This is a genomic window from Bacillus sp. UNC69MF (assembly GCF_000746035.1).
GTDB lineage: Bacteria > Bacillota > Bacilli > Bacillales > Bacillaceae > Bacillus > Bacillus velezensis.
In genome coordinates this window covers 1,821-59,491 of sequence record NZ_KN050800.1, presented here as the reverse complement: position 1 = coordinate 59,491, position 57,671 = coordinate 1,821, and the positions used below count along the sequence as shown (strand labels likewise).

The window sequence follows — 57,671 nt, the reverse complement described above, 5'->3', positions numbered from 1 at the left end:
ACTACAAGAATATGTCATAACTGAACAAATACGCGAGCATTACAAAAAGGCTTTCAAAAATTATCTTCAAGGTAACAAATACTGCTATTGGATTTCTGGATGGTTTGGTTCCGGTAAATCTCATTTTACAAAATTATTTGGACACGTCCTTGGCAATTATCAATTCGGAGATTCAACAAGTACAGATGTATTTTTAAGTAGGGACGAATCAGGAGATCTTCGTCCATTAGTAGAAAAAATTCGTGATGATTACGAAACTGAAATATTAATGTTTGATATATTAGAGGATACTGCCTATGACAGTAACAATCAGCAGCAAAGTATCTCCATTACTATATACAAACAATTCCTAGCCTATTTAGGTTTTTACAGCCATATTTTATGGGTTGGTGAATTAGAATACGATTTGTATGAACAAGGTTTATATGATGACTTTAAGAATGAGTTTGAAAAGATTAGCGGAAAAAATTGGACGATATCTCGTGAAAAACCTTCACGACAAAAATCAAAGATTGCAAAAACTCTATCTATAATTAAACCTGAAGATTATCCATCTGAATCAATTGCTTTGGACGCAATCAATAGCATTCAAAGTGACTTTTCCATGTCACCGAAAAGGTTAATTGAAATTTTAAAGGCTTATATTGAAAATAGAAATAATAATGAGAAAAAAAGAAGATTATTGCTACTTATTGATGAAATGGGTCAGTTTATGGCAAGAGACGACCAAAAAATCAGTGAGCTACAAGGAATTTCTCATCAAGTAGAGGTAACAGGACAAGGTAAGGTATGGCTTGGAGTTACTGCACAAGAAGAATTAAAAGCAGTTGTAGAAGATGCCATAAAATTTAATGATGAGCTAGGAAAAATTGCGGATCGTTTTGAAGTGAAGATTCATTTAACACCTGAAAATCTAGATTCAGTATTGTATGAACGTGTACTGAAGAAAAAGCCAAATTCAATATTAAAATTAGAAGAGGAATATGATAAGTATTCAGGAAAATTAGAATCAGTTTTGCAATTTCTAGATGCAGACCGGGAATTACCTGATTTATCGAAAGGATACTTTGTCAAAGCATATCCTTTTTTCCCTTACCAATTAGGAATTATTAAGGATATTTTTGTAAAGTTTCTTCAACGAACGGAATCAAATAAAAAACATGGTGGTACTAACCGCAGTATGATCAAAACAACCCAAGGAATTTTAACGAATGCTGAAAATCAATTTGATGAAATGAAAATAGGGACTTTCGTTACCTTGGATCAAGTTTATGCAGAAGCAAGAGCTTCAGATTTTGTTCCTTCTACAGTAATTGATGCTGTAAATGAAGTAGACAAAGCCGATCCAGAAAATCCTGAGTTTACAAAAAAAGTGCTAAAAGTTTTATATCTTCTAGATTCGATTAATTACTTACCAAGAACACTTGATAATTTAACAAAGCTACTCTTTAGTCAAATTGAAATTAATTTCCATGCTTTAAAAGATCAAGTAGAAACTTCTCTGAAGAAACTTAGTAAAGCAGGGTTTATTGAAAGAGAAGGTGAAGTATATAGCTTTTTATCACCCGAAGAACAGAATTTCAGACATGAGATTCTCGCTGAACAAGAGGAAGTAAGAACTAGGGCAATTTCAGTGTATGTAAGAGATATCCTTAAAGATATATTTAATCAAAATAAGGTCTTATATAAACAAATTCGTCTCTTTTCAGTAGAGATGTTAGCAGATGAAGAGAAATACATTGGTGGAGCTGAGATTTCCTTTGAAGCATTAAGCCCTGTAATACTTATCAACGATGAGTCTATACGTGATAAAAAGAAAAGGGAATCAATTAGAGAAGAAAAACGAATTTATTGGCTATCAGAACCAAATGATGAGATTGAAGATATGATAAGAGAATATCTCGCTCGCCAATCAGCAATTGGGAAACAACGTGAAAAAGCTGATGAAGAAAGAATGTTCTTCTTGAGAAAGGAAGAACAAAAAAATCAAAATTTAGCATTAGAGATAAAGCGTAAAGTGAGATCAACATTTCATTCAGGTTCTTATCTATATCGAGGAAAAGAATTTGATTTACCCAAGGGGGAAGAAATCAAATCAATTTTTGATTCATTAATTAGCAATGTTATCCCGAATGTTTATCCTCGTTTTGATGATGCAGCAGTGAAAATAACTTCTACACATATTGATGAGGTTTTCAACCAAAATTTCCATTCAGCCTCAATCGTGTTTAAAGAGTTAAATATTTTGGATAATGAACATCAGATTAATCAGAGTTCCAAAGTATTAAATGAAGTTTTAACCGAAATAAAATCCCGTTATAATCGATTCGGTGTTTGTACTGGAAATGATTTATTAGATAACTTTAGTGGTAACCAGTATGGTTGGGACAGTATGGCTATTCGCTTTTTTTCGGCATTATTATTCCGTGGTGGATTTATTGAAATTGAAATCAAGGGGAAAGCAATTAGAAGTTATACAGAATCTGGTGTTAAAGAGATTTTTGAAAAAGAACCACATTATAAATCTTGTCAATTTATTGAGGTCAAAAATGTCGATCCTGCTATACGTCAACAATGTAAAAAAATATTAGAGTCTGAATTTGAGGAAACTGTTGAAGCAGATACCATTCCCGAATATTATTTAAAATCCATTAAGGTCGCAAATCACATTTTAAGACAAGTAAGAGGATTGGTTGTATCAGCAAGGGAAAATCAGTTGCTTGTTATTGAAAAGTTGGAAAGAATTGAAACGGCTTTTGAGAAAATTGTTAATAAGAATCAATCAAGCGAAGCCATCATTGCTTTTGTTGATGTTTATCAGCAATTAAAAGATGAACTAAACTTGATGAAAAAATTTGAACGGTTTGTTTTAAATGGACAAATCAAGTCTATTCAAGAAATAAAAAAGTTTATTATAGATGTTTGGGAGCCACAGCTTTTTCCAAAGGAAGAGGCTCTACAACAGAAGGTTCAAATTATACTAGAGGAACTTAGCTCTAATGTATTTATTGATGATTGGATAAATATCCAAGGAGATTATCAAAGTCTAAAGAGTCATTATGAAAAGCATTACAATAGCCTCCATTCCAGAGTAATGAAGAATATTGAGGCTATTATTGAGGAAATTGAGCAATTTCCTCAATTTGATTTGTTTGAAGCATTGGATCAGAAGAAAATATTAGAACCTTTAAGTAAGCATTTTCAACCTGATTCTTCACTAGATCGCCGTAATTATGATTTTCTAGAACAATTGGAAAATGCATTACCAAGTTATAAACAGAATTCTATTGAAATGTATGGTGAATATGTTAAGGAATTGAATAGTCCAACCGTAACACATCCTGATTTCGATTCTGATGATGAAAGTGTTGAAATTGAAAAGAAACCAGTTTTTAAACAAATTCGAATTGGTGACTTAATGAAAACTAGACAGATTTCTTCTGAGGAAGAGTTAAAAGAGTATATAAAAAACTTAGAGACTAAATTAAGAGAAGAATTAAACAAAGTTGACTATTTCTTCTTATCTTAATGAGATAGAAGGGTTGATATATGAAACCAGAACAAAAAAAGGCTATAAACCGAACAATATTAAAATGTAGAGAGATGCTAGAAAAAGATATTGAAAATCGTCTTGTAACATATGGCATTCTAATGGATGAACCTTGGATCGAAAAGGATAAATTATCACTTTCCGATGAACAAGAGCAAGTATATAAGGATCTTCGTGATGCAATTGCAAAAGAAATGAAAGGTGGGCTTTCTGAGAAGGAAGCCCTTATCTCCTACATACGTGAAGTAACATATACATATTTAAACCGTATAGCTGCACTTCGCGTAATGGAAGTTAGAGGCTTAATGGAAGAAGTACTTGTTCAAAAAGAAGAATACAGTAATCGCTCCTATGGGCATCGGAATTTCTTTGAGATTGCACGCGAATTTTGTAAGTTACAATCAGATGAAGGCCTATCCTATTTTATTTCCTTGATTTTCAAAGAAGTATCCGCAGATATTGGATTAGTATTTAATATCGATGATGAGTATTCAATTATTGGCCCTAGTAACCACGCTCTTGTAGAAATTATTCGATTACTTACAACTGATATTGATAAAGAATCATGGCAACAAGACGAGATTATTGGATGGATTTATCAATATTTTAACGAAGAAGAAAAAGACGATGTCTTTGATCGCTTATACAACAAGAAAGAAAAAATTAAAAGTATTGATATCCCAGCTGCTACTCAATTATTTACTCCAGATTGGATTGTAGAGTGGATAGTCAATAATTCTCTTGGAAAGTTACGTGAGGAAATTAACAATGGAGAAAGAGAACATAAAAAGCTTGAAAAAATTAAGCTATTGGACCCTTGTTGTGGTAGTGGTCACTTTTTAGTAAAGGCGTATGATCTGTTTTATCAATATTACATAGAAGATGGCTATTCAAGAGAAGAGATTCCATTTCTTATACTTGAAAATAATCTTCATGGAATAGACATCGATACGAGAGCAATACAACTTACTGCATTAATACTATATATAAAAGTAAGAGTGTCGTTAATAGATGCAGGGATTCAAGAGTTAAATGAAAAAATTACTGTTAATCTTGTATGTGCGGATGCTGTTTTATTGAATGGTGATCGCCTAACAACAATGAAGAAACAATTTGAGAATAATGATACTGTCTTAAAAATGATTGAAATTATTTACGATGAATTTAAAGATACTCGATTAAAGGGTAGCTTAATTCAACCAGAAAAAAGGTTAATCCCTTTAATTGAAGAGTATAAGGTCAAAAAACAAAAGATTCTAAAAAAAGGAAAGAAAAATGAGGATCTTGGACTATTTGAAGGATTTGATGAATTTGAAAAAGAACAAGAAGAGACTGTTCTTAACAAAAGTGAAAAAGAACTATTTAAGTACTTAGAACAAGTCTATTCACAAGCTACAAGGGCAAATGATATTAATAATCTGTTATTTGCAAACGAAGCTAAAAAATCTGTATTATTACTTAATACTTTCCTTCAAAAATATGATGTTGTGGTTACGAATCCACCATATATGGGAAAATCAAATATGAATGAGGTTTTAAAGGATTTTGTAAACGATAATTATAAATTGGCTAATCAGGATTTATACTCCATCTTTATAATGAGAGTTATGGATTTCTTGGACAATGAAGGATTGATGGGAATGATTACTCAAGAATCATTTATGTTTATTAAATCCTATATTGAACTGAGAGATTATATTTTAAATAATTCAGCTATATATAAATTCGTGCATTTAGGAACCAGAGCATTTGATGATATTAGTGGTGAACGGGTTAGTACATCGATGTTCGTTCTCAAGAAAGGTATAGAGTCGGAATCAGATAGCCTTTTCATTAAATTAGATCATTATCCACACTCAATTGAAAAAAGAAATAATATAGAAAATCAAACTAACCTATTTCCAGTAAAACAAAGTTTTTTTAAGAAGCTTGAAGGAAGTCCTTTTTTGTATTATTTACCTGATGAAATAAAAGATATCTTGTCTACAACTGCTTCATTTGTTGAATCATTTGGAGAAGCAAAAACTGGAATAAACACAGGTAATAATGATTACTTTGTGAAATTTTGGTGGGAAATTAATGGGGAGTCTGAAAGGAACTTTGTACCTTATGCAAAAGGGGGAGGTTCTGAGAAGTTTTATGGTACTTTGAAAAGTGTAGTTGACTGGCGACCTGAAAAAATGAAGGAATATAAAGGATGTAGATTAATGAATCAAAGTCTTTTCTTTAAGGAAGGACTAACATTTTCAGGTGTAGGTAGCAAAGGATTTGGTGTAAGGTTTTTACCAGATGGATTTGTATTTGACTCTGGAGGATCTTTTATAAACATTAAGAAAAATGTAGATAAATTTTATGTTCTCGGAATATTAGCATCTGATTTTGCAGACTATTTATTAGATCTTTATAATCCAACAATAAATTTTAAAAATAACGATATCCATCGTTTACCTGCAATATTTGATGATACTTTTCAAAAGAAAATATCGAGTAATGTAAAAAGGATTATTGATCTGAAGAAACAAATACTTTCTTATGATGAAAAGGAAAAAAATTTCAATATAGATAATTTTATATTAAATGATGGTTCGTTTGTAGATATTATCAAAAAGTTACTAAAGATAGAAAAAGAATATTTAATTCTGATCGAGGAAAACAATTCTCATGTTTACGATTTGTATAAGATAGGTGAAAGAACAAGAAAACTGATTAATGAAGAAATAACAAAAACAAGAAAAATAATAAATAAGATCCCGCATGAACAAGATTTTGAAAGATGGTTTGAGAAAGAAGGCAAAAATGTAAATAGGCTCAATTTGATTCAATATCTTGAAAGTAAAGACTTTATTCCAAATAAAATATTTAAAGATTTTTTCACTTCCTTCTCCTTTATTATGGTTGGAATAATATTTGGAAGATGGCATATACAAGGGTTTGGTAATAACCAAAAAGAAGGTATTCTAGTACTAGATACAAATTTTATTGAGGACATTCTTTATGAAGTAATTGAAGTTATTTTTGGTGAGGACAATTTTGAGAAGGTTATTGACGAAGAGATTCCGGAAATAATAGGTAAGGATTTATTGGATTGGTTCAAAAAAGATTTCTTTGTAGAACATATCAAAAAAGAACAATATCAAAGTCGACCTATATATTGGCATGTATGTAGTCCGAATAAAACATTTAATGCATTACTATACTATCATGAATTAAATGATGATACGCTTTATAAATTAAAATCTAATCATTTAAAGCCAAAAGTAGATAATATAAGGAATGATCTAAATTTCTATCGTGAAAAGATGTCCTCTTCTGATGATAAGAAACAAGCAAAACAATATGAAAACAGAGTCATCGAGTTGGAAAAACAGGTAGGCGATTTGGAAGTATTTGATAAGCAAATAGAAGAAATTATTGCGTCTGGTTACAAGCCAGATATTGACCAAGGTGTTTTATATAATATCACACCATTAAATCCAATATTAGCTAAGAAAATAGAGAAATAATCATTTGAGAAGGGAGGAAAATTGAAAGTACCTGCAGTTTATATTGTAGGTGCTTTTGTATAATATGAAAAAGTCATTTTACGATATGGTTGCATCTGATTTGAACAGGCATTTTCAAAAGAGATCTGTTGTTATTTGGTTGGATAAATATCAAACTTTCACATCTGAATATGAAAGGTATGTCAAAGAAGAGAAAATAAGCCGCTTTGTTTTTGAGGGAAGTTTCTTAAAGTTGAGGCATCAAATTGTCCAATCTTATCCTAACTTTGAGGGACGAACATTAATTTATATACCGGGTAACAATAAAGATTTAACCTTATTAAAAGAGTACAATTGGTTAGCAGAAATTTTTAATGATTCTATTCGAGACTTGCTATCTAAACATTACAATATTAATCTGCCTTTAAATGAAAATGACCGTTTACAAAAACAATTATTATTTATTAAAACAAAATGGGATATTTTATCTGATGATCTGATTGAAAATTTGACTGAAGAAAAACTAGAGCAATTCATTTTACAAGATCATTTATCAATGGATGAGTTGGACAAAAAAGAAACAATTCTTCGTTTTATTACTGATGAAACTTACTATCAGACCTTAAATGAGTTAGAAAATCTATCTGCTTTCTGTCAATTGGCGAATGACTATTATGGTTTTAACTTTGATGAGCAGCAGCCTTATGAAGAAATAGTAGAAGTCATTGCCAGCACTTTAATCAAAACTGAACTGTCACTTGATACTCATAATCCTCAGTATACCGAAAATCCTAAAATAGCTCATCGTAGAAGTGAGTTATTTCATCAATGGTCAAAACATGATTTTTATCGTAGTAATTTTGAGGAATTGTCTAAGAAACTTTCTGAACAATATAAGCAACAAATTTCTTTGAAGGAAACAGAAGAATTATACTCAATAAAAGGGTTCTCTATTATTGATGAAGAGTTATGGAATCGAATTGAAAATCAACTTCTTCTCAATGAGATTAATACTGAACTATTAAAATCACCATCGATTGATCAATTAATATTAATAGCGGAATCTCGAATAACCAGAGCAGCCGATAAAGAAATTATTCAAAAATGGGATGCATTAGCTCAATTATTACATTTTATTGTCGAGCTAAATAAGTTTAAATATTATATCAATCAACAATCTATGTTTCAGGATGCTGAAAGTATTGTCAAAGAGTATATTGAACAAAAATGGTGGACCATTGATTACCGTTTCCGGAAAGCGGAGGAACAATATAAAGAAAATAATAATCTAATTTTAGCACTTATTAAATATGCTAATGGGCAATACATACATCATTTCTTAAAACCATTGAACGCTCAATTCCAACGCTGTTTAAAACAAAAACTCGATTTTTCAATAAACGGTATTACACCACAAAGGCATTTTTGGCAGGAACATTTGATCAGTTATAGTAAGAAAACGGCAGTCATTTATGTCGATGCATTACGGTTTGAAATGGGAGCTGAGTTGCAGTATTTAATTGACGAAGAATGGCAGGTTGAAGTTGATACTTTACTCTCTTCCTTACCTTCCATTACAAAGATTGGTATGACTGCTTTATTACCACTTTCTAAATCAATACTAGAATGGAAAAAGGAAAAAGAAGATTTTGTTATTTATGCTGAAAATAATATTCCAATCAATAATAAAAAAGATCGTATCAAGTTTTTAGAAAATGGACTTGGTGCAAGCGGGAAAGTAGTTAATCTTGAAAATTTTTATCGACTTTCAAAACAACAAATCACAGCCGAAATGAGTGATATAGAAAACCTCATTATATATTCTAACGAAATAGATACTACCGGAGAAAATATTGAGGATTCAGCTGTTTATTTGTTTCCACAGCTTTTAAAAAAGATAAAAATTGTAACTGAGAATTTATTAAAAGCTGGTGTTGAAAAAGTTGTTATTACTGCTGATCATGGATTTTTACTTACAAATGGATTGGAAGGATGGAATCAAATTTCTTTATCCAATGAAATTGATGTAGTTAAAAAATCCCGTCGATATGCAATTGCTGATAATAAGATAAAGGGGGACTGGATAGTAAAAGAACTATCTTGGTCTCATCATAAAGGAGATTTTTATCAATATTATCCTTCAAGTAATTACTTTTTTAAAGCTAACGGTGGTGCTAAGTTTAGCCACGGTGGTTTATCGGTTCAGGAAGTTATTATTCCTATTTTAACTGTATCACGCATGAATACATCAAAAGAGTATATTGAAGATCCAAGAATAGAACAAAGACAATCTTCATTAATAGAAATAAATAAAATCGATGAAACTGTAAATATACAAGATCAAATAAAAAATTACTTGGATGAACAAACAGACGACTTATCAAAACGTGAGAAATTTTTGTTAAGTTGTTTTTTGGATAGCACAAAGTGGAATGAAAACGAACTATTACAAAGAGCAGCTACAAAGGGAATCAAATTTAAATCGATTTTAGTATCTGAGGCAATGTCCGATTTGATCTTGAGCCTAAAAAATCAAGATAAAGATTGGTTTATGACTGAAATGATTAACGATACTATTTACGAATATTCTATCAAGTAGGTGAAATGATGGATATTAACACTGGCGAAACAATTTTGCGCGCTTTAAGAAATGGAACTGTCCCAAACGTTGGTACACACTTACTTTTAGCTGGAAATAAAAAAGAAAAAGAACATTTAAATAACGAATTAGACTATACAACATTCGATAATAACAATGGACATGCTGGTTTTAAATTTTTATATGGCCCATACGGTTCAGGTAAATCATTTTTATGTGAAGTATTAAAAGAAGATGCTTTTGAAAAAGGATATGCAGTTTCTGAAATTGTTATAAGTAAAGCAGTACAATTGCAAAATTTTGAGACAGTATACCATGCAATCATGACAGGCCTAAGAACCAGTACTCAACGGGATTATTCTGCATTTAGACAAGTCATTCAAGAGTGGCTTTCAAAAGAAAAAAAAGATATCATTCGGAAATTTGACCTTAATCCAGATGATATTGATGAAGATGAAATTCAACTTATGAATTTACTTGAACAAAAGATAAGTGATGAACTATCAAAAGCGAATGCAACTACTCCGGGAATTGTTCAAGCTTTTCATAGATTTTATAAAGGTTTGATGGATGGTAGTCGTCAGCTTTCTGATTGGGCACTTGGTTGGATTGCAGGAGATACCAGTATTGATAGAGTCGCTAAATCAAAAATTGGAGTAACTGGAAAAGTAGATAAAACAAATGCATTTGAGTTTTTACTTGCGCTTTTACATATTCTAAAACTATCTGGATACAAAGGACTGTTAATTATTATAGATGAAGTAGAGATAGTTAGAAAAGAACGTAAAGATATAAGATATCAAGCATTTGAAAATCTTAGATTTTTAATTGATATGGTTAGTAAGGATCGCTTAAAAGGGTGTTATATGCTGTTTACAGGCACAGATGAACTTATTGAAAATGAAGACCGATCTATTAAGGAACATGATGCACTCTTTTCTAGAATAAAACCATTATCTTTGCAACAAAAAGATGTTGTCAAAAGGGTGTTTTCAACACCACTTTTGAAGTTAAATCGTTTTTCAACTGAACAGTTAATTGAAGCATCTCATAAAGTTCGTAATATTCATGGATCTGTTCATGATTGGCTCCCCGAAACTGTAATTGATGACTCATTTATTAAGCAGTATGTTGAATCCTTTACTGTAGCATTTGATAAAGAAATTACCATATTACCTAGAACATTTTTGAGAGAATTTTTATTTGTATTAGATGCAGCTAAGGAAGGTAATGATGTTCGCTCTTTATTAAATATTAGTTCAAAAACAGTTGAAAGAATAAAGCACAATATTGAAGTCGCTGGTGGAAGAGAAACGGCAGTTGATATTGAACTATGAGTTAGTCCGTCTCACGGTTATCTTAGAGGCTTCAACAGGGGATTGTAGATAAACTTGGTTGGAAGTCATTAAGGAGTGTTCAAGAAGATAACATTCCGGCTATATTAGCAGGTAATAATGCTATTATACAAGCAGCTACAGCAGGGCGGTAAGACAGAAGCTGCTTTCTTTCCGATACTGAGCACTATTCATGAAAAAGCTTAGATCCTCTTTCAGCAATTTATATAAGTCCTATTAGAGCTTTGTTAATTAATCAGGAATATTGTTTGAAGAATTTAGGTTCATTAATAGGAGTTGCTGCATTTAAGTGGCATAGTGAAGTAGCTTCAGGTGATAAAAAGCATTTTAAGAATGATCCTAATGTATTTTTTATCAGATGAGTTAGAAGAAAGATTCGCTGGAAAAACTTTCTAGACTTATGTGTTTGAAGATATCTTTACTTACGTTGTATGGGCAGGTATATCTTGCGAATAAATCATTTGACATTTTTCTGGTGTCTTGAAGTGAAAGAGAACCATGGTAGAGTCATCTAATACTTCTGCATAAAGATATATTTTTGCCCATTCACAAGGTATGATGTCATTTAATTTATCACAAATAATCTGGTACAAATCTTGCATTTTTTTAGTTTCCAACCTTTTAAACTCCTATTGTCGAGAGATCTTAGTTATAAAAAATAGCCCAGCAAAGAAGTGCTGAGCCATTATTGATTTATAGACCGAAGTAGCTTATTACAAATTCTTTATCGTCCTCATCTTTAGGCAATATCCCTAAATTTTGATATTTCCAAACATCTCGTCTTTGAAGGTCATCAAGTTCAGAGGATAAAACATCATCATAATTATAATCAATTGAAAACTTTCCGGTGTTTTCTAATTTTAAAGTGAGATTTGTCCAAATATCTTGATTGCCTAGTTTAAATTCTTCTTTTAGTTCTTCAAAAAGCTCTTGAAGTTCAATTAGCAGTTGATCGTAAATCTCTTCGCTCACATCAAAATGTTCAGGTATATTATGAGAAAATAAATAATCACTGTTATTTGGTGTTGTAAAATAAAAGTATATATCCGCTGAGTCATCAAGTATTTCAGCATATAAAACGATCTTTTCCCATTGAAATGGAATCATTTCATTTAGATGTTCAGCAATCTTTTGATATAGTTTGCCCATTTTTTCATTGTTCATTTAGATATTGTTCAAGGAACTTTCTGCTGCTCTCGCTTATTGGCGTAATTCCCAAGTGCTTATATTCCCAAATGACTTGTCGCTCAGTATCAGTATATTTTGAAGCGAGTACATCTTCATAATCATAATCAATTGAGAATTCACCGTTTCTATCTAAATTTAGTGTGAGGTTAGTCCAAATATCTGAGGATTGCTTTTTAAATTCATCCCTTAATTCATCAAATAAATCTTGAAGGTCTAGCAGCATATTTTTGTAAATTCGATTACTTACTTGAAAATGTTCTGGAATATCGTGTGAATAAATATATTCTTCGTCTTCATGTGTGTTAAAGAAAAAATAAACTTCTCTGGAGTCATCTAAAATTTCGGCGTATAGAGTAACCCTCATCCATTCGGAGGGAATCATATCATTTATTTTTTCAGCAATCTTTTGATATAGTTGTTCCATTTTTGTAGTTTCCATTTTCATCAGCCTCCAATTTGGTTTCTAATTGTTATGCTCTTTGTTCTTTCTTCTCCAATTTTATATGTTATATCAAATAAAGTGGGTCTAAACGAATCACTCTCATACACATTTTCAATTGTGACCGTAACCTTTTTTGGAGGTTCTTCTTTAAGCGCTTGCGACCATGCCTGTTCTAACTTATACCATTTCCCGCCGCTTCTATTAATCTGGGAGTTCATTGGCACGATATTGTCGAATTGGCCTGAGCCTTTGAATTGGGTGGCGATTAGGTGGCCTCCATCGTCATCTGTCAGACGGTCTGGTTTACCTGCTTTTGACTGCGCATATTGGTTGCGTTTTGCTTCTCCCAGCTGCAAGTCTGCTTTGACACTTGTAATTCTACCATAGTTGTCAGTGGTGTATGTGTAGCCTTCTTTTGTTTTGTAGATGACATTCGGCTTCAATACTTTCTTTCTGGTCCATTTCGCAAAATGCTCGCCGTATTTGACTGTTACCGGCGGTACATGCGGTGCCGGCGTACGCCTGCCGCTTGCGGAGGTTCCGTACGGTTTCGGCAGGATGACCTTGGCGAATTTCTGAAGTCCCTCTTTAAGTGTGACCCCGTTGACTGCGTTGTAAGGAACGCCTGCCGGCACTAAATCGTGACGGGGATGATACGGGAGAATATCAGCCAGGGTGAGATTTCCGATTTGATTCAACTTGGTTTTGACGCGTTTTTTTGATACTTCCATGCCTGTGTTGACCTTTTGCTTGATGTGGTCAACGGTTTGTTTTGAGACCGTCATCGCTTTTTGAGCTGTGGCGGATTTGCTTGCTGCTGTTTTGACTTTGGTTGTCACTTTGGCGGCTGTGCCAGTTTTTGAGACGGCGCCGACGCCTTTTGTGCCGACAACTGATGTCACAACGGTGCCTACTGCATATGACACCCATCTTGCTCTGGAGTAGGTGTCGCCATTCACCATGTCTTTTTGGTACGATTCTTCGATTGCCGCTGAAATGGCTTCATACGTTTTGATCGGGTGAGCCACCGCTCCTGTAATGGCTTCAACCGTTCCGCCCGGATCTGTGACCATATCCCACAGGCCTGTGACCGCGTCTTTTCCGGAATCATAAAGGCCGACGGCAACGCCTTTGAAACCGTCTGTAAGTTCACGCGTGTTTTCAATTTGAGTGAAGTAGCGCTGCTGTTCTTTTGTCAGGTTTTTATAGCCGATCGTTTTGGCCATTTCGTAGAATTCATCGGCATTCGCATAATCGTAGTTTTTCAGTCTTTCTTTCAGTTTTTCAATCTCTCGTTCTTTCGCTTCCTCTTTCTTCATCTTCAAATAAGCATCCGAATGTCTTGCAATCTCGCCTTTTTTCTTATGGATGTCGCTTTCTCGGTACGCTTTGGCGTTGTAGTGAAGCGGCGTGGCGCTTTTTCCTTTGCCTGTGGCGTTTTGGAGCTGCTCAAAGTCAGCTTGAATGAACTGTTCGTTCGCTTCGGTTTCTGTGTATTCCTTCGTTAGATCGTGATCAAGCTTCCCGAGCTTATGTATGGTTTCGCTTCTTTTTTTGTCAGCTGAAGAAAGCTTCTGATCTGTGCTTTCGGTTGAAAACAGATCAAGCGAGATGATGTCTTCGATCTCTCTGAGGATGGACCCCATGTCCTTTTTTTGCCCTTCCATAATTGCCTTTGATTTACTGAGGGCGTGGGTGAGCTCATGCTCCAGAAATGATTCCTCCACATGCGAATTGGAAAGTCCGGCATCTTCGACCTTACCGGGAAGGCTTGTGAGAAATGCGATTTTCATGTCGATCAGATCAAGCCAGCTGTCTGTGACGCCGGCGTGGTCCTTGAAAAAAGCTTTGATGTTGTCTGCGCCCCGGCCGGAGAAATCATTGTCACCAAGATCAGCCATGCCTTGAAACGCTTTTTTCAGGTTGACCATCTGACCGCGCAGTTTTTTATATTCACCCGCGCGCTGTTTAGCAGCGGCCAGCAGGCTGTTTGCTTCGAAAACTTTCATGACCATATCCTTTCATTTGTTCGATATCAAAATTTTACCACGTGAGTCAGGATATACAGTGTAGGAAATAGGTAATGAGAATAAAATGAATCTTTTGGCTTGCGACTTCCTTCCTGTATGAAGGGAGGCTTTTTATATTTTGTATAATAACCCTCACATTCGGCTTACTGCGCTCCGGTGATTTTAAGCGTGCCTGTTTTTTCTAATGTCTTACACTCGAAACAACCCAACCGCTGAGGTATAATAGAAGCAGAGTATTTATCATACAGATTCAATTCGTGAAAGAGAGTGGAACAAAATGGGCCGTAAGTGGAACAATATTAAAGAAAAGAAAGCATCAAAGGACGCAAATACGAGCCGGATTTACGCGAAGTTCGGCCGTGAGATTTATGTGGCGGCAAAACAAGGCGAGCCAGATCCGGAATCGAACCAGGCGTTAAAAGTGGTGCTTGAGCGCGCGAAGACGTACAGTGTGCCGAAAAATATTATTGAGCGTGCGATTGAAAAGGCGAAAGGCGGCGCGGAGGAGAACTTTGACGAGCTGCGTTACGAAGGTTTCGGGCCGAACGGTTCAATGATCATCGTTGATGCGTTAACCAATAATGTAAACCGCACGGCGCCTGAAGTGCGTGCCGCATTCGGGAAAAACGGCGGAAATATGGGTGTGAGCGGGTCTGTCGCTTACATGTTCGATGCGACTGCCGTTATCGGCGTTGAAGGCAAGACGGCGGATGAAGCGCTGGAATTGCTGATGGAAGCTGATGTGGACGTGCGCGATATTTTAGAAGAGGATGACAGTGTTATCGTATATGCCGAGCCTGATCAATTCCATGCGGTACAGGAGGCATTCAAAAATGCCGGCGTTGAAGAGTTCACGGTTGCGGAGCTGACGATGCTTGCGCAAAATGAAGTCGAGCTTCCGGAAGATGCGAAAGCTCAATTTGAAAAGCTGATCGATGTGCTGGAAGACCTCGAAGACGTACAGCAGGTTTATCACAATGTAGATTTAGGCGAATAAAGACAAAAAGGCCGGGGCGGCATAAGTTCCGGCCTTTTTATTTTGCTTAAGCGGTCGGCCTGTATCGTATTTTTCTCCGTAAGCAATTATTTATTATTTCGCCAAAACTGGGCGGATGCCCATACGTTTCCTTCCGGATGTCATAAACTGGACTGTAACCTATGTGAAGGAGCGATAAATCATGAATGAAAGAAGACCGATTTACGGCGGAGGCTACGGCGGAGGCTATGGCGGCTTCGGAGGCTACCCGGGGTACGGTTTTGGCGGCTACGGAGGCTTCGGAGGATATCCGGGATACGGTTTCGGCGGAGGCTACGGATACCCGGGATACGGTTTTGGCGGTTACGGCGGTTTTGGCGGCTACGGCGGCTACGGCGGCTTCGGGGGATATCCGGGGTACGGTTTTGGCGGCTATGGCGGAGGCTACGGCGGCTACCCGTTCCATCATCATCATCATCGGGAAAGCCAATATATCTGACCATTCGGGAAAAAGCACTCTTGGAACAGCAAGAGTGTTTTTTTGTGACCGTTTCTAAGCGCTGGCTTTTTTCATTTCTTACAGGGCATAAATGCCGATACGGATTCATACCTATTAAGGTCATGTGTTTAGGAAAGGAGGATCGTAATGAAAGAAAATCAGCCGTTTACACCGGTCAAATCCTATAAACCCTTCCACAGCCGGTTTGATCCCTGCCCGCCGATCGGGAGAAAATACTTCAGAACGCCGCCGCATCTTTATATGCGGTTTCAGCCGTATCACTTGGAGCAGTTTTCTCCGATGGAGGCATTGAGAAAAGGGACCCTTTGGAAGGATCTTTACGATTTCTATGATAATCCTTATCGGGGGGGAATCGAATATGGCGAAAAAGATTGATGATGAATATTATCGGCTGCTGGAGCAAATTCAGGCGGCGGACTTTGTCTTGGTGGAGCTGACGCTTTATCTGGATACGCATCCCCATGACCGTCTCGCGCTTCAGCAGTTTCATGAATATTCCCGGTACTCAAGACAGCTGAGAAAGCGGTTTGAGCCTGATTACGGACCGCTTCTGCAATTCGGCGTGAGTCAGGTCGGCGCTCAATGGGACTGGGGCCGCGGTCCTTGGCCATGGCAAGTATAAGGAGGGATCTGTAAATGTGGGTATATGAAAAAAAGCTGCAGTATCCGGTTAAAGTCAGTACATGCAACCCGATGCTGGCTAAGTTTCTCATTGAACAATACGGCGGGGCGGACGGCGAATTGGCCGCAGCGCTCCGGTACTTAAACCAGCGCTACACGATTCCTGACAAGGTGATCGGCCTGCTGACGGATATCGGCACGGAGGAGTTTGCGCATTTAGAAATGATTGCGACGATGATTTATAAGCTGACAAAAGATGCGACCCCGGAGCAGCTGCGTGATGCAGGGCTCAGTGATCATTACGTCAACCATGACAGCGCGCTGTTTTATCACAATGCGGCCGGAGTTCCGTTCACAGCGTCTTACATACAGGCGAAGGGAGATCCGATCGCTGATTTATATGAGGATATTGCGGCTGAAGAAAAGGCGAGAGCGACGTATCAATGGATTATTGATATTTCCGATGATCCTGACCTGAATGATTCACTCCGTTTTCTGCGTGAGCGTGAAATCGTCCACTCTATGCGTTTCAGGGAAGCGGTTGAGATTTTAAAAGAAGAACGTGATAAGAAGAAAATTTTTTAAACGGCCCTCAAACACGACGGCTGTTTTTTTCCTTTCTGCGTTTGGTCTATAATGAAGGTGTCGAATATTCTGATTACAGGAGGATTTTATGACACCTTTTACGATTACGGAGGAGAAGGCGGGGGCATTCCGGGTCACCTCCGCCCGGAAAGATGATGCAAAAGAGGTCATGGATCTGCTCGTGCAAGCGGCAGAATGGCTTCGCGATAAAGGGTCGAACCAGTGGAGCGGCCTTCTGCAAGGGGAAGATACCCACAATATGCGGGAGGCGATCGCCCAAGGGTATGTTTTTTTATTCAGGCAGAATGAAGAGCTGGCCGGCGTCGTCATGCTGCTTCCCGAAGCAAGCGGGTGGGACAGACGTCTTTGGGGCGATGAAGGACATGAGGAGTCCGTATATCTCCACCGGCTGGCGATTAACAGGCGGTTTGCAGGGGCGGGGCTCGGCCGGACAATCATGACTTGGGCGGAAACGGGTGTGTCTTGTCCGGGAAAAACGAAAATCCGGCTCGATTGCGTGTCCGAAAACAAGGCGCTTCAGTCGTTTTACAGCGGAATGGGGTACGAATCAAAAGGACCCGCGCCGGGTTATCATTTGTTTGAAAAAAAGGTGAGCAAATAAAAAGCTACTCATGACGGAGGTGCAAAAGACATGGGGTTTTTTTTTCTGATCTGTCTGGCCGCATTTTGTCTTAACTTTGCCGTATCGGCTGTGCTCCGCAAGAAATGGCCGAAAAAGATGTGGCCTGAGTGCCTTTTGGCGGTGCTGGGCCTGACTGCTTTCGGTACGGTTGTTTACAGCATTTTCGGTGTCGGCGGCTGGGAAGGAATGGGCTTGGGGCTTGCCGCGATGTTTGCGGGTTCCGGAGCGGCTGCCGGTTATGCCGCTGAGGTGTGCTTACGGGTCGTCAGATCGAATCAAAAACAGTAAGCAGAAGTGAAAAAACGCGGCCTCGGCTGCGTTTTTTTGTGTGTTGCCGGCCGCTGTATAGAAAACAGGCGAATGTCCATAATGGTAATGACTTTTAAGAAGAAGGTGCGAATATGGGACATTTACTTACAGTGGCTTGGGAGTTAGTATGCGGTTTGGGTATTTTATTTGTGATTTTAAAATTGCTTGGAAAAACTCAATTCTCGCAAATTACGCCGTTTGATTTTATTTCCGCGCTCATCCTCGGCGAACTGGTCGGAAATGCGGTGTATGATAAAGGCGTCAGGATTTTTGAAATCATTTTTGCCTCTCTGTTATGGGGGGGTTTAATTTATCTCATCGAACTGATTACGCAGAAAGTAAAAAGCTCCAGAAAGCTGTTGGAAGGCGAGCCGAGTATTATCATACATAAAGGAAAACTGAAATATGATGTGCTGAAAAAGAATAAGCTGGACATTAATCAACTGCAAAGCCTTCTCAGACAGGCGAATTGCTTTTCCATACAGGAAGCGGAGTACGCGATTTTAGAAACAAACGGGATGGTCAGCGTCCTGCCGAAATTTCAATATGACACGACGAAAAACGGCGACATGCAAATAAAGCTGAAGCAGGTCTCTTTGCCGGTCACACTGATTATTGACGGCGAAGTGCTGTATGAAAATCTGAAAGAAGCCAGGCTGGAAGAAAAGCAGCTGACTCAGGAGCTGAAAAAGCTGAACATCAAAAAAACGGAGGACGTGCTGTATGCGGAATGGAAGCCCGATAAACCGCTGTTTGTCCTGCCGTATGAGGAGAAAAAATAAAAAGAGCATTGCCCTGGGGCAAATGCTCTTTATTATTTTTCGTGTACGCCTGTTTTAACGGCTCTGACATGATACATACCGACATCCGTCCCAAGCATATAATCAGGTTTCGGCTTGCCTTGGTTTGCTTTGTGGGCCGCGATGTGGTCTTCGCTTTTTTCCCATTGTTTCCAATGGTCTTCTGACTCCCAGCGGATTAACACGACGACTTCTTCATCACCGCGGCGGACTTTTTTTTCCAGGACCGTTACGTCTATCAAACCTTCCTGCTTTTCAATCACGCCTTCTGAACTGAAGCGTTCGATTACTTTGTCGGCATGTCCTTCTTTTACGGTCATTTTTCTGATTTGCACGAACATCTGGCAGCTCTCCAATCCTTTTCACGCTTTATCCAACATTTTAAATGAAAATGATTCTCAAAGTCAATTGAGATGCCTGACGGATTACGATTTCAGGAGAAAGACATGACCATCCTCATCTTTAAATTGCACGAAGCTGCCCCATTCCATTTGTTTCGGTTCATCTAAAAAGGTGATGCCGTTCTTTTTCATCTGTTCGTATGCGGCAAAGACATCTTCACACTCAAATACGATAGAAGCCTTCATATGCTCGGCCCCTTTCATCATCGATTTCGGATAAATAACCAAATGAGTGGCGGCCCCTTTGGGCGCTACCTCAAGCCAGAAGGCGCCCGGGCCCATCGGATGCTCGGCGACGGTTTCAAACCCCGCTTTTTCCGTCCAGAATGTTTTCGCTTTTTGCTGATCATCAGTGTATACGGCGACTGTCGCGATTTTTTTGATCATCATACTGACCTCCTGTTTCATTTCTTTTATAGTGTAACCTCCTGCCGAAAAAAGCAATCAAAAGCTTTAATGTGCAGGCTTTTTTTTATTTCTCTAGTACGATCGGCGATTCCGATTTATAATTTAGACAAAAGTACATATTCTTGAAAGAGGAGACGGCAGTGAACAAAGACCAATTACTTCATGATTATATTATTACACATTCGGCAGAGCTGACGGAAAAATGGCTCAAGCTGAGACGGAAGCTGAGAGGGCGTTTTTATTCTGCGGATCAATTAAGTGAGGAAATGAAACGGCTGCTGATCGAGCAGCATACCTTTACAAACACGGTCATCGCAAGCGCTTTTTTGGAAGATCCGGCCGTTTTTCAGCATAACAAAGAAAAATGGGCCGCACAGGTAGCGAAAAGCAGAGTGGAGCAAGACGCGGAGGTTCATGAGGTCGTTGAGGCGATCGGCAATTCAAGAACCGTCTTTTGGGAGGCGGTCACCCGTTTTATGGATGAGCATCAGGACATCGTAACAAACGAGGATGCCCGCCGCTGGAATCACCTTGTCAACGGCTCGTTTGATCAGCTGATGACGGATTTTACTGAACAGTTTCAGAAATTAATGATCGCGAGGCTGTCATCTCAGCAGGAGCTTATTTCCGAATTGAGCTGTCCGGTTATTTTGATCGCGGATACGATCGGCACTCTGCCGCTCATCGGCTCAATTGATACGAGACGGGCACGCGTGATTTTGGAGTCGGTGCCGGAAAACTGTGTCGCCAAACGGATCACAAATCTTGTGATTGATCTGTCCGGTGTGCCCATTGTCGATACGATGGTGGCGCAGCAATTGTATATGCTGTCGAAAACGTTATTTCTCCTCGGCATCAAAACCGTGTTTTCCGGCATTCGGCCTGATGTGGCACAGACTTCTATCCAATTGGGGCTTGATTTTTCAGAGTATCAAACTTACGGATCCCTGGAGCAGGCGCTCGCCAGCATGGGCGTCACATGTGTGATCGAGGAAGCAAAAGCATAGAAAAAAGGTGCTCCGGCCAGAGGCGGGGCGCTTTTTTTGTCAGCGGAAAACAACGTAAATATGTCGGAACGTGAAGATTGCGTTCTTAAAAAGAGCAATATGACGCCTTGGGGGCGGGCGTCGGCGACACGGTTTATATCAAAGCGAAGGAAGTGAAAGTTTTCGCAAAGAAAACATATCCAAAAATTGTGTAAATGTTATTGATTTCTGAATGAAAACATAATAGTATAATTATATATTTCTTATCAGAATAGTATGAATTAAAACACTCATTGTCAAAAGACGAACGGCCAGACATAAAGGGGGAGCATGATGACGTCCAAAGGAAACGTAGATCCGCATGTGATCGAAAAGATTATCAGCGCGCTGGAAACGCTCGATTTCGGGACAGTTCAGATTACGGTTCATAATTCCCAAGTGACACAAATTGATAAGGTGGAGAAATATCGATTTTCCCTGAAGAGCAAAGAAGTAAAACAATCTTAAAAAACAGCCAATGACAGGAGGCGGTACATATGAAGCATTCAACTGTTCCTTTCCGGGAGAGCCGGTATCTGCACCTGCCCGAAGTGCGCTTTCTGCATTGGTGCACGAAGCAATACGGCATTAACAAAGGCGTGCTCAATACAATTGACGGCTGGTTTTATGATGCGGGCGTCATTCCGATTCCCGTCAGGCGTCTTTATGTGCTGGCATTTCTCGATTTCGCGAAAACGCCGGGGCAGAAGGGGAATATCCGATTCGGGCACGGCGGCTTGACGAAAAAACTGCATGATTTCATGGATATGCAGGAATGCGCAGCAAAACGTCAGGCCTGACATCCTTAAAATCTTCTTAAAATCATGCAAATTTCTCCCATTTTATTTATAATAGACCTATCAAGATCATTTTTTTGGGAGGACTTTTGACATGCAAACTGCTGCTTATGAGAGCAAACAATCTATTATGCAGCGCATTATAACGGTATTTGTGTTTACACTGTTAGTTGCGACAATCGGCCTGTATACGGGTCAGTTCATTCCGCCGGCATTGATGCTGCCGCTGTCGGTCTTAGAGGTCGTCATGATCATCGCCGCATTTTGGCTGCGCCGAAAAAAAGCCGTCGGATATGTGTTTGTCTTTTCATTCGCTTTCATTTCCGGAATGACGCTGTTTCCGATTATCAGCCATTATGCGTCCGCAGCGGGGGCCTATGTCGTATTGGAGGCATTCGGTTCATCGTTTGTGATTTTTGCGGTGCTCGGCACGATCGGCGCTAAGACGAAAAAGGACTTGTCGTTTTTATGGTCCTTCTTGCTTGTCGCTGTCATCGCGCTTCTCGCAGTGGGGATCTTTAATATTTTCAGCCCGCTGAATTCCGCCGCCATGATGGCGTATTCCGTCATCGGGACGATTGTGTTTTCAATGTACATCTTATACGATCTGAACCAGATCAAGCACCGGGACATCACGGCTGACCTGATTCCTTTGATGGCATTGACGCTTTATATCGACTTTATTAACCTGTTTATCAACCTGCTACGGTTTTTCGGAATTTTAAACAGTGATGATTAACCGCGCGAAAAAGGCGCCCTGCTGAGAGGGGCGCCTTTTTATGTTCTGCCGCCGGAAAACAGCAGAAGCTTATCAAATAATACTTCAAGCATTTTTGTCAATTCCGCTTTTTGTTCAGCGGTGAAGCTTTCCATGACTCCTGAAATATTGGAGAAGTGGCCGGGAAGAAACAGCATCAGCTTTTCTTTTCCTTCTTTTGTGAGTTCGATGCTGATTTTTCGTCTGTCGCCGGTATGCCGGCTGCGGTTTACAAAGCCGTCCCGTGCGAGTCCGTCGATCAATCCGGTGATGGTCGCTTTGGTGACATTGGATTTTTTTGCCAGCTCTGTCGGACTCAGGCTGTGTCCGGGTGCGTCAAACAGAAACATCAAAATTTTGAATTTCCCTTCGGACAATCCGTGACTTGAGAAATAATGCTCCATGACCTGATTCATTTTTTTAGACATATCAAATAACGTTAAAAATGTTTTCAATGATTCAGCATCCATATCGGCGTAAATCTCAGCGCGTCCGGCAATCTGCGAATAATCCGGCAAATGTCTCAACTCCATTTTTGTAAGCCTCCGTACCATTTTAGTGATTCAAAGTATAAGCTTGCCGGATTCAAAAGGCAACCTATAAAGATTGACAGTTTTTCAGCTCATATAGTAAGGTGGCTAATAGTTAATGAATAATAAATAAATAGAGAAGGCGGTATCGTGATGAACCATGAAGTGAAAAAGATCATCATAGCGGGAGGAGGGATCGGCGGCCTGTCCGCAGCGATTTCTCTCGGCAGAGCGGGTTTTGAAGTGACCCTTTGCGAGGCGGCGTCCGACATGCGAAAAAGCGGAGCGGGCATTCTCCAGCCCCAAAATGCGCTGCGGGTGCTGCGGGAAATCGGTGTGTATGATGAATGCTGTCAACACGGCTTTCAAACGGAATGGCTGAAGCAGCATGATGAAAACGGAACGCTGCAGTTTAAAGTGAGTGAGGCGTTTTTAGATGATTCATTGCCGGGGCGGAATAATATATTGCGGCAAACGTTAAACGATATCCTCAAAAAGCATGCTGAAGCGGCGGGGGTCACGATTCTGCCCGGTAAAAAAGTCGTGTCTTACGAAGAAACGGCAGATGACATAACGGTGCATTGTGCAGACGGAACCGCGATGATGGCTGACATCCTCGCCGGCTTTGACGGCATCCGCTCCGCTGTCCGCGATCAAATGCTGCAAAGAGAAGTGAAAACAGAGTATCTCGGCATGGGAGCGCACAGATTTTACATTTCTTTTCCCGAGCCGATATTTCATGATTCGACACTGATGTATAAAAAAGGGCAGACGCAGGTCGGAGTCGTGCCGCTCTCTGAAAAAACAGGATACGTATTTATCATCCGGCCGTATGACGCTGACTTCAGGGATGACGAGGACACGCGTTTTGAACGGGTGAAAGACTTGCTGCGCGGAATTCCGGGAGTGAAGTTTGTGACAGAGAATATGTCAAAGGAATTTCCCGTTTTGTTTCATAAGATTGAGCAGATGGCGGTCAAAGAACCGTGGCACAGAGGCCGCGTCGTTCTGGGCGGGGATGCCGTCCATGCAGGAGCGCCGACATTGGCGCAAGGAGCGGCGATGGCGATTGAAGACGCGATTGTGCTTAGTGAAGAACTGCAAAAACACGAAAACCATGAAACTGCATGTCAAGCATACTTCGAAAGACGGGCGGAGCGGGCATTACAGGTGCAGAATCTCTCATCTGAAATCGTCCGCCGCGAGATAAAGGGAACGCCCGGCGTCCAAGACATCATCGGTGCATGCTATCGATTGCTCAAAGAGCCTTATTAAATAAAGAAAGTCCAGAACATGGCGTCTGGACTTTTGTCAGTCTTGTTCAGATTTATTCCGTATCCGCTCAATCACCTCATGCAGCCCCTCAGGCTTGTGAAACTCCACCGGCGAACTGCCTTTTTCAAACGAGATCGTCTCCGCCTCAATGAGCGCGACATAGCGCCCGTTCACTTTTGCGAGATGGATGGATTCGCCGAAATCAGCCAGTAATCCTTTAATCTCTGTTTCTCCGACTTTCATTTTCAGCTCGGCTTCCGGCGTGTGTTCAATGATCTGCGCGGATGCCTCGATGACTTGATGAGTGTCGAGGCGCTCCTGAATTTCCCGCTTTTCACTCGCTTCCCAAATTTCAATGTCGTGCTCAAACTGCTGAAGCTCTTCGCTGTTTTCTTCAAACGTTTCATACACGTGTTCCTGCACCATGTTCATGACTTGGTTTTTCATGATTTCCGGCATCGATTCGCCGTATTCGACAAATTTGAGAAAATCTTCGAAATAACGGGCGTGCGAGGCCTGGTGGATTTTCAGCTCATGCTCTTCCGTCATGCCTTCTTCCGGCATATACGGATATTGAATGCTTTTCATGTTTTTTGTCGTGATGGCCATTTCGACCTTTTTAATGAGAGATGAGGCGTCTGAGATGCGGGCGACCTTCGGCTCGAAATCGCATTTCATCATAAAGACGAATTTGTCTTCAAAATACTTGCGCGGAACGGCCGATGCCACGATAAAAACACCGCCGCGCACGGCACTCGTGTCAAGGTAAGTGCGGACGAACTGCTCGCTTGCTTCGATAAATGCTTCCTTCGTATCCGCAAGTCTGGCGCGGTTGAAAAGGTTGTAATTCGGATTTGAATCAAGCTCATGGCCCGGCTCCGTGATAAAATGGCCGATTTTTGTTGGGACTTGCTCGGATTGCGGATGCCGTTCGGCTTTCCGTTTGACGATTTTCTTCAATTCCCCGTCAAGAAAATCCTTCAGCTCGCTTTCTTCAAATTCTTCCGTGTCAAGGGTCTGGAAATGTTTGAACTGTTTGTTTGCCTGTTCGTCTTTTCCTTCCACTTGAATGACATAAAACGATAAAAACTTGATTTCAAAATCCATATGTGAACTCACCTTATTTCTGTATTTGACAAGCCTCTCCAGTATAGAAAAAACCGTTATCGATCGTCAATCCGATGATTGATCCGTGACGGCGGATAATCGGCCGGTGAAAAGGGCAATGTAGTTGGAAGGAACGCATCAACGTGTTAGAAAGGGTGTTATTCATGAAGGAAACAGGTCCGATTCCGCAGCCGAAGACATTCGGCCCGCTCGGCAATCTTCCTTTGCTTGATAAAGACAAGCCTACAATGTCGCTGATCAAACTGGCAAACGAGCAGGGGCCTATTTTTCAGCTGCATACGCCGGCGGGCGCCATTATCGTCGTGTCCGGCCATGAACTGGTGAAAGAGGTTTGTGATGAAGAGCGGTTCGATAAAAGCATTGAAGGGGCTTTAGAGAAAGTCCGGGCGTTTTCCGGTGACGGGCTGTTTACAAGCTGGACGCATGAGCCTAACTGGCGAAAGGCGCATCATATTCTGATGCCGACCTTCAGCCAGCGCGCGATGAAAGATTATCATTCGATGATGACTGATATCGCGGTGCAGCTGATTCAAAAATGGGCTAGGCTGAACCCGGATGAGGCCGTTGATGTGCCTGCTGATATGACCCGGCTGACGCTTGATACGATTGGGCTTTGCGGCTTTAACTATCGGTTTAACAGCTATTACAGGGAAACGCCTCATCCGTTTATCAACAGCATGGTGCGGGCCCTTGATGAAGCGATGCACCAAATGCAGCGCCTTGATGTTCAGGATAAGCTTATGATCAGAACGAAGCGCCAATTTCATCATGACATTCAGGCGATGTTTTCGTTAGTAGACAGTATTATCGCAGAGCGCCGGTCAGGCGGCCGGGATGAAAAGGATCTGCTGGCCAGAATGCTGAATGTGGAAGACCCGGAAACGGGCGAAAAACTTGATGATGAAAATATCCGGTTTCAAATCATCACGTTTTTAATTGCCGGCCACGAAACGACCAGCGGCCTGCTTTCCTTTGCCATCTACTTTCTGCTGAAACATCCTCGTGTTTTGGAAAAAGCCTATGAAGAAGCTGATCGGGTATTGACCGATCCCGTTCCTTCTTATAAACAAGTACTGGAGCTTACTTATATCCGAATGATTTTGCAGGAGTCATTGCGCTTATGGCCGACCGCGCCTGCGTTCAGCCTTTATGCGAAAGAGGATACGGTGATCGGCGGGAAATATCCGATCACGCCGAAAGACAGAATTTCCGTCTTAATTCCCCAGCTTCACCGTGATAAAGACGCGTGGGGAGACAATGCGGAGGAATTTTATCCGGAGCGGTTTGAACATCCTGATCAAGTGCCTCACCATGCGTATAAGCCGTTCGGAAACGGTCAGAGGGCGTGTATCGGTATGCAGTTCGCCCTGCATGAAGCAACTCTTGTTCTGGGGATGATTCTTCAGCATTTTACTTTTATCGATCACACCGATTATGAGCTCGATATTAAACAAACATTAACGATCAAGCCCGGCGACTTTCATATCCGGGTGCGGCCGAGAAACAAAGAAGCCGTGGCGGCTGCTCTCCCGGCGGCTGAAAAAGCGGCGGAAGACGTCGAAAAAGAAAAACGGGAAACAAAAGGCGCATCCATTATCGGGCTTGATAACCGACCGCTTCTGATTCTGTACGGCTCAGATACGGGAACCGCAGAAGGCGTGGCGCGGGAGCTTGCCGATACTGCCGGGATGCACGGCGTCCGGACTGAAACGGCGCCTTTAAATGACCGGATCGGAAAACTGCCGAAAGAAGGAGCTCTCTTGATCATTACGTCCTCTTATAACGGAAAGCCTCCGAGCAACGCGGGACAATTCGTTCAATGGCTTGAAGAAGTCAAACCCGGGGAACTGGAAGGCGTCCGATATGCCGTCTTTGGCTGCGGTGATCATAACTGGGCGGCGACATATCAGGCTGTACCGAGGCTTATTGATGAGAAGCTTGCCGAAAAAGGGGCGGAACGCTTTTCCTCCCGAGGCGAGGGGGACGTCAGCGGCGATTTTGAAGGAAAGCTTGATGAATGGAAAAAAAGCATGTGGACGGACGCCATGAAGGCATTCGGTCTCAAGCTGAATGAAAATGCCGAAAAAGAGAGAAGTGCGCTGGGCCTTCAATTTGTCAGCGGGCTTGGCGGGTCTCCTTTGGCACAGACGTATGAAGCGGTTTACGCATCCGTTGCGGAAAACAGGGAACTTCAGGCGCCGGAAAGCGGCCGGAGCACAAGGCATATCGAAATCACTCTGCCGAAAGAGGCTGCCTATCATGAAGGGGATCATCTCGGCGTGCTGCCGGTAAACAGCAAAGAGCAGGTCAGCCGTGTTCTCCGCCGGTTCAATCTGAACGGGAATGATCAAGTGCTGCTGACGGCCAGCGGACAGAGCGCAGCTCATCTCCCGCTCGATCGGCCGGTCAGGCTGCATGATCTTCTGAGCAGCTGTGTCGAATTGCAGGAAGCGGCATCAAGGGCTCAAATCCGGGAAATGGCCGCTTATACGGTCTGCCCGCCGCACAAACGGGAATTGGAAGATTTTCTTGAGGAGGGCGTCTATCAGGAGCAAATCTTAACATCGCGCGTCTCGATGCTCGATCTCCTTGAAAAATATGAAGCGTGTGAACTTCCGTTTGAGCGATTTCTGGAGCTTTTGCGCCCGTTGAAGCCGCGGTATTATTCGATTTCAAGTTCGCCCCGGAAACATCCTGGGCAGGCTTCAATTACCGTCGGCGTCGTTCGCGGACCCGCCCGGAGCGGTTTGGGTGAGTATCGCGGAGTCGCTTCGAATTATTTAGCGGACCGCGGCCCTGAGGATGGTATCGTGATGTTTGTCCGCACTCCGGAAACACGATTCCGGCTGCCGGAAGATCCGGAAAAACCGATTATTATGGTCGGTCCCGGCACAGGAGTCGCCCCGTTCCGCGGATTTCTGCAGGCCCGGGCGGCGTTAAAAAAAGAAGGAAAAGAGCTGGGGGAGGCTCATCTGTATTTCGGATGCAGAAACGATCATGATTTTATTTACCGTGACGAGCTTGAAGCTTATGAAAAAGACGGAATCGTGACGCTTCATACGGCTTTCTCCCGCAAAGAAGGCGTACCGAAAACGTATGTGCAGCACTTAATGGCGAAAGACGCCGGCGCTTTAATTTCCATCCTCGGCCGGGGAGGGCACCTCTACGTATGCGGCGACGGCAGCAAAATGGCGCCCGATGTAGAGGCAACGTTGCAAAAAGCGTATCAGTCGGTCCGCGAAACAGACGAACGGCAAGCGCAAGAATGGCTTTTGGACCTCCAGACAAAAGGCATTTACGCAAAAGATGTTTGGGCGGGGATTTGACTGATTTGATGAAAAGGACTGGATGACTCCAGTCCTTTTTTACATCAGCCAAAAAAACCTTCAAGTTTTTCAACCCCTTTGCATACAATAACTTCAGCCCGCCTGTTGGGCGGCTGCCTTTGATATTCATTTTTCGTTTTTAGAAGTTTGTGTTATTCTTATATTTGGTATCTCCTATTTTCAGACCCGGTCTGATACGGTACCTTTTAATGCCAGAAAAAAATGTGAAACGAAGAACGGATATCCTGCGTCTAATGGCTGGCGGGATAAGATGTTCAATGGGCATGACACGAATGATAAATATATCGTTTTTTTAAATGGTGTGTTTATGGGGCTGTGTGATGCTTTCGTTTTGCTCGGAAAGCAGGAATTGAAGCAAAAAGTAAGAATACAGATTTAAAGTGTTTAGGAAAGTAGAGGTTGCCATGAAGAAATTATTTTCTTACAGACTTAGTTTTTTTGTACTGGCTATTATTTTGTTTTGGGCCAAAACGTATTTAGCCTATCATGCTGAATTCAACCTTGGGGTGAAGGGTCCGACGCAGCAGTTTCTGCTTGTGATCAATCCGTTCTCAAGCGCCATTTTCTTTTTAGGACTGGCATTGTTTGCGAAAGGCCGCAAATCAGCGATTATCATGGTGATTATTGATTTCATCATGACGTTTATTTTGTATGCAAATATCCTATTCTATCGATTCTTCGATGATTTCTTGACATTCCCGAACTTAAAGCAATCCGGTAATGTGGGAAATATGGGAGACGGCATCTTCAGCATTATGTCCGGCCATGATATTTTATACTTTGTTGATATTATTATTTTAATCGCGCTTCTGGTGTGGAGACGTGAGCTGAAGGAATTCAAGCTGAAAAAACGGTATACGTCATTAATTATCGTGACGGGTATTGTTTTGTTCTTCGTGAACCTGGCGATTGCCGAAGAGGACCGCCCGGAGCTGCTGACAAGAACGTTTGACCGCAATTACATTGTAAAATACTTAGGCCTTTATAATTACACAATTTATGACGGCGTACAGACGGCGCAGACGGAATCACAGCGGGCATATGCCAGCAGCGATGACCTGACGAGCGTTGAAAACTACACATCGTCGCATTATGCGAAGCCGAACGCCGAGTATTTCGGCAAGGCCAAAGGCAAAAACATCATTAAGATTCACCTGGAGAGCTTCCAATCGTTTTTGATCAACTACAAACTTGACGGAAAAGAAGTCACGCCGTTCCTGAATAAACTCGCCCGCGGCGGAGAGGACATGACGTACTTTGATAACTTTTTCCACCAAACGGGCCAAGGTAAAACATCTGACGCCGAGCTGATGATGGATAACAGCCTGTTCGGACTGCCTGAAGGATCAGCCTTCGTGACAAAAGGGGAAAACACGTATCAATCGCTTCCTGCCATCCTTGACCAAAGTGAGGGCTATACAAGCGCCGTTTTACACGGTGACTACAAATCATTCTGGAACCGTGACCAGATTTACAAACATATCGGCTACGATAAATTCTTTGACGCCAGCACATACGATATGTCTGATGACAACCTTGTCAATATGGGACTGAAGGATAAACCATTCTTCAAAGAATCCATTCCGAAGCTTCAATCGCTGAAACAGCCGTTCTACGCGCATTTGCTCACGCTGACGAACCATTATCCGTTTACGCTTGATGAAAAAGACGCAACGATCGAAAAAGCGAAAACGGGCGACGCGACTGTGGATGACTATTTCCAGACGGCGCGTTATCTCGACGAGGCGCTTGAACAGTTCTTTAAAGACCTGAAGTCATCCGGTTTATATGACAACTCGGTGATTATGCTTTACGGAGACCATTACGGAATCTCTGAAAACCATAACCGCGCGATGAAAGAAATTCTCGGCAAAGAAATTACGCCTTATCAAAACGCGCAGAATCAGCGTGTGCCGCTTATGCTTCGCATCCCCGGCAAAAAAGGCGGGGTGAACCATACGTACGGCGGTGAAATGGACGTTGTGCCGACGATCCTTCACTTGGAAGGCATCGATTCTAAGAAATATATTAATTTCGGCACCGATCTCTTCTCGAAAGACCATGATGATACGGTGACGTTCCGTAACGGAGATTACGTCACGCCGAAATATACTTCCATCTCCAATGTCGTATACGATACGAAGACAGGAAAAGAACTGAAAGGCAATCAGGAAACGAAAAACCTGAAAGCCAGAGTCACAGAGCAGCTGAAGCTGTCTGACAGCGTGATGTACAAAGACTTGCTCAGATTCCACAAATTGAGCGACTTTACGCCGGTTGATCCATCTAAATATCATTACGGCAAAGAAAAGCTGAATCAGGATAATAAATAATAGAAAGAGCCTTACGGAATTTCCGTAAGGCTCTTTTTTTGTGTGTATCTTCACCAATCTGAAAAAAGAGAGAGCTTTTGGTCACAAAGGGCGCCAATCTCTCATATCTTACAGTAGATTTTGAAACCGGTGATAGAGAATCGGACAAATTATCGGGTTGGTTTCTCTTATACGGGCGGTTTCGAATCCAATATTCACAGAGAAGAGGGGTAGAGATGAAAGCAGTCATTCTCTGCGGCGGAAAAGGAACGAGAATGAGCGAAATCACCAATGAACGTCCCAAACCGCTCGCCATGATAGGCGGCAAACCGATTCTATGGCATATTATGAAACTCTATCAATACTATGGCGTGAACGAATTTATCCTGCTTCTTGGTTTCAAAGGAGAGATGATTAAGGAATATTTCTTAGATTATGACTGGAAGAATCACAGCATGACGCTGGACAGCTCTACCGGAGAAGTGCGGATATTGGGAAAATCCGAGCCGTGGAAAATCACTTTTTTAGACACGGGGGAACACACGCAGACAGCGGGGCGGCTTTTACAGGCGAAGGACATCATCGGTGATGAAACCTTTCTTATGACGTACGGGGACGGACTGGCCAACATCAACCTGTTTCATCTGATCAGCTATCATCAATCAAAAGGGGCTGCGGTGACCGTCACCGGTATAGAAAAGACCTCGCAATTCGGAACGCTGACGGTTGAAGACGGTATGGCGAAAAGCTTTTCTGAAAAAACCTCAAGTGACGGCATCATCAACGGCGGATTTTTCGTGCTCAGCCCGAAGGTATTTGATTATCTGCCGAAAGACAGGGATGTCATGTTTGAAGAAGAACCGCTGAAGGAGCTGGCGAAAGACGGCGAATTGGCGGTATACCGGCATTACGGTTTCTGGACGGCGATCGATACGTATAAAAACCTGCTGGAAATCAACAAGATGTGGGACCGGGGACAACATGTATGGAAGGTATGGTGATCAAGTTTGAGTTTCTGGAAAAATAAAAATGTGTTTGTGACGGGATGCACAGGTCTTTTAGGAAGCTGCTTGGTGAAGGAACTGATCGATCAGGGGGCCAATGTGACGGGACTTGTCCGTGACACTGTGCCCAAGTCGAACCTGTATCAGGGAGAACAAGTGAAGCAAATGAATATCGTGCAGGGCGCGCTTGAAGATCTGGATGTGATTGAGCGGGCGCTGGGCGAATATGAAATTGACACGGTCTTTCATTTAGCCGCTCAGGCGATCGTCGGCGTCGCAAACCGCAATCCGATTTCCACATTTGAAGCCAATATTCTTGGCACATGGAACATCCTTGAAGCGTGCCGCAGGCATCCGCTCATCAAGCGGGTGATCGTCGCGTCCAGTGATAAAGCGTACGGCGACCAGCCGACACTGCCGTACGATGAAAACATGCCTCTTCAGGGCAAACATCCGTATGACGTATCAAAAAGCTGTGCCGATTTGTTAAGCCACACATATTTTAATACGTACGGACTTCCGGTCTGTATTACGCGCTGCGGCAACTTGTACGGCGGCGGAGATTTGAACTTCAACCGGATTATTCCGCAGACGATTCAGCTCGTGCTGAACGGTGAAGCGCCGGAAATCCGCAGCGACGGCACATTTATCCGTGATTATTTTTACATCGAGGATGCGGTCGAGGCATACCTTTTGCTGGCGGAAAAGATGGAGGAGCTCAATCTTGCGGGAGAAGCGTTCAACTTCAGCAATGAGATTCAGCTGACGGTGCTGGAGCTTGTAGAAAAAATTCTTAAGGCCATGGACAGTGACCTCAAGCCGAAAGTGCTCAACCAGGGAAGCCATGAAATCAAGCACCAATATTTATCGGCGGAAAAGGCGAGGAAGCTTCTGAATTGGACACCCGCACATACCATTGATGAAGGATTGGAAAAAACGATCAAATGGTATAAAGCCTTTTTTCAAAAGTAACAGAAACAGAGGTGAGAGAAAGACGTGACAAGCGCATATTGCACAGTTTTATCAAAAGGAAGGCTGTATCAGGCTATCGCTTTGTTCGGCTCATTGAAAGCGGTTCAGGCGGACGCCCCCATTTTTACTTTGTGTATGGACCAAGACACCTATGACGTGCTTCAGGCAATGCGGCAGGATAATGTCACCTTGATTCAGGTGTCCGCACTGGAAAATGAGGAGCTCCTTGAACTGAAGCGGACGAGGGATCAGAGCGAATACTGCTGGACGGTGAAGCCGGTATTTCTCGAATTCGTGCTGGACGGACATCCGGAATTAGAGCGTGTCACGTACATTGATGCCGATTTGTTTTTCTTCGCTGATCCGCGCGCGATTTTTGACAATCAGCCGGATTGTTCGGTGCTTCTGTCACGGGGCGATATCGTCATTCCCTCATTTGGAAAACAGGAAATCGACATGCTGCAGCGTCTTTTAGGCCGGTATAATTCCGGTTTTCTCAGCTTCAAAACCGACAGTGCCGGCACAGATTGTCTCAGATGGTGGAAAGAACGCTGCCTGGAAGAATGCAAAAATGCGCCGGGCGAAGGAAAATTCGGAGATCAAGGCTACTTGGATTACATGTCCGGCCTGTTCCCGAATGTGTGTGACATCACCACGCCCGGCGTGAATATCGGCCATTGGAATTACGGCCGCCACACGTTTTCATGGAAGGACGGGCGTCTTGTGCTCGAAGACGGAAGTCCGCTGATTTTCTATCATTTCAGCGGATACCGGATCGTTACAGCCGGTGACATTCGGCAGATTCATGAGACGGACCGGACCGACCTGCCGTTTGTCCATCAGCTTTATCAGGACATTCTGAAGCGGGTGATCGGGACGGTCAGCGCCGTCTGCCCGGAGTTCAGCGGCTTTGCATCTGAGGATGATAACAAATAAATGATCATATACAGGAAGTGAACGAAAAGTGAAGGCAAGCGTCATTGTTCCCGCATATAATTCCAAGGAGCGGCTTTATAACAGCCTGCTGTCCCTGAATGAACAGGAATGCACAGAGCCGTTCGAAGTGATTGTGGCTGACAACGGTTCGGAAGACGGAACCTTATCCATGCTTGAATCATTCAGCGCGAATTTTCCGCTGATTTTTGTGAGAATTAAAGAAAACAGAGGGATCGCTTACGGACGGAATCAGGCGGTCCGCAATGCCAGAGGCGATATTTTGATCTTCCATGACAGCGACATGCTTGCCGAAAAGGATTTGGTGGCGAAGCATATCAAGGCTCATGAGAACCGGGACGATCTTGTCGTATGCGGTATGTTCTGGAAGCGGATTTACAGCTTTTATTATGACCGTTTTGAAAAAGAGCATAAGGAGAAACTCGCCGAACTGTATGAAGAGCTGCCGGGCGATAAAGAGCCGCTCCTTGATGAAAGTGACATCAGAGACGGAAGTTTTCTTGACCAATGCTTTGATTTAGATACCGACTTTATCCGTGTGCTGAAAAGCATTTTGGAAAAATACGGAGATGATTTGAAAGGCTACCGTCTGCCGTGGCGTTTTTTCATTACGAACAATTCGTCAGTCAAGAGACAGCACGTGGCAGATCTCGGGCTGTTTGATGAAGGCATTGTCAGATACGGCTTTGAAGATTATGATCTCGGCATCAGGCTTCATCAGTCGGGAATGAGATTTCAGCTGCGGCGCGATATCATGAGCGTCCATCAGGAGCATCCGAGCAACTGCGCTTCCGTTGATGATATCAGGGCGAATATCGCGTACATGTGCGACAAGTACAATGACATTCGTTCGCTTGACGTGCACCTCGCGTTTAACGGCCCGTTTGACGCGGAGTTAACCAACAGCATGATGGCAGACATCGAAGTGCTGCTTGATTATGAGAAATATGAAAGCCTGCTGCACATTTTTCTCGAGCTGCTGCACGCGGTTAAAGACCGCAACCTCGACCCGGACTGGAAGACGAAAAGCCCGCGGATCACGGCGAACAGCTTCAATCTGCCGGAGGTCGGAAAGCTTTTGGCAAAAGCGGAAAAAAAGCTGGGCGTCACGCACTTTGCAAGGGCGTTCAAAGCGCTGGCTGCTGATTTACTGCATGTGGATCTTAAATAAATTGGATGTGATATGGTGAGTAAATATCATTTTTCAACCATTGTTTCCAGAACGCATATCTTTAAACTGATGCCGATGATTCATTCTCTCCATGAGCATTGCCGGGATTTTCATCTGTATGTGCTGTGTGTCGACCAGAAAGCGTACGAACTGCTTCAGCAGGTGCCGTGGGAACATGTCACGGCGGTTCAGCTCCATGAAATGGAGGACCCGGAGCTGCTTGAAGCAAAGGGCGGACGGACGTTTCATGAATATTGCTGGACGCTGAAACCGGCATTTCTGTTCCATGTGATGACGGAGTATGATGGAGCCGAATATTTTGCCCACTTGGACACCGATCTCTTTTTCTTCTCAGATGCGGGCGAGCTGTTTGCGGAAAAGCCGGATGCTTCCCTTTTTCTGACGGATCACCGCAATTCAGAACGGTTTGCGTCTTATTACAAGCTGACAGGGCAGTACAACACCGGGTTTGTCGGCGCGCGGAATACCGGGGAAGCGTATCGGGCGGTCTGGCAATGGAGGCAGGATTGCATCTCCTATTGTACGGTGGAGATGAATGAAGAAAAAAAGACATACGGTGACCAAAGGTATGTTGAAAAGTGGCCCGCGCAGTTTGAAGACGTTCATGTCACGGAGTCGATCGGCGCGAATGCGGCGCTGTGGAATATTGAGCAATATGACGTCAGCCTGCGCGGCGGGGCTGTATATGTCAATGACACCCCGCTGATTTTTTATCATTTTTCAGGCTTTACGCTCGTCACGGAGAACGAATTCAATCTGTGCTGGTACTATCACATTGATGACGAGGCGACAGTCAATATGATTTACGTGCCGTACATCAAAAACGTAAAAAAATGGATTGATGAAATTCAAAAAGCGTTTCCTGATTTCAGAGACGGGTTTATTCCGAAGTATGCGGTTCCTGACACTCATTTTTATACGGTTGAAACATAAAATCCCTGCCTTTTCGGCAGGGATTGTTTTTATGAATGCCATTCTTTTAATGTTTTGTCGCTCGGCAGGACAAAGGCGAGCAGACCTAAAACGGGCAGAAAGGCGACGGCTGTCATGGTCGGCGTCAATCCCGCTGAATCAATAAGAGCTCCGAGCGCAACGGCTCCGATCGCGCCCATTCCGAAGGCGAGCCCGACCGTAAGCCCTGACATCGTTCCGATTTTGCCTGGAACAAGCTCCTGCGCGTAGACAACAGTCACGGAGAAGCTGGACATCAGAACAACACCGATCAGCGCCAGTACGCCATAGGCGATGACAGGTCCCGCAAACGGAAGGAAAATCGTCAATGGAGCCGATGCTATCATCGAAACGATGATGACGTTCCGCTTTCCGAAACGGTCTGCAAGCGGCCCGCCGAGAAACGTTCCGACAGCTCCGAAAAATAAAAAGACGAAGATGTAGCTCTGTGCCTGCTGAATGCTGACATGATAGGCATTCATCGCATAGAACGTATAAAAGTTGCCGATCGCGCTCACATACCAGGAGCGCGCGAAAATTAAGAAGATAATCATGATAAGGGCGAGAATAATCGGTTTTGTAATCACGGTCTGCACAGCGGAGGCCGGTGATTTTTTACTTACGGCGCGCAAATGAATAAGGCGGCCTTTATACCATTTGGCGATATAGATGAGAAACAGCACAGCGATTGCGGCGACAAGTGTAAACCAGACAGAGCCGAATTGACCGAGCGGAACGAGAATCAGCGCGGTAATCAAGGGTGCCATCGCCTGGCCGGTATTCCCTCCGACTTGGTAAATCGATTGCGCCAACCCGCGCTTTTCGCCGGCGGCCATGTAGGCGACACGCGATCCTTCAGGATGAAAGACGGCGGAGCCAAGGCCGATAAAAAAGACACAGCATAAAATCGTCAGAAAAGACGGGGCAAACGCGAGACCTAAAATGCCGAGCATGCTTGCGGTGAGTCCGAGCGGCAAGGCATACGGCATCGGGCGTTTATCCGTATACCAGCCGATGACGGGCTGCATCACGGAAGACACCATATTCAGCGTAAAGGCGATAATGCCGAGCTGCGTAAATGTAAGATTCATGGAACGTTCCAAAATCGGAAACATCGCCGGAATCACCGCTTGCAGTGAATCGTTCAGCAGATGACAGATCCCGATAATGAACAAAATAGAATACATGGTTGTCTCGGGACGATGGACAGGTTTTTCTTTAAGCGGGGCGGCAATTGCCAAAGTGATTCTCCTCCTTTTTATGTAAACGAAGCATACACCATATTATTCATAAGGTGAATGAATTATCAAGTGCAAAAAAGGCTCTTCTTTCTCAAACAGAAAAAAGAGCCTCCTTTTTTATTTATTTAACAAACTGTGTTTTCTCGAATACATCATATAAACGACGATCCCGGCGGCGATCCAGATGACAAAGGCGAGCCATGTCACGCCCGGCAGGCTGCTTGCGAGATACAGGCATAAGCATGCGCTGATGATCGGCACAAAAGGCACGAAAGGAACACGGAAGGAAGATTTGATCTCCGGATGTTTCTTTCTTAAAACGATGACGGCGATCGCAATGACCGTAAAGGCCGCCAAGGTTCCCATGTTGACGAGATGCGCCAAGGTTCCCAAATCAATAAAACCCGCGATCCCGGCGGCAGCGATTCCCGTCACCCATGTGTTTTGAAACGGTGTTTTAAAACGCGGGTGAACCTTGGAAAACATGCGGGGCAAAAGGCCGTCTCTGCTCATCGCAAATGTAAGGCGCACCTGAGCGTAAAGCAGAGCGAGCATGACCGTTGTAATCCCGATAATCGCGCCGACGGAAATAATGCCTGCTATCTTGTTCTGGCCGACAAATTGGAGCGCGAAAGATACCGGATCTCCGACATTCAGCTTAGTGTACGAAAGCATTCCCGTCAGGACGAGCGATACCGTAATGTAAAGGACGGTGCAGATGGCGAGCGCGCCGATGATTCCGACCGGCATTGATTTCTGCGGGTTTTTCACTTCTTCCGACGCGTTTGACACGGCATCAAATCCGAGATACGCGAAGAAAACGGTCGCGGCGCTCGTGATGACGCCTTTCATTCCGAACGGCATAAACGGCGACCAGTTTTCCGGTTTCACGTAGCCGAAACCGACGATGATAAACAGCAGAATGATCGCAATTTTCATCAATACAATGACATTGTTAAAGCGGGTGCTTTCTTTCACGCCCCTTGAAACAATCGCGGTAATGACCAAAATAATGATAACGGCCGGCAGGTTGAACACGGCACCCGTTTTGCTGCCGGGTGCGGCGGTCAGCGCCTCCGGAAGATGCAGCCCGAAGCCCGCAAGAAGCGACTGGAAATAGGATGACCAGCCGGTTGCGACGGCGGCGAGCGCGATGACATATTCAAGCATTAAGTCCCATCCGATTAAAAACGCGAGACACTCCCCGAGAGTGACATATGAATACGTATATACGCTGCCTGAAATCGGAATGGATGAAGAAAATTCCGCATAACAAAACGCGGCGAGCGCGCAGGCAAGGCCCGCGAGCACAAACGACAGAATCAAAGCCGGTCCTGCGCCTGTCGCGGCCACAGTCCCGGTAATCACAAAAATCCCCGTGCCGACAACACAGCCGATTCCGAGCAAAACCAAGTCAAAAGCGCTTAACGAGCGGGACAGGCTGGTCTGTTTGCTCTGGGCCTTTAAGTCGGCCAGCGGCTTTTTCCGAAATAGTAAAGACATATGGGTCCTCCTGAAAATTCATAATATTCTTATCATTATATACACTGACGTTTGTATTATATTGTCGAAATTTCTCGCAGTCAATTAAAGAATTTTCCACTTTAAAAGGACAAAGCTAAAAAGCGTCGATGCACGGAAGGAACGGGAATTTTATTGTGAAATAGTTCAATTTTCTCACCTTAAGACCGATACAAAAGATGACTCATCAACTAATTTCAAGTTTCGGTGAAAGGGAGATGTTTTACATGTTTCAATATGAAGAACTAAATAAGCAGTTTATCGGCGGCCGATGGAGGGATGGGAGCAGCCGGAACGTATTGGAAAACAGAAATCCTTATACTCAAAAAGTCATCACCTCATTCCAAAAAGCGACGTCTGATGACGTGGATGCGGCATATCGCGCCGCGGCTCTTGCGAAACAAGAATGGGACAAAGTAAACCCTTTTAAAAAGCGGGCCATTTTGGAAAAAGCCGTTTCTTTCATTGAAGAGCACGAAGAAGCGATTATTTACTTAATCATGGAGGAGCTTGGCGGAACACGGCTGAAGGCTGAGTTTGAAATCGGACTTGTCAAAAATATGATAAAAGAAGCCGCAACATTTCCGGTGCGGATGGAAGGGAAAATTCTCCCGTCCACGATTGACGGAAAAGAAAACAGGCTGTACAGAATACCCGCCGGAGTCGTGGGGGTGATCAGCCCGTTTAATTTCCCGTTTTTCCTTTCGATGAAATCTGTTGCGCCGGCACTCGGCGCGGGGAACGGCGTCGTGCTGAAGCCTCATGAAGAAACGCCGATCTGCGGCGGAACGCTTATCGCGAAAATTTTTGAAGCGGCCGGCGTACCGGACGGGCTGCTGAATGTTATCGTGACGGATATCGGGGAGATCGGCGACAGCTTTGTTGAGCATCCCGTCCCGCGGATAATCTCATTTACAGGCTCAACCGGAGTGGGCAGCTATATCGGACAGCTTGCGGTCAAACACTTTAAAAAACCGCTGTTGGAGCTTGGCGGAAACAGCGCGCTGATCGTGCTTGAGGATGCTGATCTTGAATACGCCGTCAATGCGGCCGTATTCAGCCGGTTTACGCATCAAGGCCAGATCTGTATGTCGGCGAACCGCGTGCTCGTTCACACATCTGTATATGACAAATTTACAGAGCTTTACGAAGCGAAAGTGTCATCGCTGAAAGTCGGCGATCCGATGGACCCTGATACGGTTATCGGTCCTTTAATCAATGAGAGACAGGCGGAAGGTCTGAGACGGTCTGTCGAAAAAGCGATAGAAGAGGGAGCGGTTCCGGTGCTGTCCGGCCGATTCAGCGGAACGGTCGCTGAGCCCGTCATTTTAAAAGATGTGAAACCTGAGATGAGCATTGCGAAGGAGGAGCTGTTCGGACCGGCCGTCTGCATCATGCCGTTTGAAACGGAGGATGAAGCGGTAAGCATCGCAAACGCGACACCGTTCGGTTTAAGCGGAGCCGTGCATACGGCAAACGTTGAGCGCGGCGTTGAGTTTGCTAAGCGGATCGAAACCGGCATGATTCACGTCAACGATACGACCATTAATGATGAACCGAACGTCGCGTTCGGCGGCGAGAAGCAATCAGGTCTCGGCAGGCTGAACGGCGAATGGAGCCTTGAAGAATTCACCACGCTGAAATGGATTTCGGTTCAGCATGAAAAACGGCAATTCCCATATTAAGAAGGAGTGAAAGAAATGAGTATACAGACGGAGCAGCAAACGCACAGCCTGCTTGACGCATTTGTCAAAGTTGCGCCTTTTTTAAACAGCCTGATCCAAGATGACATCACCATCGGAATTTATGATACAGAAAAATTAATCGTGAATATTCCGGCTAAAACGTTTTCTCTTAATGTAAAGCCGGGAGACCCGCTGCAAAAAGGGGACATCATTACAGACGCGATCCGCATGAATCAGAAGAAGACAAGCATGGTGCCGAAAGAGCTGTTCGGATTTCCGCTGATCGCCAGAGCGATTCCGCTTCACGATGAAAACGGAAAAGTCATCGGCGGCGTCGGTCTCGGCACGAGCCTTGAAAAATCAGCCAAGCTTCATGATGTCGCTGAAAGCCTGTCCGCCGTCGTGGAACAGACCGCTTCGGCCATCGCGGATATCTCAGAATCCATCAGCGGTTTCTCAGCACAGATGACCGGAATTTCCGCTCAGGCGAAACAAGTCAGTGAAAGCGCGGGAGAAATCGCCGACATTTCCGTCACTGTCAAGGGCATCTCGGATCAAAGCAATCTGCTCGGTTTGAATGCGGCCATTGAAGCCGCGAGAGCAGGAGAATCCGGCAAGGGCTTTTCCGTGGTGGCGGATGAGATCCGCAAGCTTGCCACTCATTCAAAAGACAACGTCGGCCAAATTGACCAGATTACGAAAAAAATCCACAGCCTGCTGAAAGGGCTGGAGGACTCTATTGAATCCATCAACCAGAACACAAACGGCCAAGCGGCGGCGGTTGAACAAATTTCTGCCACGATGCAGGAAATTTCGGGAAGCGCCCAGCATTTAGCGAAAATGGCTGAAAACGTACTCGGAGAGTCATAAAAAAAGGGAGCTTACGGGCTCCTTTTTTGTTTTCCCTTTATCAATCGGAAACTGCACTTACACGTTTGATCCGTCATGCTCAGGGGTACACATACGAATACATCACCAATGATAAAGGAGAGTCTTGTATGTCTGATGCAAATCTGCACAACCCGCTGACGAAATATGATCATGATGAATTTCCAAAACAATATCAAGAACCGCCCGGTTTGCAAAAAGAGATGAAGCCTGTGCCGGACTGCGGTGAAACAAGCTATAAAGGAGCCGGCAAGCTGAAGGGAAGAAAAGCCCTCGTCACCGGCGGCGATTCAGGTATCGGCCGGGCCGCCGCGATTGCTTATGCCAGGGAAGGGGCGGATGTGGCGATTAACTATCTGCCTGAGGAACAGCCGGATGCCGAAGAAGTGAAAGCGTTAATTGAAAAAGAGGGAAGAAAAGCCGTTCTGCTGCCGGGAGATTTAAGCGATGAAGCGTTTTGCGGAGAATTGGCGGAAAAAGCGTATCAAGAGCTTGGCGGTCTTGACACGCTCGCTCTTGTCGCCGGCAAACAGCAGGCAGTGGATGATATCAGCGATCTTGCCACAGAACAAATCTATCAAACATTTGAAGTCAACGTATTCTCGCTGTATTGGCTCGTCAAAGCCGCGCTTCCGTATCTGCCGGAAGGCGCGTCTATTATCACGACAACGTCCGTAGAAGGGTATAATCCAAGCCCGATGCTGTTGGATTATGCCGCGACGAAACATGCCATTATCGGTTTTACCGTCGGCTTAGGAAAACAGCTGGCGAATAAAGGAATCAGAGTCAACTCGGTAGCGCCGGGGCCGATCTGGACGCCTCTGCAGATTTCGGGAGGACAGCCCGGTGAAAACATTCCGAAATTCGGCAAGGAAACACCGGCCGTTCCATTAAAGCGCGCCGGACAGCCGGCGGAGCTAGCAGGGATTTATGTCTTTTTGGCCTCAGAAGAATCGAGCTATGTGACATCCCAAATTTACAGTGTAAGCGGAGGAATTCCGACAGCGTAATCAATAAGGAGCTGCCCTTCATACGGGGCAGCTCTTTTTTTGATGTTATGTGCCGAGCACGTTTTGATTATACAGGACACTCGGATGTGACGGATGATAGGAGGCGGCTTTGTCGTTATGAATCTTCGCTTTTTCTCTGTCGCCGAGCTGCCAGTGGCAGACGCAGAGCTGCAGATGGGGATACCAGGTGGAATATTCGAGCTGGGTAAAGCCTGCATCACTGCTTTTGGCGGATAGGGCGAGCTCATACCAAAACACGCCCTGCCGGTATTGCCGTTTCTCCGCAAAATAGTCGCCGAGCCTGCAGCAGAACTCCGGTCGCGGACAATCGATCAGAAATGATTTTAAGAGAGACGTCATGGCGGCCTCTTCATGGCCGACCGCCCTGTAGCAATCGGATAGATATTGGCACGTTCTGATCTCGTCTTCGATCCAGCACTGTTTTGTGGAAAGAAAATGGTGATAATACGTGATGGCGCGCTGATACTGGCCGTGATCCTTTAATTCATTCGCGAAGTAAAACAAATCGCGCGGTGTCATCGTTTCACTGTTTTCCGCCATTTTCTCATAAATCTTCAAGTTGCGGTCTGAGGGAGGCGAGTGCTTTTTCTCGGATTTCCGGTGTGTGACGGCAATATCGGTTTCTATGATGTTTCCGTATACTTCAAGATACTCATGCACGGCTCCGATCCAGCGGAACCCTTTTTCACGCTTGACGAGTCGGTTGCGGCGGTATCTGAAGCTGACCTCTCCCCGAGCATCAAAGCCGACGTGATAATACATGGATACCGCATCCACCTCTTTTGAAAGCGACGCCTTCAGCTCAATCAGCTTTTCACGGTCCTTTTCCGTCAATATATCGTCGGCGTCCAGCCACAGAATATAATCCATTTCCGCTTTCGAAAACACAAAGTTACGGGCGGCCGCAAAGTGATCGATCCATTCAAAATCATAAATCTTATCCGTATAACGGGCCGCGATTTCTTTCGTCCGGTCGGTCGAGCCCGTATCAGCAATCACAATTTCATCCGCAATGTCTTTAACGGAATCAAGACAGCCCGCAAGCACTTCCTCTTCATTTTTCACGATAACGCACAAACTGACGCTGATCATGTCATCACCTCTTCCCCTCCAGTGTATAAAAGGAGAGGCGGAAACATTCTTCGGACAAAATGATCTCTTCCAAGAAATTTGTCTGTCCTTTTACTAGTTTTATTCCAGCGCCTGATTTAAAATGAACACATGAACTTACGTGAGGATTGATAGGAACCATGAGCATCATAAAAGCGGAAAACCTTTATAAAACATACGGAGATAAGACATTATTCGACCATATCTCCTTTCATATTGAAGAGAATGAAAGAATCGGTTTAATCGGCCCGAACGGAACGGGGAAGTCTACGCTTCTGAAAACCATTGCCGGCCTTGAATCAACGGAGGAAGGCGAGATTACGGCTTCAGGAAACGTGCATATTGAGTTTTTGCATCAGGACCCTGAGCTTCCGGCCGGACAAACCGTACTTGAGCATATTTATTCCGGCGGATCAGCCGTCATGAGAACGATGAGAGAATACGAAAAAGCGCTTCAGGCGCTGAATGAAGAACCGGAAAATGACCAGCGCCAGAAACATCTGCTTGATGCGCAGGCCCGAATGGACGCGAATGATGCGTGGGAGGCGAATACGTTAGCCAAAACGGTTTTAACCAAACTTGGCGTCACCGATCTGATGAAGGATGTCAGTGAGCTGTCCGGCGGCCAGAGAAAGCGCGTCGCGATTGCGAAAAACGTCATCCAGCCGGCCGACCTGCTCATTTTGGATGAACCGACAAACCACTTGGACAATGAAACGATTGAATGGCTGGAAGGCTACTTATCGCAATATCCGGGCGCCGTTATGCTTGTCACGCACGACAGATATTTTCTGAACAGGGTGACGAACAGAATTTACGAGCTTGAGAGAGGCAGCCTTTATACGTATAAAGGAAACTATGAAGTATTCCTGGAAAAACGGGCCGAACGGGAAGCGCTGGCGGAGCAGAAAGAAACAAAACGTCAAAACCTCCTGCGCCGCGAATTGGCGTGGCTCAGAAGAGGGGCGAAAGCGCGCTCGACGAAACAAAAAGCGAGAGTGGACAGAGCGGAGGCGCTCAAAGAGCAAAAAGGGCCGGCAGTCTCCGGATCACTCGATTTCGCGATCGGCTCCCACCGTCTCGGAAAACAGGTGATCGAAGCCGATAACGTCACCATTACCTATAACGGCCAAGCGCTGATCAGCCGGTTTAATGAGCTTGTCATCCCGGGGGAACGAATCGGCATCATCGGGCCGAACGGAATCGGGAAAACGACACTTTTAAACAGCCTCGCCGGCAGAATTCAGCCTGACAGCGGCAATATCATCATCGGGCAGACGGTCCGGATCGGCTACTACACCCAGGACCACAGCGAAATGAACGGCGATATGAAAGTCATTGAATATATAAAAGAGACGGCTGAAATCGTCAAAACGGCGGAAGGCGATGTCATCACCGCGGAACAAATGCTTGAGCGTTTTCTGTTCCCGCGTCCGATGCAGCAGACGTATATCAGAAAGCTGTCGGGCGGGGAAAAGCGCCGTCTGTACTTGCTGAATGTACTGATGCAGGAACCGAATGTGCTGTTTTTAGATGAGCCGACCAATGATCTGGACACGGAAACATTAAGCGTGCTCGAAGATTATATCGAACAGTTCCCAGGCGTCGTCATCACCGTATCCCATGACCGCTATTTCCTTGACCGCGTCATTGACCGCCTGATCGTATTTGAAGGACAAGGTGTCATTTCCCGTTTCCAAGGTTCGTACAGTGAATACATGGAACACGCAAAAGCGAAGAAGACGGCGGTAAAACAGCCGGCCGAAGAGAAAAAGGCGGAGGAAGAGCCGAAGAAAAAGCGCAAAAAGCTTTCATATAAGGATCAGATCGAATGGGACGGCATCGAAGACAAAATCGCCGGCCTTGAAGAAAAGCATCAGCGTCTGGAAGCGGAAATCGCTGAAGCGGGAAGTGATTTCGGAAAGATTCAAGAACTGATGGCCGAACAGGCAAAAACGGCTGAAGAGCTTGAAGCGGCGATGGAGCGCTGGACCGAATTGTCACTGATGATTGAAGAACTTGAGAATTAAGAAAAGCCGGTACGGCCCCCGAGAAAGATGGCGGGTCATACCGGCTTTTTTTATCTTACACAGATGTCTCCCGGCGCTTTAAAGACAAACGTTTTGTCCAAGCAAAGTTTATCAGCCATAAAAAGTTAACGTTTACGTTAAGGTTCAAATGGTGTATAATAGAAACAGATACGACAAGAGGGGGATTCACCTTGGAATGGATGAAGATTGATCAAGTTGCCAAGCGAAGCGGATTGACAAAACGAACCATTCGTTTTTACGAGGAGATTGGTTTGATTCCTGCTCCTAAACGGACAGAAGGCGGCGTCCGGCTATACTCTGAAGATGATATGGAGGAGCTCGAAAAAGTAACCAGCACAAAAGAAGTGCTCGGTTTTTCCCTTCAGGAGCTTCAGCAGTTTATGGAGATGAGCCGTCAGCTGGAATTAAACAAAGAGGGGTACTTGTTGTCACTGGATCCGAAGGAACGGAAAGAAAAGCTGGAAGAGATTCAGCAGGCTTTGAACCACCAGCTTGAGATGATTGATGAGAAGATCAGCACATTTCAGCATTTTAAAACGCGCCTTAACGGAATGAAAGAAAAAGCTGACCGCGCCATTCAATCAATCGAATGATTTTGCTGTAAACGCTATGGATATAGCGTTTCTTTTAATGGATGAAACAGGAGGTCTGGTCAAATGGATACATCATCACAACAGAAAACAGGCTTATTCAGCCAGCCGAAAGCCGTTTGGGCGGTTGCGTTTGCCTGTGTTATTTCCTTTATGGGAATCGGTCTTGTCGATCCGATTCTTCCGGCGATCGCCGCACAATTACATGCTTCACCTAGTGAAGTATCTCTGTTATTTACAAGTTATTTGCTCGTTACCGGTTTTATGATGTTTTTCTCCGGCGCGATTTCAAGCCGGATCGGCGCAAAATGGACGCTGCTTCTCGGACTTATTTTTATCATCGTGTTTGCCGCCCTCGGCGGAAGCTCAAGTTCAATCGCTCAGCTTGTCGGCTATCGCGGCGGCTGGGGGCTTGGGAATGCTCTCTTTATTTCAACCGCGCTTGCCGTCATTGTCGGGGTATCAGTCGGCGGCAGCGCCAAAGCCATTATTCTGTATGAGGCTGCACTCGGCTTGGGGATTTCCGTCGGGCCGCTTGCCGGCGGAGAGCTTGGCAGCATCTCATGGCGCGCTCCGTTCTTCGGAGTATCTGTCCTTATGTTCATAGCGCTTTGCGCGATTTCACTCATGCTGCCGAAGCTGCCGAAACCGGCGAAACGCGTCGGTGTGTTTGATGCGATGAAGGCGCTCAAATATAAAGGCCTTTTGACAATGGCAGTATCTGCATTCTTATACAACTTTGGATTTTTTATTTTGCTTGCTTATTCTCCGTTCGTGCTGGATTTAGATGAACACGGCCTTGGATATGTCTTCTTCGGCTGGGGTTTATTGCTGGCAATTACGTCAGTCTTTACGGCGCCGCTCGTGCACAAAGCGCTGGGAACAGTGGGTTCGCTCGTCGTTCTCTTTATCGCCTTTGCGGTCATTCTCATCGTCATGGGGATCTGGACTGACCATCAGACGTTGATCATTACGTGTATCGTTGTCGCCGGTGCTGTTCTCGGTATGGTGAATACGATCATGACAACCGCTGTGATGGGTTCTGCGCCGGTTGAACGTTCAATCGCGTCTTCAGCCTACAGCTCAGTCCGTTTTATCGGCGGTGCGCTCGCTCCGTGGATTGCGGGAATGCTGTCAGAACACTTCACCGCAAGCACTCCATATACAGTAGGCGGGATCGTCGTTTTTGTCGGCATGCTTGTCCTTCTCATGGGACGCAAACATCTCGCCGGAATAAAAGCCGGACATTAAGAAAAAAAGGAACTTCCGCACAGGCGGGAGTTCCTTTTTGTGTTTACAGCACTTTCGTCGTCCAAGATTCACAATTCCATGTTTCCGTCGCGATATCCATGTAGAACTCGGGTTCGTGGGAAATCAGCAGAATGGAGCCTTTGTATTCTTTCAGCGCGCGTTTCAGCTCTTCTTTCGCATCGACATCCAGGTGGTTTGTCGGTTCGTCAAGCACGAGCAGGTTTGTTTCTGAATTGATCAGCTTGCACAGTCTGACCTTCGCTTTTTCTCCTCCGCTGAGAACGGAGACGCGGCTTTCAATGTGTTTGGTCGTCAGGCCGCATTTGGCGAGGGCGGCGCGGATTTCGTACTGGGTAAAGGAAGGAAATTCGCTCCACACTTCTTCGATGCACGTATTGTTATTGGTTTCTTTCACTTCCTGCTCGAAATAGCCCGTGTATTGATGCTCGCCCCGTTCCACCGTGCCTTCCAGCGGCTGGATTTCACCGAGCAGGCTCTTTAACAGCGTCGTCTTCCCGATGCCGTTTGCGCCGTACAGGGCGACTTTCTGTCCGCGCTCCATTCTGAGATTGAGCGGGCGTGACAGCGGAGTATCGTAGCCGATGACTAAGTCCTTCGTTTCAAAAATGAGCTTGCCTGACGTTCTCGCAGGCTTGAAATGGAATTCCGGTTTCGGTTTTTCGGCCGCCAGTTCGATCATATCCATCTTATCAAGCTTTTTCTGGCGGGACATCGCCATATTTCTCGTGCTGACCCGCGCTTTGTTGCGGGCGACGAAATCTTTCAGCTCAGCCACTTCCTGCTGCTGTTTTTTATAGGCGGCTTCGAGCTGCTGTTTTTTCACTTCGTAGACTTCCATAAACTGATGGTAGTCGCCGACATAACGAGTCAGCTCCTGATTTTCCACATGATAAATCAAATTGATCACGCTGTTTAAAAACGGAATGTCGTGAGAAATTAAGATGAACGCATTTTCATATTCCTGCAAATAGCGTTTCAGCCATTCAATATGCTGTTCATCAAGGTAGTTGGTCGGTTCGTCCAACAGAAGGATTTCCGGTTTTTCCAAAAGCAGCTTGGCGAGCAGCACTTTCGTCCGCTGTCCGCCGCTTAAATCAGTGACGTCGCGGTCAAGTCCGACATCCTGCAGGCCGAGGCCGCGGGCGATTTCTTCAACTTTGCTGTCAATCACGTAGAAGTCATTGTTTGTCAGGGCGTCTTGAATGACACCGACATCTTCAAGCAGCTGCTGAAGCTCATCAGGGTCCGCTTCGCCCATTTTGTTGTAAATCTCATTCATTTCCTCTTCCATCGCAAATAAGTAATGGAACGCATCTTTCAGCACGTCGCGGATCGTTTTTCCTTTTTCAAGCACGGTATGCTGATCGAGGTAGCCGACGCGCACGTTTTTCGCCCATTCAACTTTACCCTCATCAGGCTCAAGCTTTCCGGTAATAATATTCATAAACGTTGATTTACCTTCGCCGTTTGCTCCGATTAAGCCGACGTGCTCCCCTTTTAAAAGACGGAACGATACATTGTTAAAAAGCGCACGGTCACCGAAGCCGTGGCTTAACTCTTTTACGGATAAAATACTCATCATTACACCTCTATCGTTATCAGACACGCATTTTTTATCATGTGTCTTTCTCATTTATGATTATAAAGGAGGAGACCGTTTGTTAAAAGGCTTGGAAGGAAAAAGAAAATTGCGTTTGGCGCGTGCATTTGAGATACTATGGAGTAGATTTTAAGAATTGAGGAGAACGACATGACCCAAACATGGCCATTTTTACAGCATACACAACCATTTATCGCCGAAAACTGGGAGGCGTCAGGTTTTCAGGAGCCGACCGTCATTCAGGAAAAAGCCGCTCAGGTGATTATGGAAGGGAAAGACGTCATCGCCGAATCCCCGACGGGAACGGGAAAAACATTGGCGTACACGCTTCCGGTTCTGGAGCGGATCAACCCGGAACAGAAACATCCGCAAGTGATCATTTTAGCGCCGTCCCGCGAGCTAGTGATGCAGATTTTTCAAGTGATTCAGGAGTGGATAAAAGGCTCTGATCTTCGCGCTTTGTCTTTGATCGGCGGAGCAAACGTGAAAAAGCAGGTGGAAAAGCTCAAAAATAAACCGCATATCATTGCGGGCACACCGGGCAGGGTGCTCGAATTGATTCAGGCGAAAAAGCTGAAAATGCATGAAGTCAAGACGATCGTTCTTGATGAAGCGGATCAGCTCGTGACACAGGAACACCGCGAAACGATGAAAAAAATCATTAAAACGACGCTGAAAGACCGACAGCTTTTAAGCTTTTCCGCTACGCTGCAGCCGGAAACAGAACAGGTGCTGAATACCATCGCACACGAACCGGCCGTTTTGAAAGTGGAGCGGAATACGGCGGAAAAAGCGCGCGTCACGCATCAATATCTCGTCTGCGATCAGCGGGATAAAGTGAAGCTATTACAAAAGCTGTCACGGCTGAACGGCATGCAGGCGCTCGTGTTCGTCAGAGATATCGGAAATTTAAGCGTCTATGCGGAAAAACTCGCCTATCACCACGTGGATCTCGGCATTCTGCACGGAGAAGCGAAAAAAATGGAGCGGGCAAAGATATTATCAGCGTTTGAACGGGGAGAATTTCCGCTGCTTCTGGCGACTGACATTGCGGCGCGCGGACTCGATATCGATGATCTTCCGTACGTCATTCACGCGGACATCCCGAATGAAGACGGGTACATTCACAGATCAGGCCGGACGGGGCGGGCCGGTAAAGAAGGAACCGTACTCAGCCTTGTCACGCCGATGGAAGAATCCAAATTGAAAAAAATGGCCAAATCACTCGGAATTGCGCTGAAAGAGGCCGTTTATTCAGGCGGAAAATTATCTGAGAAATAAGAAACGGAGGGCGGGAAGCCCTTCGTTTTTTGTTGTAAAATAATAGAAAAGGTTCAGGCGGGGGCGGGAAGATGGTTTCAATAGACAGATTTCAAATATTGAAGGAACGTGAGCTGAAAATACTTGAACACTGGTTTAAGAACGATAATATCAGACGGAGAATGGATGCGATGCTGCCATTAGACGCGTGGTATGCACGATTGAATAAAGATGAAGACGATACTGTCATTATGGCATATGACGGGGAGTGTCCGGCAGGCATGGTCTCTATGGAGTTTGTGGAGGAGCGGGCGTATATCGGATTGATCGTCAATCCTTTGTACCAGCTTCAAGGGTACGGAAAACAGATGTTGCAAAAACTGCTGACTGACCCTGGGTTTACCAGCGTGCGGGAATGGGCGGCAAACATCGAAAAAGACAATCAAATCAGTTTAGCCTGCTTTCAAGCAGCGGGATTCACTTTGGAAGATACGGAGCCTGATGAAGACGGCTTTCTTACTTTGATTCTTCGCGGCTGATCCCAAATAAACAGAAAAGGAGGGGACAAAGCCCTCCTTTTTTTTATCATCATGTTAACTTAGATCACTGACTTTGATGATCTGTTTGCCTTTGTTTTCTCCTTTAAACAGGCCGAGGAACGCGTCAGGAATATGGCTGAATCCTTCCGTAATCGTTTCTTCATAATGAAGCTTTCCGTCCTTAAGCCATTCGGCCAATTGTTTCGCACCTTCGGAAAAGCGGTCAGCATAATCACTGACGATGAATCCCTGCATCAGCGCTTTTGTTTTGATCAGCTTCGGCTGGACGCGGGGGCCCATGTCTTCTTCTTCACTTTCGGTATTGTACGATGAGATCGCTCCGCATACCGGAATGCGGGCGAATTCATTCAGCAGGTTTATCACCGCATCTGAAATCGGTCCGCCGACATTGTCAAAATAGACATCGACGCCGTCAGGACATGCCTGTTCCAGTGCTTTTTGAATATCATCCGCCGTTTTGTAATTAATGGCTTCATCAAATTGAAGCTCCTCTTTCAAATACGCGATTTTTTCATCAGATCCGGCGATGCCGACAACCCGCGCGCCTTTGATTTTGGCAATCTGTCCGACTGTTGAGCCGACGGCGCCCGCCGCGCCTGAAACGACGACGGTTTCGCCTTTTTTCGGACGGCCGATATCGAGCAGCCCGAAGTAAGCGGTCAGTCCGGTCATCCCTAAAATGCCGAGATACGCCTGGGCGGGTGCGATATCCGTATCCAACTTGCGGAGGGCGGACTCATTGACGGCTGAATATTCCTGCCATGCGAGATTTCCGATCACAACATCTCCTTTTTTCAGCTTATCGCCGTCTGTCAGAACCTCGGCAATCACTCCGCCTGTTATGGCTTCATCTAAAGCGAACGGCTCTACATATGATTTTGTATCTTGCATCCGTCCGCGCATGTACGGATCAACGGACACATAACTCGTTTTCACAAGCACTTCGCCGTCTTTCGGTTCGGGAACGGCAATCGTTTCAAAGCGGAAATCGTCATGGGCGGGAACGCCTTTGGGGCGTCTTGCCAATTGAATTTGCTGCTGATGATTCGGCATACTGAATCCTCCTTCAAGATAAGTGGTTGTTCCAAATGTAACACGAACCATTTCCCGATTACAAAATCAAACCGTCAGCGGCCATAAAAAAAGAAGGGCCAGGGCCCTTCTTTCCTTATATGCATATTTAATAGAATAACCGGTACACATCGGTGTTTTTCTCATGTTCCAAATATTCATAGGCATTCGTTTTTGAAGAATGAAGCATGTCAGCGGTAATCACGGGCTGAAGCGCGGTCAGATAAGAACTCAGCCTATTTTCAATTTCTGTCGGCAGAACGGATTCGATATCACCGATATTGATAATGATAGAGAAAACGAAATCGATATTAATATGAAAAGTATCTTCAGCAAAGGCCGTAAGCTCTTTTATTCCATCCGGGCAGCGGGTATGCCGGCGGAATACCTGCTTCACTAAATCACTGACAACCCAAGCGTTAAATCGCTGTTCCGGTGAAAAGTAATGAATAGGAACCACCTCCCTGCTTAATCGGCTCATGAAGATTTTTATTTTTCTGATAAAAGTTGCTTTTTCTACTGTAACATGTCCCGCCAGAAAATATCCACCGACAATCTGCCCGTTTTCCCACTGAACTCTCTTTCTTTTGTTTGATCCTTGATTGATCGGGTAAACATCCAATATACAAAACAAAAGGGAGGACTTATCAATGAAACCGGTAGTAAGAGAATATACAAATGATCAAAAACTGATGCAGGACGTAAAAGAGCTTCAGCAATTGGGTGTCGCAAAAGAAGACGTATATGTGCTTTCTCATGATGACGACAGAACGGACCGCCTGGCCGATAATACTGATGTCAATACCATCGGAGCGAAAGAAACGGGCATTAAACACGCAGTCGGCAATATGTTTAATAAAAAAGGCGACGAGCTCCGCAACAAAATTCACGAAATCGGCTTTTCGGAAGAGGAAGCATCACAATTTGAAAAGCGCTTAGATGAAGGAAAAGTTCTTCTGTTTGTCACGGATAACGAAAAAGTAAAATCATGGGCGTAAGCTGAACAGATCCCAAGGGGTTTTCGGTCCCTTGGGATTTTTTTGCGGTTTCCGCAATAAAACCGAAAGGCACATTCTGTACATTTTCGGTGCTGTTTCTCAACTGATTTGATACAATTCGATTGTAATAAATTGGAACAAAGAAACAGGAGGAGCACAATTCATGAAAAAAATGTTATTTATGCTGGCGGTTTGTTTATGTATGATCCCTGCGGACGTCTATGCCGCTGATCTGGGACGGCAGACGTTAGGAACAAATGACGGCTGGGGAGCCGCTTCCGGCGGGACAATCGGCGGCGCGAAAGCCTCTTCATCGAATGTATACACCGTATCAAACAGACAGCAGCTCGTTTCTGCATTAGGGGGAAGCGCCAACAGCACACCGAAGATTATTTACATACAAGGCACAATCAATATGAATACGGACGACCGCAATAAAACGCTCGGCTTTGATGATTATAAAGATCCGGCATATGATCCGAACGCCTATCTGAAGGCGTACGACCCGGACAAATGGGGAAAAAAAGCGCCGTCAGGCACCCAGGAAGACGCCAGACAGCGATCGCAAAAAAACCAGAAGGCACGGGTCGTGGTTGACATTCCTTCAAATACGACGATCATCGGCTCGGGTTCAAATGCCAAAGTGACAGGCGGGAATTTTAATATTAAGAACGGCGTCGACAATGTCATCATCCGCAACATTGAATTTCAAGACGCTTACGACTATTTTCCGCAATGGGACCCGACGGACGGCAGCAGCGGCAACTGGAACTCGGAATATGACAATATCACCATTAACGGCGCGACGCACATCTGGATCGATCATTGCACCTTTAATGACGGATCGAATCCCGACAGCGGTTTTCCCTACTATTACGGGAGAAAATATCAGCACCATGACGGCCAGACGGATATAGCCAACGGGGCGAATTATATTACATTGTCCTATAATAAATATCATGACCATGACAAAGGCTCCGTCATCGGAAACAGCGACAGCAAGACGTCGGATGAAGGAAAACTGAAGGTGACCATTCACCATAACTATTACCAGAACATCGTCCAGCGCGCACCGCGGGCCCGGTACGGGCAGGTTCATATTTATAATAATTTTTACGCAGGCTCTAAAAGCGCCGCATACCCGTTCAGCTATGCGTGGGGCGCGGGCCACGCGTCAAAAATATATGCCCAGAATAATGTCTTTGAAGTGCCGGGGCTGGCTGCTGATAAAGTCATCAGCGTCTTCAGCGGCGGAAAAGCACTTCATGAAGACGGCACTCTTTTAAACGGCTCCTCCATTAATGCGTCAGCCGCCAACGGATTAAGTCAGTCCGTCGGCTGGACACCGTCATTGCACGGTTCCATCGGCTCATCATCAAATGTAAAATCAGATGTTATATCTAAAGCCGGGTCGGGCATATTAAAATAAGAAACAAGAAACACAAAGGAAAATATTCCTTTGTGTTTTTTAATTAACAAAAACGTTTATTAACTTAGTTAAGTAGTAAAATGGGATAGGGGATGGAAGACAACAAAATAGGAGGAGACCTGTAATGGCTTCAGAAAAAGACGCAAAAAAACAGCAGGCAGTAAAAATCATTCCTTTGCTTATTACTGTTGCTGTGGGATTAATCATTTGGTTTATTCCCGCGCCGTCCGGACTTGAACCTAAAGCATGGCATTTGTTCGCTATTTTTGTCGCAACAATTATCGGCTTTATCTCCAAGCCCTTGCCAATGGGCGCAATTGCAATTTTTGCATTGGCAGTCACCGCGTTAACGGGAACGCTATCTATTGAAAATACGTTAAGCGGATTTGGAAACAAGACAATCTGGCTGATTGTCATCGCCTTTTTTATTTCCCGGGGTTTCATCAAAACCGGGCTCGGCGCCAGGATTTCTTACGTATTCGTACAACGGTTCGGGAAGAAAACACTCGGCCTTTCTTATTCACTGCTTTTCAGTGATTTAATTTTATCACCTGCCATTCCGAGCAACACGGCACGGGCGGGCGGCATTATTTTTCCTATTATCAGATCATTATCCGAAACTTTCGGATCAACGCCGGCAGACGGAACAGAGCGGAAAATCGGCGCTTTCTTATTAAAAACCGGTTTTCAAGGAAACTTGATTACGTCTGCGATGTTTTTGACGGCAATGGCGGCGAACCCGCTGATCGCCAAGCTGGCCCACGATGTCGCAGGGGTGGACATCACATGGACAAGCTGGGCAATCGCAGCCATTGTACCGGGATTGGCGAGCTTAATCATTACGCCGCTCGTCATTTATAAGCTGTATCCGCCGGAAATTAAAGAAACACCGGATGCGGCTAAAATCGCAACGGAAAAATTGAAAGAAATGGGTCCGTTTAAAAAATCCGAACTCTCCATGGTCATCGTCTTTTTATTGGTGCTTGCGCTGTGGATTTTCGGAGGAAGCTTAAATATTGACGCAACGACGACGGCCCTGATCGGATTATCCGTTTTGCTTTTGTCACAGGTATTAACATGGGAGGACATCAAAAAGGAACAAGGTGCATGGGATACGCTGACTTGGTTCGCGGCGCTTGTGATGCTGGCGAATTTCCTGAATGAGCTCGGCATGGTGTCTTGGTTCAGCAATATGATGAAATCTTCTGTTTCCGGTTTTTCATGGATTGTGGCATTTATGATTCTGATTGTCGTGTATTATTACACGCATTACTTCTTTGCGAGCGCAACCGCGCATATCAGCGCCATGTATGCGGCATTTCTCGCCGTCATCGTGGCGGCAGGCGCTCCGCCGCTGTTGGCGGCGCTCAGCTTGGCGTTTTTCAGCAACCTTTTCGGTTCGACGACGCATTACGGCTCAGGAGCGGCTCCGGTCTTTTTCGGAGCGGGTTATATATCGCAAAGCAAATGGTGGTCCATCGGCTTTATCCTGTCAATCGTCCATATTGTGACATGGCTTGTGATCGGCGGATTATGGTGGAAAGTATTAGGGTTATGGTAAGAAGAAGGCAGATGCGATCTGCCTTCTTTTTTTTGAACTAAGAGATTGATGGGACGTTTCACAATGTATAAACCGCCTGAGTACCATAAGGTTGAGGTGATTTTATGAGTGCGAAACGAAATAATCCGTTCACTGGGCAAAGCTCTCACTATAAATGTATGAGCCGTCATGTGAAGAGCTGGTATACAGAGCATTCGCGTAGATATAATGAAAAAATTTCTGATGGCTGTTCTCACAAAGAAAGTGATAAAACTCCCTCCTTTTCAGAAAAGAATCCTGCGCTGTGCTCTCCTAATAGTGTACAAGGACCTCCGGGGAAGAGAGGGCCGGCAGGGCTTCCGGGCTCTCAAGGCCCCCCTGGTCCTCCGGGTCCGCCCGGCGGCATACCGATTCTGGCTTTTCAACAAGCTGCTGATGCCGCCGTCATTCCTTTGGATGGATCACCGGCAAATATTCTGTCCGGCACAGTTATAGCAGCAGCTTCTCAATTGATAAAAGTAGATTCTACGGTACAGCTCAACATCAGTCATGAGCCTTTATCCCCGGATTTTTCACTGAAGCTGATTTTGTCGCTGAAAAGAGACGGAATAACAGTCAGTTCAGAGACGCTTGAATTGAATTTGTTTTACTCAGGCGGGCAGTCTCTCATTATTCCGCTGACATTCGTAGACCAGGCGCCGTATGCCGGGGCCATCACGTATGATGTGGTATTAACGGTTGCCGGTTCTGTTAATGTAACAGGTGTTAATGTGACAAACCGTGCCATCAATATGATCGGATAGTACATTTAAATAGGGGATAAACAGAAATCTCGCGAATTGAGTTTCCATAATAGATAAAACTGCATATGCTATGTTGATTTGTACTAGCAAAAATGATGAAAGGAGGGTATAGATTGGCGATTCAAAATCTCATAAACAATGGAAGTTTCGAATCCGGAGACTTAACAGGCTGGAGCGGAGTGAGTGCTTCGGTTGTGTCTGCATTTGCTCATACGGGAGCATTCTCCGCCCAATTTGCAGGTGGAATTACGAGTGCCTCCTTGTCACAAACTGTTCCTGTCTCTCCGCAGCAATCATTTCAGCTTTTCATTTCTCTCGGCAAAATTGGCACAATTGCAAACCCTGAAATCAATCTGAGAGTTTTATATTTAGATGCTTCAAACGCAGTGGTAGGAACCGGATTAAACATAAACGTCACAATAGGAAACATGCCTAATACTATATTTGATACATGGACTGAAGTCTATCAAACAACAACTGCTGCGCCGGCTGCAGCTGTTCAGGCACAAATTTTAATCAGTAAAACAGCCGGGTCAAGTAATACTCCGGTTGTATTAATTGACGATGTCGCATTTGTTGAAGTAACAGGAATCACGGGAACTACGGGTCCAACCGGAGCCACTGGAGCGACGGGGTCAACTGGGCCGACGGGAATCACGGGTCCAACTGGAGCTACTGGAGCGACGGGTTCAACTGGGGTTACGGGGGATACCGGACCAACTGGGGTTACGGGAGATACCGGACCAACTGGGGCGACGGGAATCACGGGTCCAACCGGAGCTACTGGAGCGACGGGGTCAACCGGAGCCACTGGAGCGACGGGGTCAACCGGAGCCACTGGAGCGACGGGGTCAACTGGGGTTACGGG

The 57,671-nt window shown here is 44.5% G+C and carries 50 protein-coding genes and 1 pseudogene (1 of these 51 only partly in view); 37 read left to right on the top strand and 14 right to left on the bottom strand.

The features are described 5' to 3' along the window. The 4 genes from brxC to BR62_RS0118425 all read left to right on the top strand — a co-directional run. Positions 1–3,529, top strand: the 3' portion of a protein-coding gene (gene brxC / locus BR62_RS0118440) for a BREX system P-loop protein BrxC (protein WP_032871746.1). It extends 98 nt beyond the left edge of the window; the window shows 3,529 of its 3,627 coding nt (coding positions 99–3,627); its start codon lies beyond the left edge, outside the window; it ends in the stop codon at positions 3,527–3,529. A 20-nt stretch (positions 3,530–3,549) separates the two neighbouring features. Continuing rightward, positions 3,550–7,053: a BREX-1 system adenine-specific DNA-methyltransferase PglX gene (pglX, locus tag BR62_RS0118435; RefSeq protein WP_032871745.1), complete on the top strand. Its 3,504-nt coding sequence runs from the start codon at positions 3,550–3,552 to the stop codon at positions 7,051–7,053. A 64-nt stretch (positions 7,054–7,117) separates the two neighbouring features. Beyond that, complete coding sequence (locus BR62_RS0118430) at positions 7,118–9,631, top strand: PglZ domain-containing protein (protein ID WP_032871743.1); 2,514 nt, start codon at positions 7,118–7,120, stop codon at positions 9,629–9,631. Positions 9,632–9,636: 5 nt separating this feature from the next. Further along, positions 9,637–10,968 carry a BREX system ATP-binding domain-containing protein gene (locus BR62_RS0118425; protein ID WP_081906126.1) on the top strand — a complete coding sequence of 444 codons (1,332 nt, stop codon included), beginning with the start codon at positions 9,637–9,639 and terminating at the stop codon, positions 10,966–10,968. A 408-nt stretch (positions 10,969–11,376) separates the two neighbouring features. Here the strand turns inward: BR62_RS0118425 and BR62_RS18910 are convergent. The 4 genes and pseudogenes from BR62_RS18910 to BR62_RS0118405 form a co-directional block, all read right to left on the bottom strand. Then, positions 11,377–11,588 (bottom strand): annotated as a pseudogene (locus BR62_RS18910) (TIGR01741 family protein); the annotation flags it as partial. Positions 11,589–11,679: 91 nt separating this feature from the next. Then, entirely contained in the window at positions 11,680–12,150 is a 471-nt protein-coding gene (locus BR62_RS0118415; RefSeq protein WP_032871740.1) for a TIGR01741 family protein, read from the bottom strand. Beyond that, positions 12,140–12,613 carry an antitoxin YezG family protein gene (locus tag BR62_RS0118410; RefSeq protein ID WP_032871739.1) on the bottom strand — a complete coding sequence of 158 codons (474 nt, stop codon included), beginning with the start codon at positions 12,611–12,613 and terminating at the stop codon, positions 12,140–12,142. The genes BR62_RS0118415 and BR62_RS0118410 overlap by 11 nt, the downstream gene beginning before the upstream one ends. Before the next feature lie 5 nt (positions 12,614–12,618). Continuing rightward, positions 12,619–14,625, bottom strand: a complete 2,007-nt coding sequence (locus BR62_RS0118405; protein ID WP_032871738.1) for a T7SS effector LXG polymorphic toxin — start codon at positions 14,623–14,625, stop codon at positions 12,619–12,621. 298 nt (positions 14,626–14,923) lie between these two features. Here BR62_RS0118405 and BR62_RS0118400 point away from each other — a divergent pair, with 298 nt between their 5' ends. The 8 genes from BR62_RS0118400 (at position 14,924) to BR62_RS0118365 (ending at position 19,082) form a co-directional block, all read left to right on the top strand. Then, the gene (locus BR62_RS0118400; protein ID WP_003155709.1) at positions 14,924–15,643 is read left to right on the top strand and encodes a YebC/PmpR family DNA-binding transcriptional regulator; all 720 of its coding nucleotides are present in this window, start codon (positions 14,924–14,926) and stop codon (positions 15,641–15,643) included. A 181-nt stretch (positions 15,644–15,824) separates the two neighbouring features. Next, a complete protein-coding gene (locus BR62_RS20095) occupies positions 15,825–16,121 on the top strand; it encodes a hypothetical protein (protein ID WP_023356760.1) in 297 nt (98 codons plus the stop codon). A gap of 147 nt (positions 16,122–16,268) precedes the next feature. Then, on the top strand, positions 16,269–16,517 hold the full coding sequence (gene cotJA / locus BR62_RS0118390; RefSeq protein WP_007408933.1) for a spore coat-associated protein CotJA: 249 nt from the start codon (positions 16,269–16,271) through the stop codon (positions 16,515–16,517). Beyond that, positions 16,501–16,764, top strand: a complete 264-nt coding sequence (gene cotJB / locus BR62_RS0118385; RefSeq protein WP_032871737.1) for a spore coat protein CotJB — start codon at positions 16,501–16,503, stop codon at positions 16,762–16,764. The genes cotJA and cotJB overlap by 17 nt, the downstream gene beginning before the upstream one ends. Before the next feature lie 14 nt (positions 16,765–16,778). Continuing rightward, positions 16,779–17,348, top strand: coding sequence for a spore coat protein CotJC (cotJC, locus tag BR62_RS0118380; RefSeq protein WP_003155700.1), 570 nt, complete (start codon positions 16,779–16,781; stop codon positions 17,346–17,348). A gap of 88 nt (positions 17,349–17,436) precedes the next feature. Next, entirely contained in the window at positions 17,437–17,970 is a 534-nt protein-coding gene (locus BR62_RS0118375; protein WP_007408935.1) for a GNAT family N-acetyltransferase, read from the top strand. 30 nt (positions 17,971–18,000) lie between these two features. Further along, a complete protein-coding gene (locus BR62_RS0118370; protein WP_007408936.1) occupies positions 18,001–18,279 on the top strand; it encodes a YesK-like family protein in 279 nt (92 codons plus the stop codon). Positions 18,280–18,392: 113 nt separating this feature from the next. Further along, entirely contained in the window at positions 18,393–19,082 is a 690-nt protein-coding gene (locus BR62_RS0118365) for a YetF domain-containing protein (RefSeq protein WP_032871736.1), read from the top strand. A gap of 32 nt (positions 19,083–19,114) precedes the next feature. On the opposite strand, the gene hmoA is transcribed toward BR62_RS0118365, so the two are convergent. After that, positions 19,115–19,441, bottom strand: a complete 327-nt coding sequence (gene hmoA, locus BR62_RS0118360) for a heme-degrading oxygenase HmoA (protein WP_003155696.1) — start codon at positions 19,439–19,441, stop codon at positions 19,115–19,117. Positions 19,442–19,525: 84 nt separating this feature from the next. Beyond that, on the bottom strand, positions 19,526–19,888 hold the full coding sequence (locus tag BR62_RS0118355) for a VOC family protein (RefSeq protein ID WP_007408938.1): 363 nt from the start codon (positions 19,886–19,888) through the stop codon (positions 19,526–19,528). 161 nt (positions 19,889–20,049) lie between these two features. Here BR62_RS0118355 and BR62_RS0118350 point away from each other — a divergent pair, with 161 nt between their 5' ends. The 4 genes from BR62_RS0118350 (at position 20,050) to BR62_RS0118340 (ending at position 22,470) form a co-directional block, all read left to right on the top strand. After that, positions 20,050–20,916, top strand: a complete 867-nt coding sequence (locus tag BR62_RS0118350; RefSeq protein ID WP_032871734.1) for an STAS domain-containing protein — start codon at positions 20,050–20,052, stop codon at positions 20,914–20,916. Between the two features lie 312 nt (positions 20,917–21,228). Next, positions 21,229–21,402: a YezD family protein gene (locus tag BR62_RS19425; RefSeq protein ID WP_003155693.1), complete on the top strand. Its 174-nt coding sequence runs from the start codon at positions 21,229–21,231 to the stop codon at positions 21,400–21,402. A gap of 29 nt (positions 21,403–21,431) precedes the next feature. Next, positions 21,432–21,734: an FMN riboswitch-binding regulator RibR gene (locus BR62_RS0118345; protein ID WP_007408940.1), complete on the top strand. Its 303-nt coding sequence runs from the start codon at positions 21,432–21,434 to the stop codon at positions 21,732–21,734. Between the two features lie 91 nt (positions 21,735–21,825). After that, on the top strand, positions 21,826–22,470 hold the full coding sequence (locus BR62_RS0118340; RefSeq protein WP_007408941.1) for a Bax inhibitor-1/YccA family protein: 645 nt from the start codon (positions 21,826–21,828) through the stop codon (positions 22,468–22,470). Between the two features lie 38 nt (positions 22,471–22,508). On the opposite strand, the gene BR62_RS0118335 is transcribed toward BR62_RS0118340, so the two are convergent. Beyond that, the gene (locus tag BR62_RS0118335) at positions 22,509–23,021 is read right to left on the bottom strand and encodes a MarR family winged helix-turn-helix transcriptional regulator (RefSeq protein ID WP_007408942.1); all 513 of its coding nucleotides are present in this window, start codon (positions 23,019–23,021) and stop codon (positions 22,509–22,511) included. 150 nt (positions 23,022–23,171) lie between these two features. On the opposite strand from BR62_RS0118335, the gene BR62_RS0118330 reads away from it, so the two are divergent. Continuing rightward, entirely contained in the window at positions 23,172–24,293 is a 1,122-nt protein-coding gene (locus BR62_RS0118330) for an FAD-dependent oxidoreductase (RefSeq protein WP_032871732.1), read from the top strand. A 36-nt stretch (positions 24,294–24,329) separates the two neighbouring features. On the opposite strand, the gene BR62_RS0118325 is transcribed toward BR62_RS0118330, so the two are convergent. Beyond that, a complete protein-coding gene (locus BR62_RS0118325; protein ID WP_007408944.1) occupies positions 24,330–25,400 on the bottom strand; it encodes a DUF3900 domain-containing protein in 1,071 nt (356 codons plus the stop codon). A 164-nt stretch (positions 25,401–25,564) separates the two neighbouring features. Here BR62_RS0118325 and BR62_RS0118320 point away from each other — a divergent pair, with 164 nt between their 5' ends. The 7 genes from BR62_RS0118320 (at position 25,565) to BR62_RS0118290 (ending at position 36,135) form a co-directional block, all read left to right on the top strand. Then, on the top strand, positions 25,565–28,747 hold the full coding sequence (locus BR62_RS0118320) for a bifunctional cytochrome P450/NADPH--P450 reductase (protein ID WP_032871731.1): 3,183 nt from the start codon (positions 25,565–25,567) through the stop codon (positions 28,745–28,747). A 425-nt stretch (positions 28,748–29,172) separates the two neighbouring features. Beyond that, positions 29,173–31,101 (top strand): lipoteichoic acid synthase, encoded by a 1,929-nt coding sequence (locus BR62_RS0118315; protein ID WP_003155677.1) that lies wholly within the window; start codon positions 29,173–29,175, stop codon positions 31,099–31,101. 215 nt (positions 31,102–31,316) lie between these two features. Continuing rightward, the gene (locus BR62_RS0118310; RefSeq protein ID WP_015239357.1) at positions 31,317–32,081 is read left to right on the top strand and encodes a glucose-1-phosphate cytidylyltransferase; all 765 of its coding nucleotides are present in this window, start codon (positions 31,317–31,319) and stop codon (positions 32,079–32,081) included. Between the two features lie 6 nt (positions 32,082–32,087). After that, entirely contained in the window at positions 32,088–33,056 is a 969-nt protein-coding gene (locus BR62_RS0118305) for a GDP-mannose 4,6-dehydratase (protein WP_020953934.1), read from the top strand. Positions 33,057–33,080: 24 nt separating this feature from the next. Continuing rightward, positions 33,081–33,992, top strand: coding sequence for a putative nucleotide-diphospho-sugar transferase (locus BR62_RS0118300; protein ID WP_007408949.1), 912 nt, complete (start codon positions 33,081–33,083; stop codon positions 33,990–33,992). Between the two features lie 28 nt (positions 33,993–34,020). Beyond that, a complete protein-coding gene (locus tag BR62_RS0118295) occupies positions 34,021–35,181 on the top strand; it encodes a glycosyltransferase (protein ID WP_020955479.1) in 1,161 nt (386 codons plus the stop codon). Between the two features lie 15 nt (positions 35,182–35,196). Then, positions 35,197–36,135, top strand: coding sequence for a putative nucleotide-diphospho-sugar transferase (locus BR62_RS0118290; protein ID WP_032871781.1), 939 nt, complete (start codon positions 35,197–35,199; stop codon positions 36,133–36,135). Positions 36,136–36,164: 29 nt separating this feature from the next. Here the strand turns inward: BR62_RS0118290 and BR62_RS0118285 are convergent, their stop codons facing one another. Then, positions 36,165–37,394, bottom strand: a complete 1,230-nt coding sequence (locus BR62_RS0118285) for an MFS transporter (RefSeq protein WP_007408952.1) — start codon at positions 37,392–37,394, stop codon at positions 36,165–36,167. A 117-nt stretch (positions 37,395–37,511) separates the two neighbouring features. Continuing rightward, positions 37,512–38,897: a branched-chain amino acid transporter BcaP gene (locus BR62_RS0118280; RefSeq protein ID WP_031379282.1), complete on the bottom strand. Its 1,386-nt coding sequence runs from the start codon at positions 38,895–38,897 to the stop codon at positions 37,512–37,514. A gap of 245 nt (positions 38,898–39,142) precedes the next feature. On the opposite strand from BR62_RS0118280, the gene BR62_RS0118275 reads away from it, so the two are divergent. The 3 genes from BR62_RS0118275 to BR62_RS0118265 all read left to right on the top strand — a co-directional run bounded on the left by BR62_RS0118275 (position 39,143) and on the right by BR62_RS0118265 (position 42,498). Then, entirely contained in the window at positions 39,143–40,600 is a 1,458-nt protein-coding gene (locus BR62_RS0118275) for a benzaldehyde dehydrogenase (RefSeq protein ID WP_007408954.1), read from the top strand. A gap of 15 nt (positions 40,601–40,615) precedes the next feature. Then, a complete protein-coding gene (locus BR62_RS0118270; RefSeq protein WP_007408955.1) occupies positions 40,616–41,470 on the top strand; it encodes a methyl-accepting chemotaxis protein in 855 nt (284 codons plus the stop codon). 128 nt (positions 41,471–41,598) lie between these two features. Then, positions 41,599–42,498, top strand: coding sequence for an SDR family oxidoreductase (locus BR62_RS0118265; RefSeq protein ID WP_007408956.1), 900 nt, complete (start codon positions 41,599–41,601; stop codon positions 42,496–42,498). A 45-nt stretch (positions 42,499–42,543) separates the two neighbouring features. On the opposite strand, the gene BR62_RS0118260 is transcribed toward BR62_RS0118265, so the two are convergent. Continuing rightward, positions 42,544–43,611, bottom strand: a complete 1,068-nt coding sequence (locus tag BR62_RS0118260; protein ID WP_007609987.1) for a glycosyltransferase — start codon at positions 43,609–43,611, stop codon at positions 42,544–42,546. Between the two features lie 158 nt (positions 43,612–43,769). Between BR62_RS0118260 and BR62_RS0118255 the strand changes: the two genes are divergently transcribed. The 3 genes from BR62_RS0118255 to BR62_RS0118245 all read left to right on the top strand — a co-directional run bounded on the left by BR62_RS0118255 (position 43,770) and on the right by BR62_RS0118245 (position 47,521). Beyond that, positions 43,770–45,659, top strand: a complete 1,890-nt coding sequence (locus tag BR62_RS0118255; RefSeq protein WP_032871730.1) for an ABC-F family ATP-binding cassette domain-containing protein — start codon at positions 43,770–43,772, stop codon at positions 45,657–45,659. A gap of 191 nt (positions 45,660–45,850) precedes the next feature. Beyond that, the gene (locus BR62_RS0118250; protein WP_012117050.1) at positions 45,851–46,273 is read left to right on the top strand and encodes a MerR family transcriptional regulator; all 423 of its coding nucleotides are present in this window, start codon (positions 45,851–45,853) and stop codon (positions 46,271–46,273) included. Between the two features lie 63 nt (positions 46,274–46,336). Continuing rightward, positions 46,337–47,521, top strand: coding sequence for an MFS transporter (locus BR62_RS0118245; RefSeq protein ID WP_007408959.1), 1,185 nt, complete (start codon positions 46,337–46,339; stop codon positions 47,519–47,521). Positions 47,522–47,564: 43 nt separating this feature from the next. Here the strand turns inward: BR62_RS0118245 and BR62_RS0118240 are convergent, their stop codons facing one another. Beyond that, positions 47,565–49,121 carry an ABC-F family ATP-binding cassette domain-containing protein gene (locus BR62_RS0118240; protein ID WP_015239364.1) on the bottom strand — a complete coding sequence of 519 codons (1,557 nt, stop codon included), beginning with the start codon at positions 49,119–49,121 and terminating at the stop codon, positions 47,565–47,567. A 171-nt stretch (positions 49,122–49,292) separates the two neighbouring features. On the opposite strand from BR62_RS0118240, the gene BR62_RS0118235 reads away from it, so the two are divergent. Continuing rightward, a complete protein-coding gene (locus BR62_RS0118235) occupies positions 49,293–50,423 on the top strand; it encodes a DEAD/DEAH box helicase (protein WP_007408961.1) in 1,131 nt (376 codons plus the stop codon). 71 nt (positions 50,424–50,494) lie between these two features. Continuing rightward, a complete protein-coding gene (locus BR62_RS0118230; RefSeq protein ID WP_007408962.1) occupies positions 50,495–50,941 on the top strand; it encodes a GNAT family N-acetyltransferase in 447 nt (148 codons plus the stop codon). Between the two features lie 54 nt (positions 50,942–50,995). Here BR62_RS0118230 and BR62_RS0118225 read toward each other — a convergent pair whose 3' ends face one another. Together BR62_RS0118225 and BR62_RS0118220 are read right to left on the bottom strand one after the other, a co-directional pair. Beyond that, positions 50,996–52,015 carry an NADP-dependent oxidoreductase gene (locus BR62_RS0118225; protein WP_007408963.1) on the bottom strand — a complete coding sequence of 340 codons (1,020 nt, stop codon included), beginning with the start codon at positions 52,013–52,015 and terminating at the stop codon, positions 50,996–50,998. A gap of 127 nt (positions 52,016–52,142) precedes the next feature. Continuing rightward, positions 52,143–52,493, bottom strand: a complete 351-nt coding sequence (locus BR62_RS0118220; RefSeq protein ID WP_050498191.1) for a DUF3212 family protein — start codon at positions 52,491–52,493, stop codon at positions 52,143–52,145. Positions 52,494–52,683: 190 nt separating this feature from the next. Here BR62_RS0118220 and BR62_RS0118215 point away from each other — a divergent pair, with 190 nt between their 5' ends. The 5 genes from BR62_RS0118215 to BR62_RS18905 form a co-directional block, all read left to right on the top strand. Then, on the top strand, positions 52,684–53,031 hold the full coding sequence (locus BR62_RS0118215) for a YflT domain-containing protein (protein WP_003155650.1): 348 nt from the start codon (positions 52,684–52,686) through the stop codon (positions 53,029–53,031). A 163-nt stretch (positions 53,032–53,194) separates the two neighbouring features. Continuing rightward, entirely contained in the window at positions 53,195–54,460 is a 1,266-nt protein-coding gene (locus tag BR62_RS0118210) for a pectate lyase (protein ID WP_032871729.1), read from the top strand. A gap of 124 nt (positions 54,461–54,584) precedes the next feature. Then, positions 54,585–56,021 carry an anion permease gene (locus BR62_RS0118205; protein WP_007408966.1) on the top strand — a complete coding sequence of 479 codons (1,437 nt, stop codon included), beginning with the start codon at positions 54,585–54,587 and terminating at the stop codon, positions 56,019–56,021. Positions 56,022–56,509: 488 nt separating this feature from the next. After that, positions 56,510–56,803: a hypothetical protein gene (locus tag BR62_RS19910; RefSeq protein ID WP_223254693.1), complete on the top strand. Its 294-nt coding sequence runs from the start codon at positions 56,510–56,512 to the stop codon at positions 56,801–56,803. Positions 56,804–56,916: 113 nt separating this feature from the next. Further along, the coding region (locus tag BR62_RS18905; protein WP_156097806.1) for an NTTRR-F1 domain at positions 56,917–57,671 on the top strand (755 nt) is incomplete at its 3' end.

Bases quoted from the DNA above. Each gene is read 5' to 3' on its own strand.
- pglX (WP_032871745.1), top strand. From the start codon at position 3,550: ATGAAACCAGAACAAAAAAAGGCTATAAACCGAACAATATTAAAATGT.
- BR62_RS0118430 (WP_032871743.1), top strand. From the start codon at position 7,118: ATGAAAAAGTCATTTTACGATATGGTTGCATCTGATTTGAACAGGCAT.
- BR62_RS0118425 (WP_081906126.1), top strand. From the start codon at position 9,637: ATGATGGATATTAACACTGGCGAAACAATTTTGCGCGCTTTAAGAAAT.
- BR62_RS0118415 (WP_032871740.1), bottom strand. From the start codon at position 12,150: ATGAACAATGAAAAAATGGGCAAACTATATCAAAAGATTGCTGAACAT.
- BR62_RS0118410 (WP_032871739.1), bottom strand. From the start codon at position 12,613: ATGGAAACTACAAAAATGGAACAACTATATCAAAAGATTGCTGAAAAA.
- BR62_RS0118405 (WP_032871738.1), bottom strand. From the start codon at position 14,625: ATGAAAGTTTTCGAAGCAAACAGCCTGCTGGCCGCTGCTAAACAGCGC.
- BR62_RS0118400 (WP_003155709.1), top strand. From the start codon at position 14,924: ATGGGCCGTAAGTGGAACAATATTAAAGAAAAGAAAGCATCAAAGGAC.
- BR62_RS20095 (WP_023356760.1), top strand. From the start codon at position 15,825: ATGAATGAAAGAAGACCGATTTACGGCGGAGGCTACGGCGGAGGCTAT.
- cotJA (WP_007408933.1), top strand. From the start codon at position 16,269: ATGAAAGAAAATCAGCCGTTTACACCGGTCAAATCCTATAAACCCTTC.
- cotJB (WP_032871737.1), top strand. From the start codon at position 16,501: ATGGCGAAAAAGATTGATGATGAATATTATCGGCTGCTGGAGCAAATT.
- cotJC (WP_003155700.1), top strand. From the start codon at position 16,779: ATGTGGGTATATGAAAAAAAGCTGCAGTATCCGGTTAAAGTCAGTACA.
- BR62_RS0118375 (WP_007408935.1), top strand. From the start codon at position 17,437: ATGACACCTTTTACGATTACGGAGGAGAAGGCGGGGGCATTCCGGGTC.
- BR62_RS0118370 (WP_007408936.1), top strand. From the start codon at position 18,001: ATGGGGTTTTTTTTTCTGATCTGTCTGGCCGCATTTTGTCTTAACTTT.
- BR62_RS0118365 (WP_032871736.1), top strand. From the start codon at position 18,393: ATGGGACATTTACTTACAGTGGCTTGGGAGTTAGTATGCGGTTTGGGT.
- hmoA (WP_003155696.1), bottom strand. From the start codon at position 19,441: ATGTTCGTGCAAATCAGAAAAATGACCGTAAAAGAAGGACATGCCGAC.
- BR62_RS0118355 (WP_007408938.1), bottom strand. From the start codon at position 19,888: ATGATCAAAAAAATCGCGACAGTCGCCGTATACACTGATGATCAGCAA.
- BR62_RS19425 (WP_003155693.1), top strand. From the start codon at position 21,229: ATGACGTCCAAAGGAAACGTAGATCCGCATGTGATCGAAAAGATTATC.
- BR62_RS0118345 (WP_007408940.1), top strand. From the start codon at position 21,432: ATGAAGCATTCAACTGTTCCTTTCCGGGAGAGCCGGTATCTGCACCTG.
- BR62_RS0118340 (WP_007408941.1), top strand. From the start codon at position 21,826: ATGCAAACTGCTGCTTATGAGAGCAAACAATCTATTATGCAGCGCATT.
- BR62_RS0118335 (WP_007408942.1), bottom strand. From the start codon at position 23,021: ATGGAGTTGAGACATTTGCCGGATTATTCGCAGATTGCCGGACGCGCT.
- BR62_RS0118330 (WP_032871732.1), top strand. From the start codon at position 23,172: ATGAACCATGAAGTGAAAAAGATCATCATAGCGGGAGGAGGGATCGGC.
- BR62_RS0118325 (WP_007408944.1), bottom strand. From the start codon at position 25,400: ATGGATTTTGAAATCAAGTTTTTATCGTTTTATGTCATTCAAGTGGAA.
- BR62_RS0118320 (WP_032871731.1), top strand. From the start codon at position 25,565: ATGAAGGAAACAGGTCCGATTCCGCAGCCGAAGACATTCGGCCCGCTC.
- BR62_RS0118315 (WP_003155677.1), top strand. From the start codon at position 29,173: ATGAAGAAATTATTTTCTTACAGACTTAGTTTTTTTGTACTGGCTATT.
- BR62_RS0118310 (WP_015239357.1), top strand. From the start codon at position 31,317: ATGAAAGCAGTCATTCTCTGCGGCGGAAAAGGAACGAGAATGAGCGAA.
- BR62_RS0118280 (WP_031379282.1), bottom strand. From the start codon at position 38,897: ATGTCTTTACTATTTCGGAAAAAGCCGCTGGCCGACTTAAAGGCCCAG.
- BR62_RS0118275 (WP_007408954.1), top strand. From the start codon at position 39,143: ATGTTTCAATATGAAGAACTAAATAAGCAGTTTATCGGCGGCCGATGG.
- BR62_RS0118270 (WP_007408955.1), top strand. From the start codon at position 40,616: ATGAGTATACAGACGGAGCAGCAAACGCACAGCCTGCTTGACGCATTT.
- BR62_RS0118265 (WP_007408956.1), top strand. From the start codon at position 41,599: ATGTCTGATGCAAATCTGCACAACCCGCTGACGAAATATGATCATGAT.
- BR62_RS0118260 (WP_007609987.1), bottom strand. From the start codon at position 43,611: ATGATCAGCGTCAGTTTGTGCGTTATCGTGAAAAATGAAGAGGAAGTG.
- BR62_RS0118255 (WP_032871730.1), top strand. From the start codon at position 43,770: ATGAGCATCATAAAAGCGGAAAACCTTTATAAAACATACGGAGATAAG.
- BR62_RS0118245 (WP_007408959.1), top strand. From the start codon at position 46,337: ATGGATACATCATCACAACAGAAAACAGGCTTATTCAGCCAGCCGAAA.
- BR62_RS0118240 (WP_015239364.1), bottom strand. From the start codon at position 49,121: ATGAGTATTTTATCCGTAAAAGAGTTAAGCCACGGCTTCGGTGACCGT.
- BR62_RS0118235 (WP_007408961.1), top strand. From the start codon at position 49,293: ATGACCCAAACATGGCCATTTTTACAGCATACACAACCATTTATCGCC.
- BR62_RS0118230 (WP_007408962.1), top strand. From the start codon at position 50,495: ATGGTTTCAATAGACAGATTTCAAATATTGAAGGAACGTGAGCTGAAA.
- BR62_RS0118225 (WP_007408963.1), bottom strand. From the start codon at position 52,015: ATGCCGAATCATCAGCAGCAAATTCAATTGGCAAGACGCCCCAAAGGC.
- BR62_RS0118215 (WP_003155650.1), top strand. From the start codon at position 52,684: ATGAAACCGGTAGTAAGAGAATATACAAATGATCAAAAACTGATGCAG.
- BR62_RS0118210 (WP_032871729.1), top strand. From the start codon at position 53,195: ATGAAAAAAATGTTATTTATGCTGGCGGTTTGTTTATGTATGATCCCT.
- BR62_RS0118205 (WP_007408966.1), top strand. From the start codon at position 54,585: ATGGCTTCAGAAAAAGACGCAAAAAAACAGCAGGCAGTAAAAATCATT.